A 51,838-nucleotide genomic window follows, 5' to 3' on the forward strand; every position below is an offset into this window, starting at 1 on the left:
CAGGTGGCGCCGCGGGTCCACTCGAGCCCGGCCCGGCCGGCACGCTGGAGGGCGTCGGACGGCGCATCGGCGACGGCGCGCAGCGCCGCCTCGAGCCCGGCGACGCCAGGGGCGAAGCGGGTGCACGCGGCGTCCGGCAGGCCGGCCAGCTGCGGCACGCCGGGCACGACGACCGGCACGGCGAAGGCCATGGCGAGCAGCACCGAGCCGCTGGTGGTGACCCGCCGGAACGGCAGCACCACGGCGTCGGCGGCCGACAGGTGGTCGGCGAGCACGTCGTCGGCGAGGTGGCGCAGGTCGAGCCGCAGGCGCGGGTCGGCGGCGGCCGCGTGGTGCAGCCGCTCGGCCAGGGCCGGGTCGGGGCACAGGCCCGCGACGACCAGCACCACGTCGGAGTCGGTTCGGGAGAACGCCTCCAGCAGGTCGTCGACGCCCTTCTCGACCGTGACGCGGCCCACGAACAGCAGCAGCCGCGCGTCGTCGGGCAGCCCCAGCCGGCGCCGCGCCTCGGCCCGCGGGCTGCGCGGCGGGTAGTGCCCGACGTACGACCCGTGCGGCACGACGGTGGTCGGCGGCAGGGGAGCGGGCGCGGCGAGCGCGGCCAGCTCGGCGGTGACGTGGGCGTCGTGCACGAGCACGTGGCTCGTCGCGCGCAGCAGCGCCCGTCGGGCGGCGCGGTCGTCGTCGAACACCTGCTGGTGCGGCAGCACGTTGTGCGCCGTCCAGACGACGCGCACGCCGAGCACGCGGCAGGTGGCCAGCAGCACGCCGAACCACCACTGCGACACCCGGCGCAGCAGCGGCGAGCGCTCGGCGCCGGTGAGCGTCAGGCCGAACACCCAGTGCACGTGCAGCAGCCGGACGCCGCGCAGCCGGGCGACCAGCAGCTGCACCGGCACGAGCAGCAGGTTGAGCGAGCGCGACGGCGTGGGCATCGGCAGGTACGCCGGCTCGACGCCCTCGGCGCGCAGCGCGTCGTGCAGCAGCTCCTGGTACGGGTTCGGGTCCTTCGGCAGCACCATCAGCCTCACGTGGCGACCCCCACGAGCTGCGCCAGGGCGCCCGCGCCGTAGCAGAGGTGGTCGCTGACCGTCTGGACCGGGTGCACGCGGCGGCTGCGCCACAGCGGCACCAGCAGCAGCAGCGGGTAGAACGGGAAGACCAGCGTGATGGGCAGCCCGAGCAGGAACACGGGGTAGACGAGCATGATCGGGTCGCGCTGCGGCAGCTGGCGCAGGCGGCTGGGGTGCTTGCGGTAGAGCCGGGCGCGGGCGGCGCCGTAGTACCAGGACCGCTTGTGCTGGCGGCGTCCGCGGCCCCAGTCGACGGTGATCGCGGCGGCCTCGATGCGGCGGATGCGCATGCCGGCGTCGTTCACCCGCCAGCAGAAGTCGACGTCCGAGCCGTACGAGAACGCCTCGTCGAAGCCACCGACCCGCTCGTACGCCGCCTTGGTGAAGGCCATGTTGATGGTCGGCGCCTCGTGCACGTAGCCGTCGCTGAAGTCGAGCAGGTCGTACGGCCCCGACTCGGTGCTGCGGTACGAGCCGACGGTCACCTGCTCGCTGCCGTCGAGCAGCGGGGCGGTGATGGTGTCGAGCCAGCCCGGCTGCGGGCGGCACCCGGAGTCGACGAACACGACGACGTCGCCGGTCGCCGCGCGGACGCCGGCGTTGCGCTGCTCGGGGATGGTGATCTGCTTGCGGCTGCCGGCCGGCGCGGTGAACGGCACCCAGGTCACCTCGGGGTGCCCGCTGATCAGCTCGTCGAGCGCGCCGTCCGAGGCGTCGACGACCACGACGTCCTTGGGGATGCGCGACTCGTGGTCGCGCAGCACGTCGAGCGTCTCGGCGAGCGAGCGCTCGTGCTTGCTGATGATGACGACGGTGGCCCGGTGGCTCGTCATGAGTAGACCCTCGCTGATCCGGTGTCGAACACCACGGCCTTGTACTGGTCCAGGAACGACGTCGGGAAGACGTACGTCGCGGAGAGCTGGTTGTCGGGCGTCGTGCCCCGGGCGCGGCCGTCGAGCACGTTGCTGCTGCTGGCGAAGACCAGCGCGCGGGCGTCGAGCGTGCCGGGCGCCAGGTCGGGGAAGACGCCGTGGTGGTCGCGCTGCTCGCTGAACTGCAGCGTCAGCGCGCCGTACCGGTCGGCGAACACGATCGCGTCGTCGCGGGTGTGGGTGACCACCCAGCGCGCCGCGGTGAGATCCTGGTCGGTGGTGGCGAACCGCTCGGCGTACTCGCCGTCGCGCGACAGGTTGCCGGGCGGGCTGCCGCCGCCGGCGCGGCTGCCCAGCCCCGACGCGTCGAGGTAGACCAGGGCGATGCCGGCCACGAGCAGCACGCCGGCCAGCCGGCCCGGGGTGTCGGGGCGGACGCCGAACCGGCGGCGCTCGCCGGACGGCGCGGCCCGCAGCAGCAGCCCGCGCACCCAGCCGATGGTGATGCCGAGGGGCACCACCAGGATCGTCATCGTCTGGTACGCCAGGCGCTCGGGGTTGTAGGCGAACGACGCCGAGCCGCTGACCCGCATGATCACCGTGATGCCGACGACGGAGGTCACCAGCGCGACCAGCTCGGCGTCGGCCCGGCGGCGGCGCAGCAGGAGCAGCAGCCCGACGGCACCGGCGATGACGCCGAGGTTGCCCGCCTGCCGCACCTGCGTGGTGAGCAGGGCCAGCGGCGTCTTCAGCCCCGGCTGCCAGGGCCGCGCGGACGGCGGCTCGGACGCCGTCGCCGGGAAGTCCCGCTGCGCGCTGGGTGAGAAGACGTGCTCGGACAGCCACGGGTGCTGCTCGCGGTACGTCTGCGCCACCGAGTCGAAGTACTCGCGCGGCGTCGAGCTGGCGGCCACGTTGCCGGCGAGCCACTTGGTGACGATCGACCCGCCGCCGCCGTTGGGCAGCACCTGGAACCCGTGTGCGGCGATGCTGCTGGCGAAGCCGGTGACGTTGTCGGTCGAGTGGGTGACCGGCCCGTTCCAGCCGAACGTCGCGGCCGCGAGCAGCAGCACGACCGGCAGGCTGAGCACCGGCCGGTGGGCGCTGCGCCGCCTCATGACGCGCAGCGCGAAGGCGATCACCCGGGCGCCGAGGAAGGCGCCGACGGCGACGTACGTCGTGGAGTAGTGCGAGACGACCATCGCGCAGCCGAGCACCAGCACCAGGCCCTGCGCCCCGCGCCGGCGCAGCGAGCGGTCGAGGGCGACCAGCACGATGCCGAGGAACAGCAGCAGCGCGACCTCCTGCCGCGCGAGCGCAGGCATCTGGCCGGCGATGCTGGAGGTCATGAAGAGCAGGCAGGTGGACAGCAGCGCGGTGCGCGGCCCGAGCCAGCGGCGGGCGGCGGTGTAGACGCCGACCGGGTAGAGCGCGAAGAGCACCGGCAGCAGCAGCTTGAAGACGCCGAGCGGGCTCAGCGCGGTGAGCTGCCAGAGCGCCGTCGGCAGCGCGGTGATGCTGAGCATGGCCGAGTAGGAGTCGCCGTCGACCGGGTGCCAGCGCAGCGCCTCGGCGGTGGTGCGGAACGCGGCGAACTCCTGCTGGACGTCGAAGCCGTAGAGGCCCTTCGACCGCAGCGAGTACGACCAGAGCAGCGCCAGCACGACGCTGAACAGCACGACCTGCACGGCGCCGTCGCGCCCCTGCTTCGCGGCGAAGGCGGCCCACACCAGGGCCAGCCCGCCGAGCCCGAGCCCGGCCGCGACCACCCAGGTGGTGCCCCGCTGCTCGAGCACCTGGGTGCCCACGCCGACCAGCACGGGCAGCAGCAGCATCGCGGTGAGCGGCGAGACCCGCTGCGGTACCGGCACCGGGTGGCTGGCGCGGCGCAGCGTCGCGACGATCGCGAGCAGCACGGTCACGCCGTCCAGCGCGATCAGCAGGGGCAGCGTCGACAGCGGCTGGTTCAGCCCCTGCGCCGGCCCGACGGTGTTGACGCCGAGCGTCACCAGCAGCAGCACCGCGAGGCTGCCCGAGACGCTCAGCACCAGCCGCTCGGCGGTGCCGCGGGGCCGGACGTCGAGGGCGCGCAGCAGCACCGCGCCGGGCACGAGCACGACGAAGGCGACGGCCACGAGGATCGCGCTGCCGTGCGGGCGCAGCAGCACCGCACCGTGCAGGGCGGCGAAGCACAGCACGAGCTGCAGCAGGCCGCCGAACCGGGCCCACGCGCGGCTGCGCCGGGACGGCCGCTCGGCGGCGACCGCCGCGGCGTGGGCGGCGCGCTCGAGCTCGGCGTGGTCGGCGACCGTCACGGGGGACGGCGCGGCCACGGCACCGCGGCGCAGCAGCGGGGCCGACGTCACGTGCGCACCTGCTCGGGCAGCGGCGACGGCGCGAACAGCTGGCGGGCGCGCGGCAGCTCCTGCAGCATGCCCACGTTGCCGAGGGCCTCCTGGGCCAGCTGCAGGTAGGGGTAGGCGAGCTGCTCGGGGTCGCGGTCGCGCAGGGCGCTGCGCACCCAGTGCGAGAACAGCAGCGCGGGCGCAGCGGCTGCCGCGGCGCCGACCACGGGGCTGCGCCGCAGCGCGGCCAGACCGAGCAGCCCGGCCACCAGCGCGGGCAGCGGGTAGAGCGTCGGCAGCAGCTGCGGGTACTTCACGAACATGCGCGCGTTGCCCCGCCCGTAGGCGCGGCTGCGGCGCAGGGTGTCGGCCAGGCCGGGCTCGAAGTCGTGCAGCAGCATCGACTCGGGCGTGTAGAGCAGGTGCTCGCCGGCGGTCAGCGCACGACGGCAGAAGTCCTCCTCCTCGCCGCCGAACCGGAACCGCGGGTCGAAGCCGCCGAGCCGCTGCAGCACCTCGACCGGGATCAGCATGCTGGCGCCGACGATCGAGCTGACGGTGCGCACGCCGGTGGGGGCCTGCCGGGTCGCCGAGCGCCGCAGGTAGCTGACCAGCCGGTGCCCGAAGCCGTCGCTCTGCAGCAGCTCTGCCTCGAGCGGCTCGAGCGGGTTGCACCGCTGCAGGTAGCGCAGCACGAACGTGCCGTCGTCCGAGCCGAAGACCCGGCCGCCGACCGCCGCCGCCGTGGGGTCGCTCGCACGGGCCTCGAGCAGCCGCTCGAGCCAGGTGGGGGTGGGCCGGCAGTCGTCGTCGGTGAAGGCGACCAGCGGGGCGGCAGCGGCCCGCCAGCCGCTGTTGCGGGCGGCCGCGATGCCGGCGTTCTGCGCGTGCACGACGACGCGGGCGCCGTGCCGGCGCGCGACGTCGGCGGTGCCGTCGGACGACCCGTCGTCGACGACGACGACCTCGACGTCCGGCACGGTCTGCGCCGCGATGGCGTCGAGGGTGCGGCCGATCGTCTCGGCGCCGTTCAGGCTGCAGATGACGACGGTGATGCCGGGGGTGCTCACACCGTCACCGCCTGCTGCGTCGGGGACGCGGCGCCGACCCGGCTGCCGATCTCGGTGGCCAGGGTCGCGGGGCTAGCCGCGTGCCGCAGCGCGTCGTAGTGCGCGCGCACCGCGGGGGATGCCGTGGCGCCGTCGAGCACCGCGGCGATGGCGTCGGCGACGTCGTCGGGCGACAGCGAGGCGAAAGCCGGCAGCACGCCGCCGAACAGCTCACCGAGCCCGCCGGCGGACGACGCCAGCACCGGCACACCGGCGGCCACCGCGAGGTTGGCGACGCCGCTCTGCTCGGAGTGCGTGTAGGGCAGCACCGCGACGTCGGCGGCCTCGAACCAGCCGGACACCTCGCCGTCCGGCACGTGGCCGGTGAAGACGACGACGTCGCGCAGGTCGTCGGCCTCGGCCCTGGTGCGCACGGCGTCGAGGTAGGCGCGATCGGCCTGCTCGAAGCGACCGAACGCCGGCGGTCGCGGCCGCACGTCGCCGGCGACCACGAGACGCATCCGGTCGCGCACCGACGGGTCGCGCGCGACCAGCACGGCGAGCCCGTCGACCAGCTCGCGCAGCCCCTTCTCGACGTGCACGAACCCGAAGAGCAGCAGCACGGTGCGGTCGCCGAGGTCGTGCTCGGCCCGCAGCCGGTCACCCGGCACGAGCGCCGCGGGCAGGTCGTAGACGGGGTGCGGCATCGTCAGCACCCGCTGCGGCGCCACCCCGAGGCGGTCGGTCAGCGCCGCCGCCGCGCTCGCCGTGTGCACGTGCACGACGTCGGCGCGGCTGACCACGCGGTAGTAGAGCCGACCGGGCAGCCCGAGCCGCTCGATGTCGCGGGTCACCTCGTGGTGGGTGACGACGACGGGCGTGCCGAGCAGCCGCAGCAGGCCGGCGAACGACCACACCAGCAGCAGCCGCGGGCCGTACGTCGCGATGCCGTGCTGCACCTGCACGGCGTCGGGCCGCCAGCGTCGCGCGGCCACGAGCAGCCGCAGCTGGCGCAGGGGCGACCACGAGAGCGCTCCCTCGACGGGCGGGTTGCCCGGGGCCGTGGGCGTGGGCAGGCTGGTGATGCCGCGCACCTCGTGCCCCGCCTCGGTGTAGGCGCGCGCCAGCTTGGCCGCGTAGTCGGCGATGCCGTCGCGGGCCGGGGGCAGCGGGCTGAGCAGCAGCAGCCTCACGCGACCAGCACCTTCGCGAGCGTGGCGGCCAGCGCGTCCCAGGAGTTGTCGCGGCCGGTGGCGAGGGCTCCTTCGCGCAGCCCGTCGGCGTTGTCGAGCGCCTGGGTCAGCGCGTCGGCGAGGGCGGTGGCGCCGAGACCGCAGACGTATCCGTTGACCCCCGGCACGATGAGGTGGCGGGCGTGGTTGTCGGGGTGGTCGGTCGTCACGACCGGCGTGCCGCAGGCCAGCGCCTCGAGCGCGACCATGCCGAAGCCCTCGCGCACGGTCGGGAAGGCCAGCACCCGCGCGGACTTCATGGCGCCGAGCACGTCGAGCCGCTGCTCGAGCGGCTCGAGCAGCCGTACCTGGTCGCCCAGGCCGAGCCGCTCCACCTGCGCGGCGAGCCGCTCGCGCTCGGGGCCGGTGCCGATGACGGTGGCGGTCACCCGGCGGCCGCGCTCGCGCAGCAGCGCGACGGCGTCGACCAGCACGTCGACGTTCTTGTTGGCCAGCAACCGGCCGACGCAGAGCACGTCGGCGGCGTCGGCCGCGGGGACGGCGGCCTCGATCTCGGCCGCGTCGACGCCGTTCGGCACCGCGGTCAGCCGCTCGCGCGGCACGCCCAGGTCGACGAGGCGGTCGGCGGTACCGGTCGATGCCGCCACCACGTGGTCGGGCAGCGAGGCGGCCAGGCGCTCGAGGGCGGCGGCCACCCGACCGAGCGGGCCGAGGTAGTCGACCCAGTAGTCGCGGCCCCACACCTCGTGCCACGTCACGACGAGCCGCTTGCGGCGCACCACCGTCACCAGCTTGAGCGGGAACAGCTGCACGAACGGGATGGCGTCGGCCTCGAGCACGTCGAAGCGCCGGCCGAGCATCCGCAGCGTCGAGGCGGCGAACACCACGGCCTGCCAGATCGAGCGCCGGCTGCCGGCGTACAGCGAGATGCGCGGGCACAGGGCGTGCAGCGTGCCCGCCGGCACCTGCGGCACCGGGGCGTCGCCCCACCAGCGCATCGTGTGCACGTGCACGTCGATGCCGTGCTGGCGCAGGCGCGGCAGCAGGGCGGCGTACCGCGCCTCCTTGCCGCCGGTGTTGAAGGGCTCGAGGGAGTCGGTCACGACCGCGACGGTCGTGCGCGACGTCGGCTCAGGCTTCACAGGACGGCCCTCCGGAGGTCTTCCACGTGGCTGAGTCGTGCGGCAGCACCCAGTAGTGCACCTCGGGCGAGCGCCCGCGGTCGGCGGCGAGCCGCACCGAGATCTGGTTGCGCACCAGGCAGTCGGGGATGGTGAACCGCACGGTGATGCGCTCGGTCGCCCCGGCGGCCACGGTCAGCCGCCCGGTGCCGACGGTGGTCGGCTCGCCCGCCGGGCCCACGGTCGCCGTCCACACGTAGCCGTTGGCGCGGCTCGAGCGGTTGGCGGCCAGCAGGTCGAGGTCGACGTCGCCGTCCAGCTCCACGGTCTTGTAGAGGGCGTCGTACTGCACGATCTGCAGCGTGCTGAACGGGGCCGGCTCGGGCAGCAGGCCGGCCGACACCAGGCGGGAGTGCACCGGTGTCGCCTGCGCGGCGGACGGCACGGCCACGGCGAGCGCGGCGACGGCGATGACGGCGAGACGACCCCTGGAGAGGAGTCGGCTCATTCGGCGGCCTCGGCCAGGAGGTTCGCGCGCTGCTGGTCCTCGAGGTGCACGACGCGGTCGGCGTGCTCGGCCAGGTCGACGACCACCGGGTCCTGCGCCGGGATCACCGAGCGCGGGATCCGCATCGACGGCACGACACCTCCGCCGGTGCGGCTCTGCCGCACGCGCGGCACCCGCGGGGTGCTGGCGGCCAGCTTGCGGGCGACCGCCGGTGCCGCGGGGCGCGGGTCGGGTGCGACCCGCACCCGGCCGAGCACCTGCAGGCAGCGGACGGCGTCGCGCCAGTTGATCTTCTTGCCCTCGTCGTGCGAGCGGGCGTGGTACGACACCGGCACCTCGAAGGGGCGCGCGCCGAAGCGCAGCACGTTCGCGGTGATCTCGGTGTCGAGCCCGAACCCGAGCTCGACCAGGCGCATCTGCCGCAGCATCTTCAGCGGCACCAGCTTGAGGCAGGTGTGCAGGTCGCTGATCGCCGCGTCGTAGAGCAGGTTCGCCGCGAAGGTCATCGCCTGGTTGCCGAGCTTGTAGCGGAACGACCGGTACACGGTGTTGTAGCCGAACAACCGAGTGCCGTAGACGACCTCGCTGCGCCCGTCGATGACCGGCTCGAGCAGCCGCTTCACGTCGTGCGCCGAGTACTCCATGTCGGCGTCGAACGGCAGCAGGTGGGTGCCGGTGGCGACGCTGATGCCGGTGAGCACCGCGGCGCCCTTCCCCATGTTGTGCGGGTGCTGGTGCACGTGCAGGCGCGGGTCCTGCACGTCGTGCAGCAGCTCGGCGGTGCCGTCGACGCTGCCGTCGTCGACGACGATCAGCTCGACGTCGCACGGGTACTGGGCCTCGAGCACGTGCTGGACGGCTCGGCGGATCGTGGCGGCCTCGTTGTAGGCCGGCATGACGATGGAGAGGCGGACGTCGACGGGTTCGCGGACAGCATGCATTGGCTCGTCCTTCAGTTGTTCACAGTGAAGTATGCCTGGCACCGTTGCCACCCCGAGTGCGAGGCCCTCCTGTCGGACGACGCATCACGCAGACTAGCCAGGCGAGGCGGCGACACCCACGGTCCGAAGTGAAGTTTGGGTAAACCATGACGATCGTCCTGCTGCATGGTCACGAGCGAGCAACCCACGTGGTTCGACTTCACCAAGAACGCGTAAAGCGCCGAGTCCTGCTCAGCGGCCTACTCGATCGACCATAGCAAACCGGGCAGGGCGGGTGCCTCGACGCTTGCCATCACGAACTAGTACGAACATGAACTGTCGGCAGGCTACTTGCGCGTACGGCCAGAACCGGGGACCGTCGTGTGAGAGTGCCGCGACCGGCGCCCACGGAGACACCGCGCACCGCCGCGCCCGATGCGACGGGAGCACCCTTGACAGACGCCAGGCGCACGGCCCTGCGACGAGCGGGCCTGCTGCTCGCGCTGATCGTCCTGCTCGACCTCGTCATCCGCACCGCCGACCCCGACTACGCGGTGCTGGGCGTGCTCGACGAGCCGGCGCACCTCGCCACCGGCGCGCTGCTCGCCCTGGCCGTCAGCACCCGCACCGGGCCGTGGTCGCGGTCCGCCTGGCTCACCGTGCTCGCCGCCAGCTGCCTCATCGACGCGGACCACGTGCCTGCAGCACTGGGTTCGAACGTGCTCACGCACGGCACACCGCGGCCCTACACGCACTCCCTGACCACGGTCGCCGTGCTGCTGCTGCTCGCGCTGGCGGCCCGGGCGCTGCGGCGTCGGCACGTCTCGGCGCTGCTCGCCGTCGCGGCGCTCGGCGTCGGCGGCCACCTGCTGCGCGACCTCGGCACGGCACCGGTCGCGCTCTTCTGGCCGGTCTCCGACGCGGGGGTCACGCTGCCCTACGCCGGCTACCTCGCCGTGCTGGTCGCCGCCGCGCTCGCGGCGGTCGCCGGCGCCCGTCGTCCGCAGCCGGCGCAGCCGGTCCACGAGCCCGTCCGCACCGGAGGTCCGCAGTGACGATCCTCACGCCGCCGCCTGCGCCGGCCACCCGCCAGGAGGCCCGTCGTGAGACCGCGGCGCGCGCCCCGCGGTCGTTCCGGCCGGACGTCGAGGGGCTGCGCGCGCTCGCCGTCCTGCTCGTCGTGCTCTACCACGCAGGCGTGCCTCGGCTCACGGGCGGCTACGTCGGCGTCGACGTGTTCTTCGTGCTGTCGGGGTTCCTCATCACCGGCCTGCTGCTGCGCGAGGCGACCGCCACCGGCACGGTCTCGATCAGCGGCTTCTACGCCCGCCGCGCCCGGCGCATCCTCCCGGCGTCCCTGCTGGTGATCCTCGCGACGGTCGTCGCGTCGGTCGTGCTGCTGAACTTCGTGCGCGCCGGGCAGGTGCTGAGCGACGCCCGGTGGGCCACCGCGTTCATGGCCAACCTGCACTTCGCCGCGACCGGCACCGACTACCTGCAGGCCGACGTGCCCCCCTCGCCGCTGCAGCACTACTGGTCGCTGGCCGTCGAGGAGCAGTTCTACGTCGTCTGGCCGGTGCTCGTGCTGCTCGTCGCGAAGCTCGCGCCGCGCCGCCTGGTCGGGCGCGCGGTCGGTGTGGTGATCGCCCTGATCAGCGTGGCCTCGCTGGCGTGGTGCATCGAGCAGACGTCGCAGGCGGCGACCCAGGCGTACTTCTCGCCCTTCACCCGGGCCTGGGAGCTCGGCGTCGGGGCCCTGCTCGCGGCGGGCAGCGGCTGGCTGCTGCGCCTGCCGGCCGTCGTCGGCCGCTGGCTCGGTTGGCTGGGGCTGGCGGCCGTGATCGGCTCGGCGTTCTGGATCACCGACGCGACGCCGTTCCCCGGCGCCTACGCGCTGCTGCCGGTGCTCGGCACGGCGGCCGTGGTGGCCGCCGGCAGCATCGCCCCCGGCGTCGGCGCCGAGTCGGTGCTGAGGCAGCGGCCGCTGCAGTGGCTGGGCGCCATGTCGTACTCGCTCTACCTGTGGCACTGGCCGGCGCTGGTGATCGCCGCCGCGCTGGTCGGGGGCACCCTCGGCGTCGGCCCGGCGCTGCTCGTGGTGCTGGCCTCGCTGCTCGTCGCGGTGCTCACCCACCACGCGGTCGAGAACCCGCTGCGCCGCGCGCCCCGGCTGGCGGCCCGCACCAGCAACAGCCTCGGCTTCGGCGTGCTGGCGCTCGTGACCGTGCTGTTCGCCTGCAACGTGATGATCAGCAACCAGCTCACCGAGCGCGACGCCGCGGCGGCCCGGGCGCAGGCCCGGCTGGCCAGCGTCTCGCTCGACGCGGCCCCGGCGGGCGACGGCAAGGTCAGCGGCGTGCAGGCGGCCGTGGTCGAGGCGGCCGCGGCGAAGCGCCTGCCGAGCGACGTCTCGCCCCCGCTCGCCGAGCTGCCCCAGCACGCGTCGCCGGCCAACTTCGACGGCTGCCTGGTGCCGACCGAGAAGACCAGCTCGCCCTCGTGCACGTACGGCGACACCTCGGCGTCCAAGACGGTCGTGCTGTTCGGCGACTCGCACGCCGCCGCCTGGCTGAGCGCCCTCGACGCCGCCGGCGAGCGCGAGCACTTCAAGCTGCTGGTGCTCACCAAGTCGCTGTGCCCGTTCCCGTCGACGACCGTCTGGAACACCGTCGACAAGCGGCCGTTCAGCCAGTGCGACGCCTGGCGCTCCTGGGCCCTCGACCGCATCGACGCCGTCGAGCCGTCGCTCGTCGTCGTGTCGAGCACGATGTACGGCGTCCGGCTGCCGTCGTCGCCGAAGGACCAGACCGGCCTCGCCGCCGCCTGGCAGCGCGGCGCGACCACCACCCTGAAGCGGCTCGACGCGTCCGCGAAGCGCGTGGTCGTGCTCGGCGACTCGCCGGTGATGGCCGACGACCCCGCCCAGTGCCTCGCCGACCACCCCAAGCAGGTGCAGCGCTGCTCGCAGCCGACGCCCGAGGCCCTCAAGCTCTCGCGCGAGGTGCTGCAGGCCCACGTGGCGAAGGTCGCGAAGGCCGACTACCTGCCCGTCGTCGACTGGTTCTGCACTCCGACCGAGTGCCCGATGGTCGTGAAGGGCGTCGTCACCCACTACGACCGGTGGCACCTGACGGCCGACTACAGCTCGCTGCTGAGCAAGCCGCTCGCCTCGGCCCTGCGGCTCACCTGATCCGATTTCTGCTGGGGCCCCGGCGTCGGCTAGAGTCTGTGGTCGAGCCGCGAGGCTCGGGCGCCCGTAGCTCAACGGATAGAGCATCTGACTACGGATCAGAAGGTTAGGGGTTCGAATCCCTTCGGGCGCACGTCGTTGAGACAGCGACCAGCAGCACGTCAGAGCCCCTCCCGCCCATCCAGCGGTGAGGGGCTCTCGCGTTCCCGGGCTAGCGCACGGCCGGGCGGTCGCCGAGGGCCGTGCGCACCAGGTCGAGGTTCGACAGGCCCTGCAGCTGCCGGCCGAGGCGGGTCTGGGCGTCGAGCTCGACGATCAGGGTGTTGCGCTGGTCGTCGGCGCTCATCTGCCGCAGCGCCGCGTCGTCGCGGATCCCGGCGTGACGCAGCAGCACCATCACGGCGCCCACGCCCTCGAGGTCGGCGTCGTGCATCGCCTGGTACGACGCCGTCGTCTGGTTGCTGTGGTTCACCATCTCCACGATCAGGGTGTTGCGGTGGTCGTCGTGCGACATCGCGATCAGCTCGGGCTGGGTGCGGAAGCGGCCGGCGAGCAGGACGCCGCGCAGCCACGAACTGGGCCGCCCCGGTACCTGACCGCGGACGGCGAGGTCGCTGCCGAGCGCGACGAGCACCAGGTCGAGCGTCGAGAAGCCCTGCAGGGCCTGGCCCTGACCGGTCTGCAGGTCCATCTCGACGATCAGGGTGTTGCGCTGGTCGTCGGCGCTCATCGCCCGCAGCGCCGCGTCGTCACGGATCCCGGTGTGCCGCAGGAAGACCAGGGCCCCGCCGGCGCCGGCCAGCTCGGTGTCGTCCAGCCCCTGGAAGAACGGCACCCCCTGGCTGGTGCGGTTCGACAGCTCGACGATCAGGGTGTTGCGCATGTCCTCGTACGACATGGCGTTCAGCTCGTGCTGGGTGCGGAACCCGCCGAGCAGCAGGACGCCGCGCACCGCGAAGCCCTCGTCGACGTCGAAGGGCGTGCTGAGCAGCGACGTGCCGGAGGTGGCGAGGTACCCGAGGACGCCGTCCCGCAGCTGGTCCTTGACCGTGTCGTCGATCTCGCGGTTGGTCGCCCACGCGAGGTCCCAGCGGCCGCCGGAGGTGGCGCCCGCGCTGGAGCCGACGAAGGTGCCGTAGCGGGTGCTGCCGTCCATCCGGCCGCCGAGCCCGTACACGTCGTGCCGGTCGATGAACCGGGCCACGCTCGCCGGGCTGGCGAGCAACCCGCCGCTCGCGGCTCGCGGCTCCAGGACGAAGTCGCCGCCGTAGACGTCGACCTCCGTCGCGTCGTCCGACAGGTCGAGCTGCGAGGGCAGCCTCCGGCCGTTGCCGTCGTACCCGTCGACCTCACCGGGCAACCGGGCGTCGACCGGCGTCCGCGCCCCGGCGACGTCGCGCAGGCCCATGGCTCCGGCGACGTGCTGGCTCACGTACACGGCGTACGGCATCCCGGTGGCGCGCTCGATCACCGCGGCGAGGACGTCGAAGGCGGTGTTCGAGTAGCCGGTGTCGCCGTCGCCGGCGGGCGGGAACCCGGGCGGGAACGCGAGCGGCACGGTGGAGTGCATCCGAGCCGCCTGCTCCGTCACGGACGCCGGGTGCCCCAGCTCGCGCGACACGTCGCGCAGCGTCATGCTGGGGCGCTCGTAGTCGTGCGGCATGCCGCTCAGGCTCGTGGCGCACTGCGCGATCGTGATCGCGTCCTTGCGCGGGTCCTGCGCCCCGGTCAGCCCAAGGAACCCGAAGGCCGAGGCGTTCAGGTCGATGACGCCGTGGTCGGCGAGCTGCTGGACCGCCGCCGCGGTGAACAGCTTGGTGACGCTGGCCAGGCGGAACGTCGTGGTCGTCGTGGTGAGCGGGTTGCCCGGCTCGGCCCACGTGTAGGCCCGCTTCGCGTAGACGGTCCGGCCGGAGGCGATCGCCACCGAGGCCGCCCGCACGTCGTGCGCCGTCATCACCTGCTGGAACACCGCGTCGAGGGTCGCTGCGCCAGCCGGCTCCGGGCCCTCGACGTGCCACTGCCGGGTCATCGCCCGCTCCGACGAGTCATCTCGTCAGGATGCGGCGGCCCCGCGAGACGCCACAAGGAATCCCGTCGAGACCGCCGACGTCAGCCGCGGTCGGCCGGCGGCAGGGTCATGATCTCCGCGCCGTCCTCGGTGATGGCGACGGTGTGCTCGCTGTGGGCGGTGCGGCAGCCGGTGGCGCTGCGCAGGGTCCAGCCGTCGGCGTCCGTGACGAGCTCGTCGGTGTCGAGCATCACCCAGGGCTCCAGGGCGAGCAGCAGGCCGGGGCGCAGCTTGTAGCCGCGGCCGGGGCGGCCGTCGTTGGAGATGTGCGGGTCCTGGTGCATCGTCGAGCCGACGCCGTGACCGCCGAACTGGGTGTTCACCCGGTAGCCGTCGTCGCCGAGCACCCGGCCGATCGCGTGCGAGATGTCGCCGACCTTGGCGCCGGGACCGGCGGCCGCGATGCCGGCCTGCAGCGCGCGCTGGGTGGCGTCGACGAGGGCGGCGTCCTCGGGGCGCTGGGTGGTGCCCACGGTGAAGCTGATCGCCGAGTCGGCCACCACGCCGTCGAGCGAGACGGCGAGGTCGAGCGAGAGCAGGTCGCCGTCGGCGAGGGCGTAGTCGTGGGGGAGGCCGTGCAGCACGGCGTCGTTCACCGAGGTGCAGATGTAGTGGCCGAACGGGCCGTTGCCGAACGCCGGGGCGTAGTCGACGTAGCACGAGACCGCGCCGGCCTCGAGGATCATCTGCTGCGCCCAGCGGTCGACGTCGAGCAGGTTCGTGCCGACCTCGACGCGGTCGCGCAGCGAGTACAGGACGTCGGCGACGAGGGCTCCGGTGGCACGGGCCCGCACCAGCTCGCTGCTGTTCAGGATCTCGATCACTGGTGCTCTCCTCGTTCCCGGTACCGCTCCCCGTCATCGTAGGGATGCCGGGTCGGGCCCCTCGCCGGCGGGCGCCCCGAGCCGCACCAGCGCCTGCTCGACGGCGTCCGCCGCCTCGCCCGCGGGCACGTGCTCCCACAGCCGCAGCACGGTCCAGCCCAGCTCGGTCAGCCGCGCGTCGGTGTCGGCGTCGCGCCGCGCGTTGTTCGCGAGCTTCCAGGTCCACCACTCGCGGTTGGCCTTCGGCATCGTCCCGTGCACCGGGCAGCCGTGCCAGAAGCACCCGTCGACCAGCACCACCAGCCGCCACCGGGTGAACACGAGGTCGACGCGCCGCCGGGGCAGCCCCTCGATGCGCGCCTGCACCCGGTAGCGCCGGCCGCGGGCGTGCAGCTCGCGCCGCAGCGCCACCTCCGGCGCCGTCGCCGCGCGCCGCTGACGGGAGAACCGCCGGTGCAGCTCGGGGCCGGGCGCGACGCGAGCCGGCTCCTGCTCAGGCAACGCTCCAGCTCCCCTCGGCGACCGCTGCACCGTACGGCGACCACCCTGCCGAGGCACCTCGGCGACTCGCCTGCGGCGCTCAGGCCCGGACGTCGGACAGGACGCCCGCGAGCGGGGCGGGCACGCGGTCGAGGGGCAGGGCGTCGACGAGCAGCCGGGCGTAGCGCTCCTTGCGGCCGGAGTGGCTCGACAGGAACCGCCGCAGCTGGTCGACCTCGGGCCGCTCGCGGTGCGGCGCCTGCTGCTGCAGCGAGCGCAGCGACCGCAGCTCGCCGGCGGCCTCGACCACCTCGAGCACGGCCGGCACGCCGAGCGCGCGCACCAGCTCGTCCTCCAGGTCGCGGTCGCACACGTGGCACGGCCCGTCCAGCACCCGCTCGAAGAACCGGCGCTCGCCGACGTCGCACAGCCCGACGGTCAGCACGTCGCCGGCCGCCGCCGCGTACCGCCGCACGTTCGTCGCGCCGCCCATCGCCACGACGTCCACCCCCTCGGCGGGCAGCGACCTGCCGAGCCGCGCGGCGAGGGCGTGCAGAGCCGCCGCGTCGCTCGCCCCCTCGACGAGCACCACGGCCCGACGTCCGGCGACGGCCACCGCGCCATCCTGCATCGCGCGGGCGGACGACGGGGCTGGTGCGAGGATGACGCCGCACCGCCGCCGCACGAGAGGCCCGACATGACCTTCCGCTCCGCCTACCACCACGGGTTCGCCCGGGTGGCCGCCTGCTCACCGCGGACGGCGGTCGCCGACCCGGCGGCCAACGCCGAGGCGCTGCTGGTCTCGGCGCGGGCGTGCCACGACGACGGCGTGGCGGTCGCGGTCTTCCCCGAGCTCGGGCTCAGCGGCTACGCGATCGACGACCTGCTGCTGCAGGACGCGCTGCTCGACGCCGTGGAGGCGGCGCTGCAGCAGGTGGTCGAGGCGTCGGCGCAGCTGCTGCCGGTGCTCGTGGTCGGGGCGCCGCTGCGGCACGGCAACCGGCTGGTGAACGCCGCGGTGGTGGTGCACAAGGGGCAGGTGCTCGGCGTCGCCCCCAAGTCGTACCTGCCGAACTACCGAGAGTTCTACGAGCGGCGGCACTTCCAGCCCGGCGACGACCTGCGCGGCGAGATCGTCGTGGCCGGCGCCAGCGTGCCGCTCGGCCCCGACCTGCTGTTCGCGGCGGAGGACGTGCCCGGCCTGGTGCTGCACGTGGAGGTCTGCGAGGACCTGTGGGTGCCGGTGCCGCCCAGCGCGCTGGCGGCGCTCGCGGGCGCGACCGTGCTGGCGAACCTGTCGAGCAGCCCGGTGACCGTCGGCCGGGCAGCCCACCGCGAGCTGCTGGTGCGCTCGGCGTCCGCCCGCTGCATCGCGGCGTACGTGTACGCGGCCGCCGGCGACGGCGAGTCGACGAACGACCTGGCGTGGGACGGTCAGACGCTGGTGCACGAGAACGGCGTGCCGCTCGACGCGGCCGAGCGGTTCGTCGAGGGCGGCGGCGCCCGGGCGGTGGCCGACGTCGACCTCGGCCTGCTGCGCAGCCTGCGCCAGCACAACGGGAGCTTCGACGACAACCGGCGCACCCTGCTCGACGGCCGAGCACCGTTCCGCCGCATCGGGTTCCGGCTCGACCCGCCGACCGGCGACATCGGGCTGCGGCGCGTCGTCGAGCGCTTCCCGTTCGTGCCGGCGGACGCCGACCGGCTCGAGCAGGACTGCTACGAGGCGTACAACATCCAGGTCGCCGGGCTGGTGCAGCGACTGCGCGCCATCGGCGGCCCGAAGGCCGTGATCGGCGTCTCGGGTGGCCTCGACTCGACGCAGGCGATGCTCGTGGCGGCGAAGGCGATGGACCGCCTCGGGCGACCCCGCTCCGACGTGCTCGCCTACACGATGCCCGGCTTCGCGACCGGCGAGACGTCGAAGTCCGCGGCGCTGCGGCTGGCGACCGCGCTCGGCGCGACCGTCGAGGTGCTCGACATCCGGCCGGCCGCCGAGCAGATGCTGCGCGACCTGCACCACCCGTACGCGGACGGCGAGCGCGGCGACGACGTCTACGACGTGACGTTCGAGAACGTGCAGGCGGGGCTCCGCTACGACTACCTGTTCCGGCTGGCCAACCACCGGGGCGGCATCGTGGTGGGCACCGGCGACCTGTCGGAGATGGCGCTCGGCTGGTCGACGTACGGCGTCGGCGACCAGATGTCGCACTACAACGTGAACGCCGGCGTGCCCAAGACCCTGATCCAGCACCTCATCCGCTGGGTCGTGGCGTCCGGGCAGTTCGACGACGACGTCGCGCTGGTGCTGACGGAGGTGCTGGCCGCCGAGATCAGCCCCGAGCTGGTGCCCGGCCGCGACGGCGTGGTGCAGAGCAGCGAGGCGAAGGTCGGCCCGTACGAGCTGCAGGACTTCACGCTCTTCCACGTGGTGCGCGACGGCGCGCTGCCGTCGAAGATCGCGTTCATGGCGCTGCACGCCTGGGCCGACGTCGAAGCAGGTCGGTGGCCCCCGAACTTCCCGGACGACAAGCGGCACGCCTACACGCTGGAGCAGATCCGGCACTGGCTCGACGTCTTCGTCCGCCGGTTCTTCGGCTTCAGCCAGTTCAAGCGGACGGCGGTGCCGAACGGCCCGAAGGTCGTCGACGGCGGGGCGCTCTCGCCGCGCGGTGACTGGCGCGCGCCGTCCGACAGCTCGCCGCAGGCCTGGCTCGACGACCTCGAGTCGGTGCCCCGGGTCTGAGCCGCGCCTAGGCGAAACCCATGCGCGCCAACGGTTCGACGAGCTCGCGCTCCTCGTACGACAGGTGCGACAGCAGGGTGTCCGACAGCAGGTTCACGGCTTCGCGCAGCGCCGGCAGCCCGTCCGGCCGGGCGACCAGGTCGACGAGCGCGCGGTCGACGCCCTCCAGCACGTCGTGGATCGCGTGGTGCTCGAGCTCGAGCCGGTCGATGACCGGTGACAGCGACGGGTCGCCGGCGCGCAGCCGCGGGAACATGCTGCGGTCCTCGATGGTGTGGTGCGTCGTGACGACGCGGCAGTAGCTCTCGCAGTAGGCGCCGAGCGTCCAGTTGTTCTGCCGCATGGTCATCTCGTTGATGGCGGTGCGCGCGCTGCCGACGTCGAGCAGCCCGGCCTCGACCTGGTCGACGAGGTCGCGCACGGTGCGCAGCTCCTGGCGCAGGTGGTCGTGCACGTCGACCAGGTGCCGGCCCCGGGCGAGGTCGTCGGCGGTGTAGGTGCGCGCCGGGTCGGGCGCGGGTCCGGTCGGGCGGGCCGACTCGTCCCAGACGCGGGTCGCGCTCAGCCGGCGTCCGTCGTCGGGCGTGGTGCGGACGGCGAACGCGGACGTCGGGGCCACGGTGATGCTCTCGGCCGCGGCGACCTCGCGGTCCGGCTCGGTGGCGACCGGCGGGCGCGGGTCGGCGCGCTCGGCCTCGACGAGGCGCCGCACCTCGGGGGCGACCTCGCCACCGAACCGCCGGATGACGTCGAGGTCGTCGGTGCCGAGCACGAACGTGCTGATGCCCTGCTCGATCGTCAGCCCCGCGAGCTTCTCGGCCCAGTCGCGCGGCGTGCCGGTGAGCCAGCCGTCGCCCCGCCCGAAGGTGCCGAACACGTTGTAGAGCCGGCGGACGTCGGCGGGCGAGCGCCCGGCCTCGACCGCGGCCTCGTCGACGAGCGCGTGCATCGCGGGCAGGTCGGGCGGGTCGGCGTACCCCATCGAGGGCAGCCAGCCGTCGGCCCGCGCGCCGGTGAGCCGCAGCATCCGCGGCTTGTAGGCGCCCAGCCAGATCTCCACGTCGTGCGCCGGTGCCGGCCCGGGGTGCGCGCCGGCGACCGGGTAGTGGTCGCCGGCGAACCGCACGCTGCGTCGCGAGGTGTCCCAGGCCGCCCGGATCACCTCGACCGCCTCCTCCAGCGCGTCGACCGCCTCGCCCGGCGTCCGCCGCTCACCGCCCACCGCGGCGATCGCGTCCCAGAACGCGCCGGCCCCGAGGCCCAGCTCGACCCGGCCGCCGGTCAGCAGGTCGAGCGTGGCGACGCTGCGGGCGACGAGCCACGGCGGCCGCAGGGGCAGGTTGAGCACGTTCGCGGCCAGCCGCACCGACGACGTCCTGGCACCGACGACCGAGAGCAGCGTCCAGACGTCGAGGTGTCGCGCCTGGTACGGGTGGTCCTGGAACGTCACCAGGTCGAGGCCGACGAGCTCGGTGAGCACCGCCGCCTCGAGCACGTGCTCGACGGCATCGGCGGACGGCGTCACGAAGGTGCCGAGCTGCAGCTGGTGCCCGTAGTCGGTCATGCCCCGATCCTGCCCCAGCCGCCTCCCGTGATGCGGGACGGTCCGGACCGGTGGAGGATCGAGGTCCGCAGGGGGAGCCGACGAACGCACGAGGAGATCGCAGTGAGCGCAGTACCCGGCATCACGCTGAACGACGGCAACGTCATCCCGCAGCTCGGGTTCGGTGTCTTCCAGATCGATCCGGACGAGACCGCCGAGGCGACAAAGCGCGCCTTCGAGATCGGCTACCGGCACATCGACACCGCCGAGATGTACCAGAACGAGGCCGGCGTCGGCGAGGCCGTGCGCGACAGCGGCCTGGCCCGCGAGGACCTCTGGATCACCAGCAAGCTGAACAACGGCTTCCACGAGCCGGACGCCGCGCGCCGGGCCTTCGACGGCACGCTGGAGGCGCTCGGGCTCGACCACGTCGACCTGTTCCTCATCCACTGGCCGCTGCCCACGCGCTACGACGGCGACTTCGTGTCGACGTGGAAGGTGCTGGAGGAGTTCAAGGCCGACGGCCGCTCGCGCTCGATCGGCGTCTCCAACTTCCAGGTCGCGCACCTCGAGCGGCTCGCGCAGGAGACCGGCACGGTGCCGGCGGTGAACCAGATCGAGGTGCACCCCTACCTCGACAACGCCGAGGTGCGCGCCTACTGCCGCGAGCACGGCATCGCCGTCGAGGCGTGGTCGCCGATCGCCCAGGGCGGCGTGCTGAAGGACGACGCGATCGTGTCGATCGCCGAGTCGGTCGGTAAGAGCCCCGCGCAGGTGACGCTGCGCTGGCACGTGCAGCGCGGCGACATCATCTTCCCGAAGTCGGTGACGCCCGACCGCATCCGCGAGAACTACGAGATCTTCGACTTCGAGCTCTCGGACGAGCAGATGCAGCAGATCACCGCGCTCGACAAGGGCGAGCAGGGGCGCACCGGCCCCAACCCCGACGAGTTCGACTACATCCCCGACTGACCGCTCAGCAGGCCTGGTAGCGGTACGCCGCCCGCCCGCGGGTCACGACGTCACGGTCGCGCAGGACGACCGACGTCGTGGCACCGCGGGCGCGGCACGCCGCGGCGTAAGCGGCCGTGCCGTTGTCGGTGTACTCGATCTCGATGAACCGGTGCCCGTACGCGGCTTCGTAGAGCCCGCACTCCTCGTACACCTGGCACTCCTCGGCGATCGCGAAGTCGAACCCCACGGTGCGCCGCTCGCCAGCCGTCAGCTCGGCGGCGTTCTTCTGGGCGATCGCCATCCCCTTGCCGTGGGCCCGCGCCGCGAGCAGCTTGGCGAACTCCAGGTTGCCGGCGCGCGTGAGCAGCTTGCCGGAGCGCGTCCACGTGTCGAGGTTGTCGGGCTCGACCGCCTGGTAGCCCGACGTGCGGCAGCCGTCGAACCACGGCCCGACGACCTGCAGCAGCCGTGCGCGCTTGGCGGCGGTGCGGGTGTCGAGCAGCATCTCGCCGGGCCAGTCGGGGTCGGTGAACACCCCGCCGGACGCCTTGCGCAGCACCAGGTCGGGGTGGTGCTGCTTCCACCAGGCCGCGTCGTCCGGCTGCGTCTGGAACGCGTTGACGTAGCAGATGTTGTACCGGCCGGGCACGGGGTCGTCGTCGCGGTCGCGGCTGACCACGCGCACGCTCGCCAGCGGGGTGTACGCGCCGCCGATCTGGTAGTCGAAGCGCGCGTTCGCCGGTGGTGCCTGCCACGTCGGCGCGGTGTCGACGGCGGCGGCCGGCCGCACGGACGTCGTGGACGTGACCGCGGCGCCCGGCGTGCTGCTCGCGCCGGAGCACCCCGCGGTCAGGGCGACGACCGCACCCAGGCTCAGGCGCAGCGCACGGCTGCGTCGGGACGGTCGGGCTGGGGCCGGATTCGTGTTTCGCACGGCAACACTGTACGCACGGACACTGCTCGGCTGGTCGGCCACGTCGTCAGACCACCGTGACGCGCAGGCCGGCGGCTCGCAGCGCCTGCAGCGCGGCCGGGTCGGCGGTGTCGTCGGTGACCAGCTCGTCGACGCCGTCGACGCCGGTGATGCGGGCGAGCAGCGCCCGTCCGACCTTCGAGCCGTCGGCGACCACCACGGTGTGCGCCGCGCGCTCGACCAGCACCGCGTTGGTGTGCGCCTCGACCTCGTCGTGGGTGGTCAGGCCACCCGTCGCGCTGATGCCGTCGACGCCGACGAACGCGGTGCCGACGTTCACCCCGCGCAGCGTGTGCTCGGCCCACGGCCCGACCAGCTCGTACGACTGCGAGCGGCTCACCCCGCCGGTCACCACCAGCTTCAGGCGCGGGCGCAGCGACAGCTCGGCCGCGATGTTCAGCGCGTTCGTCACGACGGTGAGGTCGGTGCGCTCGACGAGCAGCCGCGCGACCTCCGACGTCGTGGTGCCCCCGGTGAGGCCGACGGCGACCGGACCCTCGGGCACGCGCTGCACGGCCTCGGCCGCGATCCGCCGCTTCGCCTCGCGCGCGTGGCTGTCGCGGTACCGCACCGGCAGCTCGTACGCGACGTCCTGCGCGGTGGCCCCGCCGTGGGTGCGCCGCAGCAGCCGCTGCTGCTCGAGCACCTGCAGGTCGCGGCGCAGCGTGGCCTGCGAGACGCGGAAGTGCTCGGCCAGCTCGCCGACGTCGACCGAGCCGTGCGTCGACAGCCGCTCGAGGATGACCGCCGTGCGGTCGGCGCGGCGCACGCGCGTCGGCTGCTCGGTCATGGGCGTCATCCTATGCGGTTCACACCGGCGCTCGGCGCGCGAACGCGCATGCGGGACTGCGCGTTCTTGCGCGACTGGCCGTCCGGCGGCATGATCCGCGCATGACGACGATCTGCTTCGTCGGCGCCGGCAGCGTCGAGTTCACCCACGAGCTGCTCACCGACCTGCTCGGCTTCCCCGCCCTGCGCGAGGTCGCCGTCCGGCTGCACGACATCGACCCCGAGCGGCTGGCCACGGCCGAGGCGATCGCCCGCGACACGGCGTCCCAGCTCGGTGCCGCGCCGACCGTGACGACGCACCTCGACCGCCGCGAGGCGATGCAGGGCGCCGACTTCGTGATCAACAGCATCCAGGTCGGCATGCACGAGGCGACTGTTCGCGACTTCGAGATCCCCGCTCGCTACGGCCTGCGGCAGACGATCGGCGACACGCTCGGCGTCGGCGGCGTGTTCCGGGCGCTGCGCACCTTCCCGGTGCTCGACGGCATCGCGAGCGACCTGCTCGACGTGTGCCCCGACGCCTGGCTGCTGAACTACACGAACCCGATGGCGATGAACGTCGGGTACCTGCGCCGCCGGTATCCCGCGGTCAAGGTGGTCGGGCTGTGCCACAGCGTCTACTGGACGGTGCACGACCTCTGCGAGATCGTCGGCGTGCCGCTCGACGAGGTGGAGTACGCCAGCGCCGGCGTCAACCACCAGGCGTGGCTGCTGCGGTGGGAGCGCGACGGCGAGAGCCTGTACCCGTTGCTCGACAAGGCGATCGAGGCCGACCCGGAGCTCTCGCGGCGGGTGCGGTTCGACATGTACCGCCGCCTCGGCCGGTTCCCGACCGAGACCAGCGAGCACTCGTCGGAGTACGTGCCCTGGTACCTGCACAGCGACGACGAGATCGAGCGGCTGCGCATCCCGGTGGGGGAGTACGTGCGGATCAGCGAGCAGAACCTCGCGACGTACGCCCGCACCCGTGACGCGCTGGCCGCCGGCGAGCACCTGCCGCTCGAGCGCGAGGCCACCGAGTACGCGCCGCTCGTGGTGCACGCGATGGTGACCGGCGAGCCGGTGACCATCGTCGGCAACGTGCTGAACGAGGGCCTGGTGACCAACCTGCCGCCCGACGTCTGCGTCGAGGTGCCGTGCGTGGTCGACGCGGACGGCGTGCACCCGCAGCCGATGGGCGACCTGCCCGCGCACCTCGCCGCCGTGAACCGGGCCGCCTGCAGCGTCGGCGACCTCACGATCCGCGCTGCGATGGAGGACGACCCCGCCATGGTGCGCCGCGCCGTCATGGTCGACGCCAACACCTCCGCGACCCTCACGCTGCCGCAGATCTGGAGCCTCTGCGACGACCTCGTCGCGGCCCACGGCGACCTCCTGCCCCCCGCGCTGCGCGTCCCCCTCACCCCCTGAACCCCCTTTCCGCACGTCAGCCCGGTGTGCGCACCTCAGCCCGCTCCGGGAGCGCGGCGGAGCGGGTTGACGTGCGCACACCGGGCTGGGGCGCGCAGAGGGTCAGAGGTCGGCGGGGGTGGCCTGGGCCGCGGTGCCGCCGAGCGCGCGGGTGCTGAGGGTGCCGCAGCGGACCGCCCAGCGCAGGGCCTCGGGCACCGGCAGGCCGCGCACCCGGGCGGCGATCCAGCCGGCGTCGAACGAGTCGCCGGCGCCCACCGCGTCGACCGGCTGCACGGGCTCGGCGGCCACGGTGGCCGCGCCCTCCGGCGTCCAGGCGCGACCGCCGCGGGCTCCGTCCTTCAGCACCACGGCCGTGCCCGCGGCGAGCAGCTGCTCGGCGGCCTGCTCGACGTCGTCGCCGCCGGTGACCGCGAGCAGCTCGGCCGCGTTGGGCAGCAGCACGTCGACGAGCGGCAGCACGTCGCGCACGTCGTGCCAGCGCCCGGCCGGGTCCCAGTTGGTGTCGAGCGACGTCGTGGCGCCGGCGTCGCGGGCGCGCTGCAGCAGGCCGGGCAGGCCGGCGGCGAGCGCGGGCTGCAGGAAGTACGACGCGACGTGCACGTGCCGGACGCCGGCGGGCACCTCGACGTCGTCGGCGCGCAGGGCGTCGATGGTGCCGGTGCTGGTGAGGATCGCGCGGTCGCCGCCGCCGTCGGGCTGCAGCACCACGGTGAGCCCGGTCGCCAGCGTCGGGTGCACCTGCAGCGACCCGACCCCGACGCCGCGCTCGACGAGCAGGTCGCGCACCAGCCGCCCGTGCACGTCGTCGCCGACGACCGCGGCCAGCTCGGTGCGGACGCCGAGCCGTGCGAGCCCGCACGCCGCGATCGACGCCGAACCGCCCATGACGAGCTCGGCCCCGACCAGCTGCTCGGCCTGGCCGAAGCGCGGCACCACGTCGCCGGTGAGCACCAGGTCCGGGTTCGCGTCGCCCACCACCAGCACCTCGGGTGTCTGCATGGTCGGGAGCGTAGCGGCGGCGCGTCTCAAGCGTGCATGAAAAGATGCACGTTCATGCGCGCTTGCCTCTTGTGGGTGCGCGTTCCTGCACCTACGCTCCGGCCATGCGCGAGACGTTGCGAGAGGTCCTGAGTCAGCCGGACGTGTGGCGGCAGGCGGTGGAGCGGGCGGACGACGTGCGCGCCCTGGTGCCGGACGGCGAGCGGGTGGCCTTCGTCGGCTGCGGCACCTCGTGGTTCGTCGCCCAGGCCGTGGCGACCCTGCGCGAGGCGCGCGGGCTCGGCGAGTCCGACGCGTTCGCGGCGTCCGAGGCGCCGACGGCCCGCGGCTACGACCGGGTCGTCGTGATCACCCGCTCGGGCACCACGACGGAGGTCGTGCGCTACCTGGGTGAGCTGCCCGTCGGCCTGCCGACCGTGGTGGTCACCGCGGTGCCGCAGGGTCCGGTGGTCGACGCGGCCGCCGCCGCGCTGGTGCTCGACTTCGCCGACGAGACGTCGGTCGTGCAGACCCGCTTCGCCACCGCGGTCGTGGCGGTGTTCCGGGCCGCGGCGGGCGACGACCTGTCGGCGGCGATCGCGCAGGCCGAGCAGCTGGTCGCGGGCATCGAGGCACCCGACGACCTGCCCGCCGACCTCGCCGGCAGCGAGCGGTTCGTGTTCCTCGGCCACGGCGCCAGCGTCGGGCTCGCGCACGAGGCGGCGCTCAAGCTGCGCGAGGCCTGCCTCGCCACCACCGAGAGCCACCCGGCGATGGAGTACCGGCACGGTCCGGTCGCGCTCGCCGGACCGGGCACCGCCGTCGTGCTGCTCGGACCGGACGCCGCCGGCATCGCGCCCGAGCTGCGCGACCTCGGCGCCGACGTGCTCACCGATGACCTCGACCCGCTCGTGCAGCTGGTGCGCGTGCACCTGCTGGCCCTCGCCGTCGCGGCGCGCAAGGGTCTCGACCCCGACACCCCGCGCAACCTGACGCGGGCCGTGGTGCTGGAGCCCGCGCGATGACCGGTCGGACGCCGCGCCGGGTGCTGGCGGCCGGCGCGACGCTGCTGGCGCTCGGCCTCGCCACCGCGTGCGGCGGGTCGGACGACGCGGGGTCCGGCGACGCGTCGATCACCGTCTGGCACGGGTACACCGACGTCGAGGCGAAGGGCATGACGCAGGTCGTCGCGGACTGGAACGGTGCGCACCCGTCGCAGCAGGTGAAGCTGGTCTACAACGGCGGCAACGACAACACGCTGCAGAAGACCACCGCCGCGATCGCCGCGGGCAAGTACCCCGACGTCAGCTACCAGTTCGGTTCGTCGGCCACCGCGCTGGTGAAGAAGAAGCAGCTGGTCGACCTGACGAAGGACGTGCAGGACCCGGCCTGGGCGTGGTCGGACTTCTACGAGGGCGAGCGGCAGGCGGCGACGGTCGACGGCAAGGTGGTCGGTCTGCCGGCCCTGGTCGACAACCTCGCGCTCGTCTACAACAAGAAGCTGTTCGAGCAGGCGGGCGTCGACGCGCCGACCGCCGACTGGACGTGGCAGGACTTCCGCAGCGCGGCGCAGCGGCTCACCTCGGCCGCCGACAAGCAGTTCGGCTGGGCGTACGTCGACGACGGCTCGGAGGACACCACCTGGCGGTACGTCGCGATGCTCTGGCAGGCCGGCGGCCAGCTGCTCGACGGCTCCGGCAAGCAGGCGGCGTTCGACGACGCGGCCGGCGTGAAGGCCATGCAGCAGCTGCACGACATGGCGGTGACCGACAAGTCGGTGTACCTCGACAGCGGCAGCGGCAACTACCTGAACCTCTTCAACGACGGCAAGATCGCCATGCTGTGGACCGGGCCGTGGGACCTGTCGTCGATCAACGACGACGTCGACTACGGCGTCCAGGTGCTACCCGGCGACACCAGCCACGCCAGCATCTCCGGCCCCGACTCGTGGATGATCTTCGACAACGGCGCGCAGAAGGTGGCGACCGCCAAGGCGTTCGTGCAGTTCATGCTGTCTCCCGAGGAGCACCTGAAGTTCGCGATCGCCACCGGTGATCTGCCGGTGCGCGAGTCGGAGACGAAGCTGCCTGGGTACGCCGAGTACCTGAAGAAGTACCCGGGCGGCAAGGTGTTCGTCGACAACCAGGCGAACGTGACGCAGGTGCGGCCGAACATCACCGCCTACCCGGAGATCAGCGCCGCGATCGGCCAGGCGGTGCAGGCCGTGATGGCCGGCAAGGCACAGCCCGCCGACGCGCTGAAGACGGCAGCCGACACCACCGACGGGTTGCTCGCGGGGTCGCAGTGACCGCGGTCGCCGCGCGTCCGGCCCCGACCACCCGGCGGTCGCGGCGCCGGTCGCTGCCCGAGGGCGTCGTCGGCTGGGGCTTCGCCAGCCCGGCGCTGCTGCTCATCGCGCTGTTCGGGCTGGTGCCGGTCGTCTGGTCGCTCGTGCTGTCGTTCCAGGACAACGACCTCAGCGGCAGCAGCGAGTGGGTCGGCGGCGCCAACTACCAGCGGCTGGTGCACGACCCGCTGCTGCGCGAGTCGCTGCGGCACACCGTCGTCTACACGGTGCTCTTCGTGCCGATCACCATCGTGGCGTCGCTGCTGGTGGCCGCGGCGCTGAACCGGCAGGTGCGCTTCATCGGCTTCTACCGGACGGCGGTGTTCGTGCCGGTCGTCACGTCGACCGTCGCGACGGCGTTCGTCTTCAACTGGCTGCTCGACCCCGACTACGGCCTGGTGAACGGCGCGCTGTCAGCGGTCGGCCTGCCGCAGCAGGGGTTCTTCCGCGACCCCGACCAGGCGCTCGGCGCGATCCTGGCCATGACCGTCTGGGGCTGGATCGGCTTCGGCGTGATCATCTACCTGGCCGCTCTGCAGTCCGTGCCCAAGGACCTGCTCGAGGCGGCGCAGCTCGACGGCTGCTCGCCGTGGCGGGCGTTCTGGCGGGTGCAGGTGCCGCAGCTCGCACCGGCCACCACGTTCCTGGTCGTCTGGCTGACGATCAACGCGCTGCAGCTCTTCGACGAGATCTACGTGACGACGAAGGGCGGGCCGGTGCACGCCACGACGGTCGTCGTCTACTACCTGTACCAGCAGGCGTTCCAGTTCTTCCACGCCGGCTACGCGGCGGCCGTCGCCTACGTGCTGTTCGTCGCCATCCTGCTGCTGACGCTGGTCGAGCTGCGGCTCAGCCGGCGCTGGACCGAGGACGCGTGACCACCCTCACGGCGGCGACGACGTCCGCCCGCACCCGGACGGCGACCCCGCGCCGGGGACGACGTCCGAGCCCCTGGCACCTGGTGCTGGCACCGATCGCGCTGGTGATGCTCGCGCCGCTGCTCTGGATGCTGGTGACGTCGGTGTCGACGCTCGCCGAGAGCCGGCACTTCCCGCCGCGGCTGCCGACCAGCGTGCACTGGCAGAACTACCGCGACGCGCTGACCACGGCGCCCTTCGGCCACTGGTTCGTGAACACCGCGGTGGTCTCGGTGAGCTGCGTCGTCGCGAACCTGGTGCTGTGCACGCTCGCCGGCTACGCGTTCGCGCGGGTGCGGTTCGCCGGCAGCGGGGTGGCGTTCGTGCTGATGCTGGCCACGCTCATGGTGCCGTTCCAGGTGATCATGATCCCGACGCTGCTGGTGATGAAGCACCTGCACCTCGTCGACACCCTCGCCTCCATCGCGCTGCCGAACCTGGCCACGCCGTTCGGGGTGTTCCTGCTGCGGCAGTTCTTCCGCACCCTGCCCCGCGAGCTCGAGGAGGCCGCCCGCATCGACGGCGCCGGCCGGCTGCGCACGCTGGTGCAGGTGCTGCTGCCGCTGATGGGCGCGCCGCTGGCCACCCTCGCGGTGCTCACCCTGCTGAACGTGTGGAACGACTTCCTGTGGCCGCTCATCGCGATCCAGACCCCGAGCCGGATGACGCTGCAGCTCGGGCTGGCGTCGTTCCAGGGCGCGCACGCGACGAACTGGCCGGTGGTGATGGCGGGGTCGCTCATGAGCCAGCTGCCGCTGCTGATCGCGTTCCTGTGCGCGCAGCGGTTCTTCGTCCGGTCGATCGCCTCGACCGGCGGCAAGTAGCGGCTACTGCTGGTAGCCCTCGACCTCCGGCACCGGGCGCTCGCTCGCCGTGTCCGGGTCGCGGTCGAACTCGCGCGCGGCCCGGCGCTGGCGCAGCAGGTCCCAGCACTGGTCGAGCGCCTCCTGCAGGCCGCGCACCTGGGCCTGCTCGTCGGCGGTCGACAGCTCGCCCGCCTGCTGCTCGGCGCGCAGCTCGTGCTGGCGGGTGACGATGTCGTGGATGCGCTGCAGGATCTGCTGGTCGTCCATGCGCCGATCATCCACCCCGGGGCCGCGGTGGGCCCGTGTTCACCCAGCCGTCATCTCCGGTTCGGTCAAGGCGTCTTCTCCGGATCGTTCGCACTGGTCTGGTTGGCCCCGCAAGGTCCCCATCACAGGAACGGAACCCGATGAACCCCCTGCGTTCCCGCCGCGGCCGGACGGCCCTCGCCCTCGTGGCCGCCGTCGCCGTCGCCGCACCTGCTTCTGCGCTCGCCGCCGGCGGTCGTGCCGACAACACCGACGCCGCCAAGGCCGCCATCCAGGGCGGCAAGGCCCGCAACGTCATCCTGCTCATCGGTGACGGCATGGGCGACAGCGAGATCACCATCGCGCGCAACTACCAGGCCGGCGCCAACGGCCGCCTGAACATGGACACCCTCCCGCTCACCGGCGCGTACACGACGTACGCCGTGCGCAAGGACAACCCGGGGATCCCGGACTACGTGACCGACTCCGCCGCCTCGGGCAGCGGCTGGGCCACCGGCAACAAGACCTACAACGGCGCGATCTCGGTGCTGCCGAACGAGAAGCCGGTGCCGACCATCCTCGAGCTGGCCAAGGCCAACGGGTACCGCACGGGCAACGTCACGACCGCCGAGCTCCAGGACGCGACCCCCGCGGTGCTCGCCTCGCACGTCATCCAGCGCGACTGCAAGGGCCCCCAGTCCATGGCCAAGTGCGCGAAGAACGACAAGGTCAACGGCGGCGCCGGCTCCATCGCCGAGCAGCTGGTGGCGACCCGCGCCGACATCTCGCTCGGCGGCGGCAAGCAGTACTTCGACCAGATCGTGCAGGCGGGTCAGGGCAAGGGCCAGTCGGTGCTCGACCGGGCGAAGGCCGACGGCTACCAGGTCGTGACCGACGCCAACGGCCTGGCTCACGTGAACCCGAACAGCCCCGTGCTCGGCACGTTCGCGAAGAACAACATGGACCTCGAGTACGTCGGTCCGACGCCGACCCGCGAGGGCACAGCCCCGTCGCGCTGCGCCATCAACACCGCGCGCACCGCCTCGCAGCCGCACCTGCAGGACATGGCCGCCAAGGCCCTGTCCATCCTCGACACGCAGACCAAGAGTTCCGACAAGGGCTTCTTCCTGCAGATCGAGGGCGCGTCGATCGACAAGCAGGACCACGCCGCCAACCCGTGCGGCCAGATCGGCGAGACCATCCAGTTCGACTACGCGGTGCGCAAGGCGCTCGACTACCAGAAGTCGCACCCCGACACCCTGGTCGTCGTGACCGCCGACCACGGCCACACCAGCCAGATCGTCGAGGGCCCGACCCAGGGCTACACCGCCACCCTGCGCACCAACGAGGGCGGCGACCTCACGATCAGCTACGCGACCGCCGAGCTCGGTGGCTCGCAGCAGCACACCGGCACCGAGGTGCGCATCGCGGCCGGCGGCCCGCAGGCGGCCAACGTGCTCGGCGTCACCAACCAGACCGACCTGTTCTTCACCATGCGCCGCGCCCTCGGGCTCGACGGCTGACCGCAGGTCACCAGCACCACCGCGTCACCCGGGCCGGCTCCTCGCACGAGGGGCCGGCCCGGTCGCGTCCCCGCCCCCTGCCGAGATGCGAGTACCGGTTCACCACGACGTCGTCGGGTGAACCGGTACTCGCATCTCGGCGGGAGGGGGTCAGGAGCGGCGGCGCAGGGCGCGCAGCGCCGAGGTGGCCTCGCGGGCCTCGCGCTCGGCCCGCCGCAGGGCCCGGACGGCGGCGTCGCGGGCCCGGGTCGCCGCGGTGCGCTCCTCGCGGGCGAGCCGCAGCTGCTCGGTCAGGTCGTCGACGCGCTGCTCGGCGTCCGTGGCGGCCCGCTCCGCGTCGTCCGCCGCCTCCTTCGCCCGGGCCACGTCGTCCGCGGCATCGGTGGCGGCCCGCTCGGCCTGCTCGAGCCGCTCGGCCCGCGGGTCGGGCTCTGGGGCGACCTGCAGCGCGCGCTCGCGACGTGCCGCGGGCTTCGCCGGTGCCGGCTCCGGAGCGAGCGCCGGCTCGGCCTTCGGCCTCGGTGCCCGCTCGGGCAGCGGCAGCGCGGTGGCCGCGGTGATGTCGACCTCGCCGAAGCCCGAGTACGCCAGCGCACGGGTCAGCCGGCCAGAGGCGACGGCCTGCTCGGCTGCCGGGTCGGCGACGGACGCCGTGAGGGTCTGCTCGACCTCGCGCGCGGCGGCGTCGGTCAGCTTCAGGTCCTGCTCGTCGGCGACCTCGCCGGCGCGCCGCACCAGCGCGGCGATCACCTGCTGGCGCTGCTTGGTCAGGATGCGCATCTGGGCACCCTGCAGGTCGGACTGCGCCTCGCGCAGCGCCTCGCCGACCTCGAGCAGGTCGGCGAGCTCGTCGCCGCGGGCCAGCTGGTTCACCAGGTGCGCGGGCACGGTCGGACGCCGGAAGGCGCCGATGGCCTTGGCGGCGGCCCGGTCGCCGGTGGTCTTCGCGTCCTTGGCCAGCTCGTCGCGCCGGGCGGTGAAGTCGCCGGGTGCCAGGCCGTACAGCTCCTCGGCGGCCGCCTCGACGGCGTCGTCGGCGGCCTCGGCGTCGTCCGGCACGCCGCGAGCCTACGACCCGGGCGCCGTGCCGGACCGCTGCACCGACTCGACGCGGGTCACGCGCAGCGGCACGCCCTGCTGGCAGTACGACGCCACGCCGCGGGCCACCGTGCCGCTGACCGTGGCGCGGTCGCCGGCCCGCAGCCCGTGGTCACCGAGCAGCAGGTACTCGGTGCCGCCGCCCCGCAGCAGCAGGCAGCGGGCCTCCACGCCGTCCTCGACGACGCCGGTGACGGTCGTGGACGCCGGGGCCGGGGCCGTCGACGCGGGCGGGGTCGACGTCGGCGGGGTCACCGCACCAGCAGGCCCGGAGGCCCCGCAACCGCTCGCACCGAGCAGCGCGAGGACGAGCGCCGGGGCCGCCGCACGTGGGTGTCGCACGGTGGTCGGACGCACCGGCGCGGCGGCCGGTTCCGGGTTTCCGGCCGATCCGCTGCGCGAGCACCACCCCCGGGTACACCATTGGTTGCGCGGACGAAGGTCCCGGTGGTGCACGGGACGAGCGGAGCGGGTCCGCGGCAGCACGAGCGGTACAGGCACGACCAGCGGATCCCTGCAGCACGAGCGGTTCCAGCAGTTCTCACGCAGTTCTCACGCAGTCCCACGAAGTGCAGTACGAGCGGTTCCGCGGTGCCGAGGCACCGCGACGGACCGCCCCGGCAGACGGCGCGGACCTCACCCCACGCGCCCGCGGGGCGGTGCGCGCCGGGTCCGTCGGCGCGCCGGTGGCGCGAGGGGGCCGCCGGCGCGCCGGGGACCCGGGACGCGAGACCAGAGGTCGCCGGTCAGCGAGGCACGCCGGCGGCGACGTCGCGCAGCGAGCGGCTCGGCCGCAGCCACGCACCACCGGCCGGCAGGGCGTCGAGCCGCACCCGGTCGAGCGGCGACTGGAAGGCGCCCGGCACGTCCTCGAGGTCGAGGAACTCGATGAGGTCGGACTCGAGCGCGTAGCCGGCGACCTCGGCGAACGAGATGACCGTGACCTGGGTGCCCTCGCGGGCGAACCGCTCGAGCGGCTCGAGGAAGTTGCGCCCGTCGCCGCTGGCCACGACCAGCCGCACCAGCTTGTGCGAGCGGGTGCGGTCGTCGATGTGCTTGACCATGTCGAGGTCGACGTCGTCGTCCGGGTGCAGCTTGGGCTTGGCGAACACCGCGAAGCCGAACGAGCGTAGCGCCTCGATCCAGCCGCGCATGCCGGTGGCCGCGGCCGGGGGCACGTTCGCGAACACGCTGCCCTCGACGTCGCGCTCGCCGGCCCGCTCGACGAACCAGCGGGCGATCGCGTCGAAGCGCGGCCTGGACGCCGGCGACGGGCGCTCGCCGATGACGTTCGACAGCGTCATGTCGATGTTCGGGGCGTCCCACACGAGCAGGTCGAGCTCGGGTCGCGCCTCGTCGTGGTCTGCCGGCCCGTCGTCCATGGGCACATGGTGCACCCTCGCGCCGGTCGGGCGGGGACCTCCGGGCTCAGGGCTCGAAGCGGTAGCCCATGCCCGGCTCGGTGAGCAGGTGCCGCGGGCGGGCGGGGTCGGCCTCGAGCTTGCGCCGCAGCCGCGCCAGGTAGATGCGCAGGTAGTTCGTCTCGTCGCGGTACCCCGGCCCCCACACCTCGGCCAGCAGCTGCCGCTGGCTGACCAGCCGTCCCGGCGCGCGCAGCAGCACCTCGAGCACGCCCCACTCGGTCGGGGTCAGCCGGACGTCGCGCGGCTCCTCGCCCGGGTCGGTGCGGTGGACGGCGTGCGCCGCCAGGTCGACGGTGCTCGGCCCGAGCGTGACGACCGTCGCGTCGTCCGGCGCCCCCGACCGCCGCACCATCGCCCGCAGCCGCGCGAGCAGCTCGTCCATCGAGAACGGCTTGGTGACGTAGTCGTCGGCGCCGGCGTCGAGCGCGTCGACCTTGTCGGCGGAGTCGGCGCGACCGGACAGCACGAGGATCGGCACCCGGGTCCAGCCGCGCAGGCCCTCGATGACCTCGACGCCGTGCAGGTCGGGCAGGCCGAGGTCGAGCACGACGACCTCCGGGTGGTGCTCGGCGGCCACCTGCAGCGCGCTGCGACCGTCGGCCGCGGTGCGGACGTCGTAGCCGCGGGCCGACAGGTTGATCCGCAGGGCGCGCAGGATCTGCGGCTCGTCGTCGACCACCAGCGCCCGCGTCACCGGCTCATCGTGGCACCGGGTGCGTGCGGCCGGTGCGCTGCCCGGGGGCCGGTGTCGGGAGCGGACGATAGGTTCGGGGCATGGAGCTGCGCATCTTCACCGAACCCCAGCAGGGCGCCACCTACGACCAGCTGCTGACGGTCGCGCGCGCCACCGAGGAGCTCGGCTTCGACGCGTTCTTCCGGTCCGACCACTACCTGGCGATGGGCTCCGTCGACGGTCGCCCCGGCCCGACCGACGCCTGGATCACGCTGGCCGGTCTGGCTCGCGAGACCAAGCGCATCCGCCTCGGCACGCTGGTGTCGCCGGCGACCTTCCGGCTGCCCGGCCCGCTGGCCGTGGCCGTCGCGCAGGTCGACCAGATGAGCGGCGGCCGGGTCGAGCTCGGCCTCGGCAGCGGCTGGTTCGAGGCCGAGCACTCGGCCTTCGGCATCGACTTCGGCTCGGTCGGGCAGCGGTTCGACAAGCTCGAGGAGCAGCTCGCGGTCGTCACCGGCCTGCTGGGCGCCGACGGCCCGTTCGAGTTCGACGGCGAGCACTACACGCTCACCGGCAACCCGGGCCTCGTGCGCTCGCAGCAGCAGCCGCTGCCCATCATCGTCGGCGGTCACGGCCGCAAGCGGACGCCGCGGTTGGCCGCGACCTACGCCACCGAGTTCAACAGCGCCTTCTCGCCGCTGGCGCAGACGGTCGACGAGTTCGGCTGGGTGCGCGAGGCGGCGCTCCAGACCGGCCGCGAGCTGACGCTGTCGGCCGCGCAGGTGCTGTGCGTGGGTCGCGACGACGCCGAGGTGGCGCGCCGCGCCGAGGCGATCGGGCGCGACGTCGACGAGCTGCGCGAGAACGGCTTCGCCGGCAGCGTGGCCGAGGTCGTCGACAAGATGGGCAGGTTCCGCGAGGCCGGCGCCACCCGGCTGTACCTGCAGGTGATGGACCTGTCCGACCTCGACCACCTCTCGCTCGTCGCCGAGGCCGTCGCGCCCCAGCTGCAGTGAGCTCCGGGGGGTACTGGCGCGTCCTGCGGCAGGGCCAGGCGTCGCGGCCGTGGGTGGCCGCGGTGCTCGCCCGCCTGCAGCTGTCGATGGCGCCGCTCGGCATCCTGCTGCTCGTGCAGCACGAGCGCGGGTCGTACGCGCTCGCCGGCCTGGTGACCGGTGCCTTCACCGTCGGCACGGCGCTCGGCTCGCCCACCTGGGGTCGCGCGATGGACCGGGTCGGGCAGGCCAGGGTGATCGTGCCGACGGCGCTGGCCGGCGGGGTGCTGCTCACCGGCACCGCCCTGGCCGCGGTGCTCGACGCGCCGCTCGCGGTGCTGCTGCTGCTGGCCCTCGGCTCGGGCGTCGCGGTGCCGCCGATCAGCGCCGCCATGCGCTCGGCCTGGCGCGTGGTGCTCGACGACGAGGCCGACCAGCGCGCCGGCTACGTGCTCGACGCCGTCGCGGTCGAGGCGATCTTCGTCGGGGGCCCGGTGGTGCTGTCGGTGCTGCTCGTCGTCGGCCCGCCGGTGCTGCCGCTGCTGGTCACCGCGGCGCTGCTCGTCGGCGGCGGCCTGGCCTACTCGGCGTCGCGCCCCGCCCGCACACCGCCGGTCGCGCTGCCCGAGGACCACACCCGGCTGCCCCGGCGCGAGCTGCTGCGGGTGCGCGGCCTGGCGCCGGTGCTGGCGACGGGCGTCGGGCTGGCGATCGGCTTCGGCTGCATCGACACCTCACTCGCCGCGACCGCCAGCGAGGTGCTGCACGACCAGAGCCGGCTCGGCCTGCTCTACGCCGCGATCGCCGGCGGCAGCGTGATCGGCGGCCTGCTCTACGGCACGCTGCCGCACGACCGCGCCGAGCACTCGCGGCTGCCGATCACGCTCGGCGGCATGTGCATCGGCCTGCTCGCGATCACCGTGCTGCTGATCACGGTCGGCGCGCGCCTGCCGGTGCTGCTGCCGGTGCTGCTGGTCACCGGGCTCTGCATCGCCCCGACCCTCGTCGTCCAGCAGAACGTCGTCGACGGCGTCGCGCCGGATGGGCACGCCCACGAGGCGCAGTCGTACCTGGCCACCGCCACCACGACCGGCGGCGCGGCGGGCACGGCCGTCGCCGGCGCGATCATCGAGGCCGGCGGCGTCTCGTTCTCGTTCCTGACGGCGGCGCTCGCCGTCGGCCTCACCGCCGCCCTGGCCCTCGCCGCCCAGCGCACCTGGCGCCCCGCCCGCTAGCCGGCGAGCTGCCACGTCGCGGGGTCCGCGGGGTCGGGCGGTGCCCCTGAAGTGGCAGCTCGGCGGGTCAGGCGGAGAGGCGCTGGTCGCGCACCTTCGCCCAGGCGAGCGAGTCGGCGATGCCCTGCTCGAGGCTGCGCTCGGCGCGCCAGTCGAGCAGGTCGGCCGCGCGCTGCGAGCGGGTGTAGCAGCCGGCGACGTCGCCCGGGCGCGGGCCCGACTCGGTGACCTGCATCGGCTCGCCGGTGACCTGCTCGAACGCGGTGACCAGCTGGCGCACCGTGGTGCCGTGGCCGGTGCCCAGGTTGATGACGCCGTGCCCGGTGCCGCCGACCACCGAGTCGAAGCGCAGCAGGCCCTCGACGTGCGCGAGGGCGAGGTCCCACACGTGCACGTAGTCGCGGATGCCGGTGCCGTCGGGCGTGGGCCAGTCGGTGCCGGTGATGGTGAACGGCTCGCCCGCCTCGTAGCACTGGATGAGCTTGCCCAGCGCGTGCGAGGGGTAGCGGATCTGCAGGCCGGTGCGCATCTGCGGGTCGCAGCCGATGGGGTTGAAGTAGCGCAGCGACAGCACCTGCAGCGCGCCGGTCGCCGCGACGTCCTCGAAGAGCATCTCGTCGACGAGCTTGGTGCGGGCGTAGGGGCTGGACGCCGCGAGCGGCGAGGTCTCGTCGACCGTGAGGTCGTCGCTGGGTGCGTAGATCGACGCCGACGAGCTGAACAGCAGCCGGTGGACGCCGAGGTCGATGAGCGTGCGCACCATCGTGAGCGTCTTCGACACGTTGTTCTCGTAGTAGTCGAGGGGCTGCTCGACCGACTCGGGCACCACGATGTGCGCGCCGCAGTGCACGACGGCGTCGATGTCGGGGTGGTTCGCGACCACCTTCTCCAGCGCCACCGGGTCGCCGAGGTCGCCCTCGACGAAGTGCCGACCCTCGGTGAACTCGACCCGGCCCTTCGACAGGTCGTCGAGCACGACCACCTCGATGCCCCGGTCGAGGCACGCCGAGCCGATCGTGCTGCCGATGAAGCCGGCCCCGCCGGTGATGAGGATCTTCATGCCGGTCAGGCTAGCGATGCGCCACCGACCACGTCGTGCGCACACCGTGCGGACCCTGTGCGCACTAGGTTGCGGCCATGCGGATCGCCGTCGTCGCCGAGCGCCGGCCCGGTGAGCGGCGGGTCGCGGCGCTGCCGGCGACCGTCGCGCCCCTGGTGCGAGCCGGGCACGAGGTGGTCGTGGCGTCCGGCGCGGGCGTCGCGGCCCTCGCGGGCGACGACGCCTACCGGGCCGCCGGCGCCACCGTGGTCGACGGCGACGTGCTGACCGGGGCCGACGTCGTGCTGCACGTGCGGCCGCTGCTGCCCGCGGACGCCGGGGCGCTGCGACCGGGCGCGGTGACGATCGGGTTCGCCTCGCCGGCCACGGAGCCGGACGGCGTGCGGGCGCTGCGCGACGCGGGTGCCACGTCGTTCGCGATGGAGCTCGTGCCGCGCATCTCGCGCGCGCAGTCGATGGACGCGCTCACCTCGCAGTCGCTCGTCACCGGCTACCGGTGCGTGCTCGAGGCGGCGGTGCGGCTGCCGCGGTTCTTCCCGCTCTTCATGACCGCTGCCGGCACCGTGCCGCCCGCGACGGTGCTGGTGCTCGGGGCCGGGGTGGCCGGGCTGCAGGCGATCGCGACGGCGAAGCGGCTGGGCGCCGTGGTGCAGGCCTACGACGTGCGCCCGTCGTCCGCCGACGAGGTGCGCTCGATGGGCGCGACGTTCCTCGACCTGGGCCTCGAGGTGCTGGAGGGCAGCGGCGGCTACGCCCGCGAGCTCGGCGAGGACCGCGCGCAGCGGCAGCGCGAGGCCCTGGCGCCGTACGTCGCGAAGGCCGACGCGCTCATCACGACGGCGGCCGTGCCGGGCCGGCAGGCGCCGCTGCTGGTCACCAGCGACATGGTCGAGGCGATGGGCCCGGGCTCGGTGGTGGTCGACCTCGCGGCCGAGAGCGGCGGCAACGTGCAGGGCGTCGTCGCCGGCGAGACGCGGCAGGTGCGGCACGCGACCGTCGTCGGCCTGCAGGACGCGGCGTCGGCGATGCCGGCCGACGCCAGCCGGCTCTACGCGAAGAACGTGGCGAACCTGCTGGCGCTGCTGCTCGACGACGCCGGCGCGCTGGCGCTCGACCTCGACGACGAGATCGTCGACGCGGCCTGCCTGACCCACGCGGGTGCCGTGCGGCACGCGCCGACCCGGCTGCAGCTGGAGGGGACGACGTGACGGCGACCGCCTGGCTCACCGTGTTCGTGCTGGCGGTCTTCGTCGGCTTCGAGGTCGTCGCCAAGGTCTCCTCGACCCTGCACACGCCGTTGATGAGCGGCGCCAACGCGATCCACGGCGTCGTGCTGGTCGGGGCGGTGCTCGTGACGGGGCGCACCGAGACCACGGCCGGCCTGGTGCTCGGGCTGGTGGCGGTCGTGCTCGCGACCGTCAACCTGGTCGGCGGGTTCGTCGTCACCGACCGGATGCTGGAGATGTTCCGCGGTCGCGAGGGACGCCGGTGAGCGTGCTCTCGCCGACCTGGGCCGACGTCGGGTACCTGGTCGCCGCCGTCTGCTTCGTGCTGGCCCTCAAGGGGTTGTCGTCGCCGCGCACCGCCCGCCGCGGCAACCTGGTCGGTGCCGCCGGGGCCGTGATCGGGCTGCTCGTCGCGTTCCTCTCGGCCGACCTCGACCACCTGGTGCCGATCCTCGTCGCGATCGCCGTCGGCGTGCTGGTCGGCGTGCCGGCCGCCCGTCGCGTCGCGATGACGCAGATGCCCCAGCTCGTCGCGCTGTTCAACGGCGTCGGCGGCGCCGCGGCAGCGCTCGTCGCCGGGCTCGAGCTGCGCGCGCCGGTGGCCGTCGGGTGGACGGCGTACCGCGACTACCTGCCGCAGGAGCAGGGCCTCTTCGTCCTCGACCCGCCCGTCGTCCCCGCTGCGCTCGGGTGGATCGCCCTCGCGGCGGGCGTCTTCACCGTGCTGGTGGGCTGCGTCTCGTTCGCCGGGTCACTGGTCACCTTCGCCAAGCTGCAGGAGCTGATGACGACTCGGCCGGTCGTGCTGCGCGGCGGTCGGTTCCTGCTCGGCGGCACCCTGGCGCTGGCCGTCGCCCTCGCCGTCCTGCTGGTCGTGACCAGCCACGACGGCCTGCCGCCGGCCCTGGTGCTGGTGGCCCTCGCCGTCCTCGCCCTGGTGGTCGGCGTGCTGTTCGTGCTGCCGGTGGGCGGCGCCGACGTGCCGATCGTCATCTCGTTGCTGAACGCGTTCACCGGGTTGAGCGTCGCGGCGTCGGGGTACGTGCTGCAGAACACCCTGCTGCTGGTGGCCGGCACGCTGGTCGGGGCGAGCGGCACGATCCTCACCCGGCTGATGGCGCAGGCGATGGGGCGACCGCTGACGGCGACGCTGTTCGGCGCGTTCACGGCGACGTCCGGCGGGCCGACGTCCGGTCAGGAGTCGCGGCCGGTGCGCAGCGGCACGCCGGACGACGTGGCGGTGCTGCTCGGCTACGCGCGCAAGGTGGTGATCGTGCCCGGGTACGGCCTGGCGGTGGCGCAGGCGCAGCACACGATCCGCGAGCTGGCCGAGCTGCTGGAGGCGCGCGGCACCGAGGTGGTCTACGGCATCCACCCGGTCGCGGGGCGCATGCCGGGGCACATGAACGTGCTGCTCGCCGAGGCGAACGTGCCGTACGAGTCGCTGCGCGAGATGGACGACGTGAACCCCGAGCTGCGCACCACCGACGTCGCGCTGGTGGTCGGGGCCAACGACGTGGTGAACCCGGCGGCGAAGACGACCCCGGGGGCGCCGATCTACGGCATGCCGATCCTCGAGGTCGACCAGGCGCAGCAGGTGGTGTTCCTCAAGCGCTCGATGCGGCCGGGGTTCGCGGGCATCGACAACGAGCTGCTGCACGACCCGCGCACCACGCTGCTGTTCGGCGACGCCAAGGAGAGCCTGGCCAGAGTCGTGGCGGCGGTGAAGGCGCTCTAGGGTTCTGCGCGTGGCCGACCTCGTGTACCCGCCCGTCATCGGCGCACTGAAGACCTACTTCGCCCTGACCGGCATGAAGGTGCACGTGCACGGCGCGGAGCACATCCCCGCGCAGGGGCCGGCGGTGATCGCCAGCACCCACACCAGCTACCTCGACTTCGTCTTCGCCGGGCTGGCCGGCGTCCACGTCGGGCGGCTGACCCGGTTCATGGCGAAGGAGTCGGTGTTCACCAACCGGGTCAGCGGGCCGCTGATGCGCGGCATGCACCACATCTCGGTCGACCGGCAGGCCGGGTCGGCGTCGTTCCGGGCGGCGCTGACGGCGCTGAAGCAGGGTGAGGTCGTCGGCATCTTCCCGGAGGCGACGATCAGCCGGTCGTTCACCGTGAAGGAGCTGAAGTCCGGCGCCGTCCGGATGGCGCAGGTCGGCAAGGCGCCGCTCGTGCCGGTGGCGGTCTGGGGCGGTCAGCGGCTGATGACGAAGGGGCGGCCGCCGAAGCTCGCGCAGCGCGGCCGCAGCATCCTGATCAACGTCGGCGCGCCCATCGACGTCCCGCGGTCGGTCGACGGCGACGAGCTGACCGCCCTGCTGCGCACCCGCATGCAGGAGCTGCTCGACGACGCACAGGCCCGGACGCCGGACCAGCCCCGGCCGGGGGAGGACGCCTGGTGGCACCCGGCGCACCTGGGCGGCACCGCGCCCACCCCGGCCGAGGCCGCAGCCATGGACGCCTCGGACCGTGAGGACCGGATCGCGCGCGGCGAGCCGTCCGAGGGCTGAGGCGGTCTCAGGCCCAGCTGACCGTCTGGTCGTGCTCGAGCCGCGGCAGCCGCGGGAACCACGCCTCGGGGCCGGGGTGGCCGATGTTCACGACGAGCTGGCTCTGCAGCCGGCCGCCCGGGAAGAACGCGGCGTCGACGCCGGCCCGGTCGAACCCCGCCATCGGGCCCGCGGCGAGCCCGACCGCGCGCACCGCGAGGATGAGGTAACCGGCCTGCAGCCAGGCGTTCTGCGACCCCATGCCGGCGCGCATCGCCTCGTCCTGCTCGAGCACGTCCTGCATCTCGGGACGGATCGGGAAGATCGTGGGGACGTGCTCGTGGAACCGGGTGTCGGTGGCCAGCACGGCCACGGCCGGCGCGGCGGCGGTCTTCTCCTTGTTGCCGTCGGCCATCAGCTCGACGAGGCGCTCGCGGCCGGCGCCGGGGCGCACGAAGAGCACGCGCAGCGGCTGCATGTTCGCCGCCGTGGGCGCCCAGCGCGCGAGCTCCCACACGTCGCGCAGCTGCTCGTCGCTCACGGGCTCGTCGCTGAACGTGTTCGCGGTGCGGGCGTCGAGGAACAGCGCGGCGCGCGCCTCGTCGTCCAGGCGGTGCAGACGGTCGGTGCCGGCCTCGATGGTCATGGCTCTCCTGTTCGATGCTGCTACGAAGTCATGGGTTGCTTCGAAAAAGAAAGTAGCATGCCCCAGGCGAGTGCGGGAGTAGAGTCATGGGGTGGACGAGGCGACCGGGGTGGCCCAGCTGGCCGAGCAGGCGCACGACCCGCGCGCCTGCGACGGAGCGCTCGCCCGTGCCTTCGGGTTCCTCGGCAAGCGCTGGAACGGCGTCATCCTGGGCACCCTGGGCAGCGGCCCGCTCGGCTTCAGCGACCTGCGCCGCGCCGTGCAGGGCATCAGCGACTCGGTGCTCAGCGACCGGCTCTCCGAGCTCGCCCGCGCCGGCCTCGTGCAGCGCGACGTCGAGCCCGGGCCCCCGGTGTCGGTCGGCTACCGGCTCACCGACGCCGGCCGGGCCCTGCTGCCGGCGCTCGCCGAGCTGACCACCTGGGCCCGCGAGAACCTCACCGACTGCTAGCTAGTCGTCGTCCCGCGAGGCGCGCGAGCGCCGTCGGCGCGACGACATCAGGCCGTGCTCGCCGAACAGCTCGTTCGACAGCGCCGCGAACAGCGTCTCGGACCGGGCGAGGTACCTGATGTTGCGCAGCGCCTGGTCCTGGCCGGCCGACTCGAACACGAACTCGCCGTAGCGCAGCACCTGGCCGACCAGCGAGACGTTGTACGACATGTCGGTGACCTTGGCGAGCGGCATCACCGCGACCCGCCGGTTGAAGAACCCGTACCGCAGCAGCAGCCGCTCGTCGGTCACCACGAACCAGTCGTGCCACCACTCCCACAGGTGCCACAGCGCCCGCGCCACGAGCAGCAGCGCGACCAGCGCGCACGCGTTGGTGACGGCACGGGCCGAGTCGCCCAGCCGCGCCACGACGAACGACGTCAGCGCCAGGCCGACGACGGCGCTCGCGACCGGCTCGAAGACGACTGCCCAGTGCCGACGGGTGACGATGACCGGCCGCTCACCGGCCAGCAGGTAGCGCTGCATCTGCGCCAGGCCCTCGTCGGACACCTCCGACACGGCGGGTCAGTCCGACTGCAGGAGGGCGTCGAAGAAGCGCCCGATCGCGTGCAGGCCCTCGACGATGCCGTCCCACGCGCTGCGCACGATGCTCGCGGCCTGGTCGGGCGACTTGAACAGCGCGTAGAGGAAGAACGCGACGACGAGGATCAGCAGCGGCTTCTTCAGCTTGCCCACGCGCGCACCTCCCGACCGGTCGAGGGCTTGCCGGACGGCACGCCACCGCGCGCCATCCTGCCCTGCCCGAGGCGGTGACCCGGGCAGGCGCGCCGCGGCGGCGTGTCCCGCGGGTCAGACCACGCCGTACAGCCGGTCGCCGGCGTCACCGAGGCCCGGCACGATGTAGCCGAGCTCGTTCAGCCGCTCGTCGACGGCGGCCGTGACGACCGACACCGGCACGTCGAGCCCCTCGAGGTCGCGCTCGAGCCGCTCGATGCCCTCGGGCGCGCTGAGCAGGCAGATCGCCGTGATGTCGTCGGCGCCGCGCTCGACGAGGAACCGGATCGCCGCGGCCAGCGTGCCGCCCGTGGCCAGCATCGGGTCGAGCACGTAGCACTGGCGGCCGTGCAGGTCGTCGGGCAGCCGGGTGGCGTACGTCGTCGCCGTCAGCGTCTGCTCGTCGCGGACCATGCCGAGGAAGCCCACCTCGGCCGTCGGCAGCAGCCGCACCATGCCGTCGAGCATGCCGAGGCCGGCGCGCAGGATCGGCACCACGAGCGGCTTCGGGCTGCTGAGCCGCACGCCGGTGGCCGGCGACACCGGCGTCCGCACCTCGACCGGCACGACGCGGACGTCGCGGGTGGCCTCGTAGGCCAGCAGCGTCACCAGCTCGTCGGCCAGCCGCCGGAAGGTCGGCGAGTCGGTGCGCTCGTCGCGCAGGGTGGTCAGCTTGTGGGCGACCAGCGGGTGGTCGGCGACGTGCACGCGCATGGCCGCGAACCTATCGCCAACCCGGCTCGGCGGTGGGTGCGGCCGGTCCGCCGTTCGTGCCACCATGACCGCCGTGTCGTACTTCTCCGCGGTCATCGGGCGCCAGGGCGGCGGCTGGCGAGCCCTCGACGTCGACGTCGAGGAGGTCGAGTCGCTCGACGAGCTGGCCGAGCACATGCGTTCGGCGGCGCACGCCGACGGGCCGGTCGTCGCCGTCCTCGAGCGCGAGGACGAGTGGTTCGCGCTGGTGCGCGCCGACGCCGGGTCGTCGGAGGACCACCGGGTGTTCGTGAGCGACCTCGACGCCGCCGAGCGCAGCCAGTTCGCCGAGCTGCTCGCCCCCGTGCGCGACCTCGACGACGACGCCTTCGCTGCGCTGCGTCGTCCGGCCCCCAAGGCCACCGACGACGAGGACGACGACGAGCTGGTGGTCGTGGACGACGACGAGGACGACGCCCCCGCCGTCGCCGACGACGACCCCGTGGACCCGCCGTCGGCGTGGGCCGGCGACCCCAGCCTGCTCGAGGACCTCGGCGTCAGCCCCCGCGAGCTGGTCGACCTCGTCGTCGAGTCGGTCGACGACCCCGGCACGGTGCTGGCCGACGTCGGCGAGCGCTGCGGCTTCGACGACCAGCTCGACGCGCTGCGCTGAGGTGAGCGGGCTGACCGTCGCGCCGGACGACGCGGCGCGCATGGGCCTCGCCCTCGACGAGGCCCGGGCCTGCCTGGCCACCGGCGACGTGCCGGTCGGCTGCGTGATCGTCGGCCCGGACGGCGAGGTGCTCGGCGCCGGCCGCAACCGCCGCGAGGCCGACCACGACCCGACCGCCCACGCCGAGGTGCTCGCCCTGCGCGCGGCGTCCGCGTCGCTCGGCAGCTGGCGCCTCGACGGCTGCACCCTCTACGTCACCCTCGAGCCCTGCCCCATGTGCGCCGGAGCCATCGTGCTCTCGCGCCTCGACCGCGTCGTCCTCGGCGCCTGGGACGACAAGGCCGGCGCCACCGGCACCGTCTGGGACCTCGTCCGCGACCGCCGCGTCAACCACCGCGTGGAGGTCGTCGGCGGCGTCCGCGAGGGCGAGTGCGCCGCCCTCCTGCTCGATTTCTTCGCCGGCCGCCGCGACCGGTAGAGTCTCCGGCGGTGGCGTGTCCGAGCGGCCTAAGGAGCACGCCTCGAAAGCGTGTGTGGGGGAGACTCCACCGTGGGTTCAAATCCCACCGCCACCGCCAGCAGTGAGCACGACCGGAGCCCCTCGACCGCAGAAGCGGCGAGGGGCTCTGTCGCGTGCAGTCTCGGTTTCAGGCCAGGTACATCACATCGTGGACACCCTGCCGGCGTACTGGCACGGGTACAGGGTGCACTCGTGTGCGAGATTGCGATCGGGCCTACAGCTCGAGCTCGCCGACGCGCTCATCTCCGCTCATTTCCCCAGTGGGTGAGAAGCCCAGCCCCAGGTAGAAGCGCTCGGGGCTGCCATCTCCGACGTGCCAGGTCGTCGTGAGACGAGGAATGCCACGGCGGCGGAGCTCGGCGGCGACGGCGGCGACGGCATACCGGCCATGGCCACGCCGCTGGTGTGCTGCGGCGATGCTGAGCCGCCACAGCCCGGACCGGAGGTCGGGCTCGGACGTAGCAAGGGCGTGGTTGAAATCGAAGTCGAAAAACGCCATGAGGAAACCGACCGCTCGCCCCTCGCACCGGATCACCCGTGGCCAGGCGCGCTCCCTGAACGCGTATGCCTCCGCCAGGGACTTCGCGACGGGCGCCACCGCACGTCTCTGGTCATCTCGAACCTCGATGCCCAGCGCATCACCGATGTTCTCCGGCGTGATCTCCTCGAGCGACCGCTCCACCGTCATGTCGATGAGCGTAGGTTCATGCCCGGTTCCACGAGCCGCCGCCTGGTCGGGTCGAGCGACGATCGATCGCGCTGCACCAGGTCGTGTTCTCGGGACAGTCGAGCGCATGCGGTGTGCCGTGCTCGAGCTGCCCCGTGCGGATCGTTCCGAGACCCGTCCCAGTTTGCGTGGTGCGAAACCCGGGCCGCGGGACGGCTGTTGGAACGCCGTTCGGTGGAGAAGCCGAACACGCAGCTCGTCATCTCCAGCCGGTCGGCCCGCGGGCGTCGCCCTGGGGCTGCAGCGTCCGAGTTCGGTAGGCGCAGTCTCATCGTCGGTCCCATTCGCCGACGTCCGGCGCTGTCCGCGGCCGTGCGCATCGCCGGCGCTGCGTCGTGCTCCGGCTCTGGTTCACCTCGCAGGCACCATCGCCCGTGGCCTCGCTGCGTCCGAGATCGGGGTGCGCGGTCTCGTCGTCGGTCCCATTCGCTGATGTCCGACGCTGCTCGCGTTGCGCCGCGGCGCAGGCCGGGTGGCGGGACGGCGGGCGGCGAGCGGACGGCGGGTGAACGCGGAGCCGCGCACGTCCAGGTGTCCGCACCGGACGTCGACGCGAGGACGTGCCCTGGTCTCGCCTCGTGGTCGCCGTCGCCGTCACCGTGTGCGCCCTGCTGGCGCCGGGCGGAGGCGGAGCGGAGGACGTGGACCCGGCGGTGCGGGTCGCTGCGCCGCTGCCCGCCGGAGCCGACGGCGTGCTGAGCGTGCGGGTGCCGCACGCCCTGCTCGGCCCGACGTCGGGTCTGCCGAGGGCCGTGGCGGTGGGGGCGGGCGCGCACTTCGAGGTGCTGGTGTGGGTGGCGGGAGGTGAGGAGCGCCCGCGGCTCACGACCGTCGCGCACGGGGGCACCCTGCGCTGCTCGGGGAACGTGCGCGCTGGGCGCACCACCACCGTCGCCTGCACCCTGCGCCCGCGTCAGGGCGCGAGCAGGGTGGACGCGGCGCTCGTCGTGGCGTCGGGGAGAGCCGGCACGGTGCTGCCGCTGCCCGCCGTCCGGGTGACATCGGGGTAGGCGCTTCGCGCGCTGTGTCCGGAGCGGGGCGAACGGTCACCCGACCACCGTCCGGCGTTCGCCCTCACGATGCGCTGCGGCACAGGTCGAGGTCGAACAGTGACTCGGCCCTGCTCTGCGGCCAGTGGGCGGCACGAGGAGGACTGACGGCGTGGCGACCTCGCGTCTGGTGGTGGTGCCGGCGGTGCTGGTCGACGACGGCACCGGGAGCACCTGGCGACTCACCCCGCACGGGCCGAGCAGTCGCGACGAGCCGCTGAGCGTCGGGTGGCGGCTCGTGGCCAGCAACCACCGCGAGCTCGGTCGAGGGACCTCCGGGCACGGCGTGGGTGAGCTGCTCGACTGGCTGGCATCGCTGCAGCGCAGCTGCCACGGGTTCGAGCCCGTCGTGGCGACCCGCCCCGAGCGGCCGGGGTGGGCGTGGCGCGCAGTGCTCGACGGGGTGCTGGTCGCGACCTCCGGACGCACCTACCAGCGACAGCGCGAAGCCGCCTACAGCTACCAGCAGTTCGCCGTGCACCTGCCGGCAGCGGTGGTCGACGACCGCCTGCTGCAGCAGGTGCTCCGTGGCCGCACCCGTCGTCGCGCGTCGGGTGTCCGGTGATGCCGCCGGTGCCCGGCTCGCGGCGGTGTGGCCCGCACGTCCGAGTCGGACGTCTTCTTCACCCTGGCCACGTCCGGCGTTCGCGGTGCGGTGCAGCGCCGGACGTGCCGCCTCGTGACGGTTCTCCAGGCGCCGCACCCGGCGTCCGCCACCCCCACCCGAGAGGCCGCTCGTGACCCTCACCACCACCGGCACGCCGCGGCAGCCCGAGACGGCGGACGCGGGTCAGCCGCGCGGGGCCGAGCTGGACGCCGTGGACGTGTCGGCCTGGTTCGGCAGCAACCAGGTGCTCGACCGGGTCAGCCTGACGATGCCGCCCGCCACCGTGACGGCGCTCATCGGGCCGTCGGGCTGCGGCAAGTCGACGTTCCTGCGGATCCTCAACCGGATGCACGAGTCGAACCCGGCGGCTGCGATGGCCGGCGAGGTGCGGCTCGACGGTACCGACGTCTACACGCCGCAGCTGCGGATCACCGACGTCCGCAAGCGCATCGGCATGGTCTTCCAGAAGCCGAACCCGTTCCCGGCCATGTCGATCGCCGAGAACGTCACCGCCGGCCTGAAGCTGACCGGCACCCGCGCCTCCCGCCGCGAGAAGCAGGAGCTCGTCGAGCGCTGCCTGATCCGCGGGGGGCTGTGGAACGAGGTCAAGGACCGCCTCGGCGAGCCCGGCGGGGCGCTGTCCGGTGGTCAGCAGCAGCGGCTGTGCATCGCCCGTTCGCTGGCGGTCGAGCCGGACGTGCTGCTCATGGACGAGCCCTGCTCGGCCCTCGACCCGACGTCGACCCGCCGCGTGGAGGAGACGATCGCGCTGCTGCGCGACGAGATCACCGTCGTGATCGTCACCCACAACATGCAGCAGGCCGCGCGGGTCTCGCAGCAGTGCGCGTTCTTCCTGGCCGAGCAGGGCGCGCCCGGCGGCATCGTCGAGGCCGGCCCGACGGAGCGGGTCTTCGGCTCACCGGTCGACCAGCGCACCGCCGACTACGTGAACGGCCGCTTCGGGTGACCGCGGCCGACACCGAGGTGCTGGCGATCCCGCTGCCGCCGCAGACCCCACGACGTCTGACTCCGGGCCGGACGCCGGGTGACCTGGTCTTCCGGCACGGCACCCGGGCCATCGGCGTGCTGGTGCTGGTGATCACCGGCTCGATCGGCCTGTTCCTCGGACTGCAGTCGGTGCCGACTCTGCGCCACTACGGCCTGAGCTTCTTCACCGAGACGGACTGGCAGCCCGAGCGCGACGTGCTGGGCATCGCCGCGGTGCTGCTCGGCACGGTCGAGGTCGCGGTCGTCGCGCTGGCGATCGCCTTCCCGCTCGCCCTCGCCAGCGCGCTGTTCATCACCGAGTACGCCCCGCCGCGGCTGCGCGCCACGCTGGTGTCGCTGGTCGACCTCATGGCGGCGGTGCCGAGCATCATCTGGGGACTGTGGGGTTTCTTCCTCGTGCAGCCGCACGCGCTGCACGTCGCCCGGTTCCTGCACACCTACCTCGGCTGGATCCCGTTCTTCGACGTCGGCACCGATCCCCGGGCGGCTGCCTGGGCGCAGACCCGGTACACCGCATCGGTCTTCGTCGCCGCGATCGCCGTCGCGATGATGGTGCTGCCGATGGCCTGCGCCGTCATGCGCGGCGTGTTCGCGCAGGCTCCGGCCGGTGAGCGCGAGGCCGCGCTGGCCCTCGGCGGCACCCGCTGGGGCGCGATCCGGGCGGTGGTGCTGCCGTTCGGCCAGGGCGGCGTCATCGGCGGCACGATGCTCGCCCTGGGTCGCGCGCTCGGCGAGACCATCGCCGTCGTCCTGATCATCTCCCCGGCCTTCGAGCTGAAGGTGCGGGTCCTCGAGATCGGCACCGAGACCATCTCCGCCCTCATCGCCGGCCGGTTCGGCGAGGCGTCGACCGGGCAGCTGTCGGCGCTGCTGACCGCCGGCTTCGTGCTCTTCCTCATCACCCTGGCGACGAACACCGCCGCCGCCGTCCTCGTCAGCCGCAGCCGCAGCGGCGCCGCCACGGAGATCTGATGACCGTCACCACGCGGCCCCCGGACGCACCGCCGGTCGCAACCCGCCGTCGGCCCCGACGACCGCTGCAGCCCGGCACCGGTGGGCCCGGCCGCACCCAGCCGGACGCCGTCCCCGCCCGACAGCAGCCCCGGCCGGTCGGCCGGCGCGGGGTCGACGACGTCGCCTCGCTCGTCGGCGCGCTCGCCGGGTCGCTGGGCCTGACCTGGGTGGTGTTCAGCTACCTGCTGCCGCTGCAGGGCAAGCTCGGCTTCGTCGTCTGCTGGTACCTGTCGTTCCTCGGGCTGTACGCGCTGGTGACGGCGCTCGCGCACCCCCGGCCGATCGTGCTCGACCGGCTGATGTCGGCCGTCGTCACCGGCGGCGCGCTGATCGTGTTCGTCGCGCTGGTCAGCTCCGTGGTGTTCACGTTCGCCCGCGGCGTGCCGGCGCTGGTGCACCCGAACTTCTACGCCCACGACATGGCCGGCGTGCGGCCGCTCGACCCGCTGGCTCGGGGCGGCGTGCTGCACGCGGTCACCGGGTCGCTCATCGAGATCGGCATCGCTGTCGCGGTGACGCTGCCGCTGGGGCTCGGCACCGCCGTCTACCTCTCGGAGGTCGGCGGCCGCACCGCACGGATCGTGCGCACCGTGGTCGAGGCGATGACGGCGCTGCCGTCCATCGTGGCCGGCCTGTTCGTCTACACGGTGCTGCTGGTCACGCTGCACTTCCCGCCGACCGGGTTCACGGCGTCGATGGCGATCAGCGTCATGATGCTGCCGATCATCGCGCGCGCCGCCGACGTCAGCCTGCGCGTCGTACCCGGCGGTCTGCGGGAGGCCAGCCTGGCGCTGGGCGCCTCGCAGTGGCAGACGACCTGGCGCGTGGTGCTACCCACCGCACGGCCCGGTCTTGCCACCGCGCTCATCCTCGGGATCGCCCGCGGCGTCGGCGAGACCTCACCGGTGCTGCTGACCTCCGGAGCGAGCACCTTCTTCAACGCCGACCCGCTGCACCAGCCAATGAACTCGTTGCCGCTGTTCGTCTTCTCCGCCGTGCGCAGCGGCCAGAACGCCTTCATCGCCCGCGGGTTCGGCGCCGCCAGCGTCCTGCTCGCGCTCGTGCTCGCCCTCTTCGTCGTCACCCGCGTGCTCGCCCGTCAGCGCAAGGGCCGCTGACGTGCAGCGCACGACCTCACCGCACCGCCCGAGAGGAACCACCATGCGACCCCCAGGCCGGCTGCGCGCCGCCCTCCTGCTGACCGCCGCCCTCGGTGCGTTGGCGGCCACCACCGCCGCGCCCGCGCAGGCGAAGGTGCACGCCCCGGTCAACGGCTCCGGATCGAGCTGGTCGTCGAACGCCGTGAACCAGTGGATCGCCGACGTCACGCCGAGCGGTCTCAAGGTCACCTTCACCGCGAACGGCTCGGCCACCGGCCGCAAGAACTTCGCCTTCAAGACCACCGACTTCGCGTTGTCCGACATCGGGTTCCAGGGGTCGGACTCGGTGACGGGCGAGGCCGACACCAGCAACGGACGCGCCTTCGCCTACCTGCCGATCGTGGCCGGCGGCACGTCGTTCCCGTACCAGATCCGGGTCGGCACCAAGAAGGTGCGCGACCTGCGGCTGTCGAGCAGCACGCTGGCGAAGATCTTCACGAACCAGATCACCAACTGGAACGACCCGGCCGTCACGAAGGACAACAACGGCCGCCAGCTGCCGAGCCTGCCCATCATCCCGGTCGTGCACTCGGAGGGCTCGGGGTCGACCGCGCAGTTCACCCGCTACCTCGACACCGTCGAGCCCGGCACCTGGCGGCCGTTCCTCGGCCGCTCGGGCCTGACGGAGTACTACCCGCGCAAGGGCCAGGCGGTGGCGCAGAACGGGTCCGACGGCGTCATCAACTACATCAACTCGGCCGCGGCGAACGGTGCCATCGGATTCGACGAGTACTCGTACGCGCTGGCCAAGAACATGCCGGTGGCCAAGCTGCGGAACGCCGCGGGCTACTTCACCCTGCCGACGCAGTACAACGTGGCCGTCGCCCTGACGCAGGCGCAGATCAACACCGACAAGTCCTCGCCGAACTACCTGCTGCAGAACCTCGACCGCGTGTACACCTACCGCGACGTGCGCACGTACGCCCTGTCGTCCTACTCCTACATGATCATCCCGACCGCCGCGAACGACCAGACGATGACCACCGGCAAGCGTCAGACGCTCGCCGACTACCTCAAGTACTCGATCTGCGAGGGCCAGCGCGAGATGGGCCCGATCGGCTACTCGCCGCTGCCGATCAACCTGGTGCAGGCCAGCTTCGACCAGACGGCGAAGCTGAAGCAGGCCGACCCGGACGTCGACGTCGCCAGCAGCACCGTCTCGAGCTGCCGCAACCCGACGTTCGTGCCGGGGCAGCCCAAGCGCAACTACCTCGCGGAGATCGCTCCCAAGCCGCCGGCCTGCGACGAGGTCGGCGCCGGGCCGTGCAGCGGCAGCACCGCCGTCGCCATCGGCAACCCGGTCGGCGGCAAGGCACCCACCAGCGGCGGGTCCGCGCCCGCGGCCGGTGGTGGGACGACGGGTGGCGCTGCCGGCGGCGGCGCCTCGAGCGCCTCGGGCGGCTCCGGCGGCTCCGGAGCGGGTGGC

At 73.5% G+C, this 51,838-nt stretch carries 52 protein-coding genes and 2 tRNA genes; 27 read left to right on the forward strand and 27 right to left on the reverse strand.

Annotated features, from left to right (window positions below; translation table 11 throughout):
* The 8 genes from ACYVI6_RS06345 to ACYVI6_RS06380 all read right to left on the reverse strand — a co-directional run.
* Nucleotides 1-1,022, reverse strand: a 1,022-nt coding sequence (locus ACYVI6_RS06345) for a glycosyltransferase (RefSeq protein WP_460445607.1), incomplete at its 3' end; no start/stop codon positions are given.
* 5 nt (nt 1,023-1,027) lie between these two features.
* On the reverse strand, nt 1,028-1,906 hold the full coding sequence (locus ACYVI6_RS06350; RefSeq protein WP_460445558.1) for a glycosyltransferase family 2 protein: 879 nt from the start codon (nt 1,904-1,906) through the stop codon (nt 1,028-1,030).
* Entirely contained in the window at nt 1,903-4,311 is a 2,409-nt protein-coding gene (locus ACYVI6_RS06355) for a hypothetical protein (RefSeq protein ID WP_460445559.1), read from the reverse strand. Before ACYVI6_RS06355 ends, ACYVI6_RS06350 begins: the two co-directional genes overlap by 4 nt.
* Complete coding sequence (locus ACYVI6_RS06360; RefSeq protein ID WP_460445560.1) at nt 4,308-5,360, reverse strand: glycosyltransferase family 2 protein; 1,053 nt, start codon at nt 5,358-5,360, stop codon at nt 4,308-4,310. Before ACYVI6_RS06360 ends, ACYVI6_RS06355 begins: the two co-directional genes overlap by 4 nt.
* Entirely contained in the window at nt 5,357-6,532 is a 1,176-nt protein-coding gene (locus ACYVI6_RS06365) for a glycosyltransferase (protein ID WP_460445561.1), read from the reverse strand. The genes ACYVI6_RS06360 and ACYVI6_RS06365 overlap by 4 nt, the downstream gene beginning before the upstream one ends.
* The gene (locus ACYVI6_RS06370; RefSeq protein WP_460445562.1) at nt 6,529-7,635 is read right to left on the reverse strand and encodes a glycosyltransferase family 4 protein; all 1,107 of its coding nucleotides are present in this window, start codon (nt 7,633-7,635) and stop codon (nt 6,529-6,531) included. The genes ACYVI6_RS06365 and ACYVI6_RS06370 overlap by 4 nt, the downstream gene beginning before the upstream one ends.
* Nucleotides 7,636-7,663: 28 nt before the next feature.
* Complete coding sequence (locus ACYVI6_RS06375) at nt 7,664-8,161, reverse strand: hypothetical protein (protein ID WP_460445563.1); 498 nt, start codon at nt 8,159-8,161, stop codon at nt 7,664-7,666.
* Nucleotides 8,158-9,102: a glycosyltransferase family 2 protein gene (locus tag ACYVI6_RS06380; RefSeq protein WP_460445564.1), complete on the reverse strand. Its 945-nt coding sequence runs from the start codon at nt 9,100-9,102 to the stop codon at nt 8,158-8,160. The genes ACYVI6_RS06375 and ACYVI6_RS06380 overlap by 4 nt, the downstream gene beginning before the upstream one ends.
* 431 nt (nt 9,103-9,533) lie before the next feature.
* Here ACYVI6_RS06380 and ACYVI6_RS06385 point away from each other — a divergent pair, with 431 nt between their 5' ends.
* From ACYVI6_RS06385 to ACYVI6_RS06395, 3 genes are all read left to right on the forward strand, one after another.
* The gene (locus ACYVI6_RS06385; protein ID WP_460445565.1) at nt 9,534-10,136 is read left to right on the forward strand and encodes a metal-dependent hydrolase; all 603 of its coding nucleotides are present in this window, start codon (nt 9,534-9,536) and stop codon (nt 10,134-10,136) included.
* A complete protein-coding gene (locus tag ACYVI6_RS06390; protein ID WP_460445566.1) occupies nt 10,133-12,271 on the forward strand; it encodes an acyltransferase family protein in 2,139 nt (712 codons plus the stop codon). Before ACYVI6_RS06385 ends, ACYVI6_RS06390 begins: the two co-directional genes overlap by 4 nt.
* A gap of 60 nt (nt 12,272-12,331) precedes the next feature.
* A tRNA-Arg gene (locus ACYVI6_RS06395) sits at nt 12,332-12,404 on the forward strand.
* A 78-nt stretch (nt 12,405-12,482) separates the two neighbouring features.
* Here the strand turns inward: ACYVI6_RS06395 and ACYVI6_RS06400 are convergent.
* From ACYVI6_RS06400 to ACYVI6_RS06415, 4 genes are all read right to left on the reverse strand, one after another.
* On the reverse strand, nt 12,483-14,303 hold the full coding sequence (locus ACYVI6_RS06400) for a serine hydrolase domain-containing protein (RefSeq protein ID WP_460445567.1): 1,821 nt from the start codon (nt 14,301-14,303) through the stop codon (nt 12,483-12,485).
* 80 nt (nt 14,304-14,383) lie between these two features.
* Nucleotides 14,384-15,166, reverse strand: a complete 783-nt coding sequence (map, locus tag ACYVI6_RS06405) for a type I methionyl aminopeptidase (RefSeq protein ID WP_460445568.1) — start codon at nt 15,164-15,166, stop codon at nt 14,384-14,386.
* Between the two features lie 33 nt (nt 15,167-15,199).
* Nucleotides 15,200-15,667 carry a very short patch repair endonuclease gene (locus ACYVI6_RS06410; protein ID WP_460445569.1) on the reverse strand — a complete coding sequence of 156 codons (468 nt, stop codon included), beginning with the start codon at nt 15,665-15,667 and terminating at the stop codon, nt 15,200-15,202.
* 79 nt (nt 15,668-15,746) lie between these two features.
* Nucleotides 15,747-16,262, reverse strand: coding sequence for a TOPRIM nucleotidyl transferase/hydrolase domain-containing protein (locus ACYVI6_RS06415; protein ID WP_460445570.1), 516 nt, complete (start codon nt 16,260-16,262; stop codon nt 15,747-15,749).
* An 81-nt stretch (nt 16,263-16,343) separates the two neighbouring features.
* Between ACYVI6_RS06415 and ACYVI6_RS06420 the strand changes: the two genes are divergently transcribed.
* Nucleotides 16,344-18,392: an NAD(+) synthase gene (locus tag ACYVI6_RS06420; protein ID WP_460445571.1), complete on the forward strand. Its 2,049-nt coding sequence runs from the start codon at nt 16,344-16,346 to the stop codon at nt 18,390-18,392.
* A 7-nt stretch (nt 18,393-18,399) separates the two neighbouring features.
* Here the strand turns inward: ACYVI6_RS06420 and ACYVI6_RS06425 are convergent, their stop codons facing one another.
* On the reverse strand, nt 18,400-19,956 hold the full coding sequence (locus tag ACYVI6_RS06425) for an LLM class flavin-dependent oxidoreductase (protein ID WP_460445572.1): 1,557 nt from the start codon (nt 19,954-19,956) through the stop codon (nt 18,400-18,402).
* Between the two features lie 102 nt (nt 19,957-20,058).
* Here ACYVI6_RS06425 and ACYVI6_RS06430 point away from each other — a divergent pair, with 102 nt between their 5' ends.
* On the forward strand, nt 20,059-20,907 hold the full coding sequence (locus ACYVI6_RS06430) for an aldo/keto reductase (protein WP_460445573.1): 849 nt from the start codon (nt 20,059-20,061) through the stop codon (nt 20,905-20,907).
* A gap of 4 nt (nt 20,908-20,911) precedes the next feature.
* Here the strand turns inward: ACYVI6_RS06430 and ACYVI6_RS06435 are convergent, their stop codons facing one another.
* A complete protein-coding gene (locus ACYVI6_RS06435; protein ID WP_460445574.1) occupies nt 20,912-21,823 on the reverse strand; it encodes an endo alpha-1,4 polygalactosaminidase in 912 nt (303 codons plus the stop codon).
* Nucleotides 21,824-21,869: 46 nt separating this feature from the next.
* Entirely contained in the window at nt 21,870-22,652 is a 783-nt protein-coding gene (locus tag ACYVI6_RS06440) for a DeoR/GlpR family DNA-binding transcription regulator (protein WP_460445575.1), read from the reverse strand.
* Between the two features lie 101 nt (nt 22,653-22,753).
* Between ACYVI6_RS06440 and melA the strand changes: the two genes are divergently transcribed.
* Nucleotides 22,754-24,061 (forward strand): alpha-galactosidase, encoded by a 1,308-nt coding sequence (gene melA / locus ACYVI6_RS06445; protein WP_460445576.1) that lies wholly within the window; start codon nt 22,754-22,756, stop codon nt 24,059-24,061.
* Between the two features lie 102 nt (nt 24,062-24,163).
* On the opposite strand, the gene ACYVI6_RS06450 is transcribed toward melA, so the two are convergent.
* Entirely contained in the window at nt 24,164-25,063 is a 900-nt protein-coding gene (locus tag ACYVI6_RS06450; RefSeq protein WP_460445577.1) for a carbohydrate kinase family protein, read from the reverse strand.
* A gap of 104 nt (nt 25,064-25,167) precedes the next feature.
* Between ACYVI6_RS06450 and ACYVI6_RS06455 the strand changes: the two genes are divergently transcribed.
* From ACYVI6_RS06455 to ACYVI6_RS06470, 4 genes are read left to right on the forward strand one after another with little or no spacing between them, the layout of a single operon-like run.
* Complete coding sequence (locus tag ACYVI6_RS06455; RefSeq protein ID WP_460445578.1) at nt 25,168-26,067, forward strand: SIS domain-containing protein; 900 nt, start codon at nt 25,168-25,170, stop codon at nt 26,065-26,067.
* Entirely contained in the window at nt 26,064-27,350 is a 1,287-nt protein-coding gene (locus ACYVI6_RS06460) for an ABC transporter substrate-binding protein (protein ID WP_460445579.1), read from the forward strand. Before ACYVI6_RS06455 ends, ACYVI6_RS06460 begins: the two co-directional genes overlap by 4 nt.
* Nucleotides 27,347-28,267: a carbohydrate ABC transporter permease gene (locus ACYVI6_RS06465; RefSeq protein WP_460445580.1), complete on the forward strand. Its 921-nt coding sequence runs from the start codon at nt 27,347-27,349 to the stop codon at nt 28,265-28,267. The genes ACYVI6_RS06460 and ACYVI6_RS06465 overlap by 4 nt, the downstream gene beginning before the upstream one ends.
* Nucleotides 28,264-29,130: a carbohydrate ABC transporter permease gene (locus ACYVI6_RS06470; protein ID WP_460445581.1), complete on the forward strand. Its 867-nt coding sequence runs from the start codon at nt 28,264-28,266 to the stop codon at nt 29,128-29,130. Before ACYVI6_RS06465 ends, ACYVI6_RS06470 begins: the two co-directional genes overlap by 4 nt.
* 3 nt (nt 29,131-29,133) lie before the next feature.
* Here the strand turns inward: ACYVI6_RS06470 and ACYVI6_RS06475 are convergent, their stop codons facing one another.
* Nucleotides 29,134-29,379 (reverse strand): DUF2630 family protein, encoded by a 246-nt coding sequence (locus tag ACYVI6_RS06475; protein WP_460445582.1) that lies wholly within the window; start codon nt 29,377-29,379, stop codon nt 29,134-29,136.
* A 140-nt stretch (nt 29,380-29,519) separates the two neighbouring features.
* Here ACYVI6_RS06475 and phoA point away from each other — a divergent pair, with 140 nt between their 5' ends.
* Nucleotides 29,520-30,881 (forward strand): alkaline phosphatase, encoded by a 1,362-nt coding sequence (gene phoA / locus ACYVI6_RS06480; protein ID WP_460445583.1) that lies wholly within the window; start codon nt 29,520-29,522, stop codon nt 30,879-30,881.
* A gap of 150 nt (nt 30,882-31,031) precedes the next feature.
* Here phoA and ACYVI6_RS06485 read toward each other — a convergent pair whose 3' ends face one another.
* From ACYVI6_RS06485 to ACYVI6_RS06500, 4 genes are all read right to left on the reverse strand, one after another.
* Nucleotides 31,032-31,940 carry a hypothetical protein gene (locus ACYVI6_RS06485; protein WP_460445584.1) on the reverse strand — a complete coding sequence of 303 codons (909 nt, stop codon included), beginning with the start codon at nt 31,938-31,940 and terminating at the stop codon, nt 31,032-31,034.
* A 9-nt stretch (nt 31,941-31,949) separates the two neighbouring features.
* Nucleotides 31,950-32,234 carry a hypothetical protein gene (locus tag ACYVI6_RS06490; protein WP_460445585.1) on the reverse strand — a complete coding sequence of 95 codons (285 nt, stop codon included), beginning with the start codon at nt 32,232-32,234 and terminating at the stop codon, nt 31,950-31,952.
* 491 nt (nt 32,235-32,725) lie between these two features.
* The gene (locus ACYVI6_RS06495; RefSeq protein ID WP_460445586.1) at nt 32,726-33,361 is read right to left on the reverse strand and encodes an NYN domain-containing protein; all 636 of its coding nucleotides are present in this window, start codon (nt 33,359-33,361) and stop codon (nt 32,726-32,728) included.
* A 46-nt stretch (nt 33,362-33,407) separates the two neighbouring features.
* Nucleotides 33,408-34,097 carry a response regulator gene (locus ACYVI6_RS06500; RefSeq protein ID WP_460445587.1) on the reverse strand — a complete coding sequence of 230 codons (690 nt, stop codon included), beginning with the start codon at nt 34,095-34,097 and terminating at the stop codon, nt 33,408-33,410.
* A gap of 80 nt (nt 34,098-34,177) precedes the next feature.
* Between ACYVI6_RS06500 and ACYVI6_RS06505 the strand changes: the two genes are divergently transcribed.
* On the forward strand, nt 34,178-35,092 hold the full coding sequence (locus tag ACYVI6_RS06505) for an LLM class F420-dependent oxidoreductase (RefSeq protein ID WP_460445588.1): 915 nt from the start codon (nt 34,178-34,180) through the stop codon (nt 35,090-35,092).
* Entirely contained in the window at nt 35,089-36,306 is a 1,218-nt protein-coding gene (locus ACYVI6_RS06510) for an MFS transporter (RefSeq protein ID WP_460445589.1), read from the forward strand. The genes ACYVI6_RS06505 and ACYVI6_RS06510 overlap by 4 nt, the downstream gene beginning before the upstream one ends.
* A 67-nt stretch (nt 36,307-36,373) precedes the next feature.
* On the opposite strand, the gene galE is transcribed toward ACYVI6_RS06510, so the two are convergent.
* Nucleotides 36,374-37,366: a UDP-glucose 4-epimerase GalE gene (gene galE, locus ACYVI6_RS06515; RefSeq protein ID WP_460445590.1), complete on the reverse strand. Its 993-nt coding sequence runs from the start codon at nt 37,364-37,366 to the stop codon at nt 36,374-36,376.
* 77 nt (nt 37,367-37,443) lie between these two features.
* Here galE and ACYVI6_RS06520 point away from each other — a divergent pair, with 77 nt between their 5' ends.
* Genes ACYVI6_RS06520 through ACYVI6_RS06535 form a run of 4 tightly spaced genes read left to right on the forward strand, consistent with a single transcriptional unit; the run spans nt 37,444 to nt 41,111 of the window.
* Nucleotides 37,444-38,574 carry an NAD(P) transhydrogenase subunit alpha gene (locus ACYVI6_RS06520; RefSeq protein ID WP_460445591.1) on the forward strand — a complete coding sequence of 377 codons (1,131 nt, stop codon included), beginning with the start codon at nt 37,444-37,446 and terminating at the stop codon, nt 38,572-38,574.
* A complete protein-coding gene (locus ACYVI6_RS06525; protein WP_460445592.1) occupies nt 38,571-38,858 on the forward strand; it encodes an NAD(P) transhydrogenase subunit alpha part 2 in 288 nt (95 codons plus the stop codon). The genes ACYVI6_RS06520 and ACYVI6_RS06525 overlap by 4 nt, the downstream gene beginning before the upstream one ends.
* Nucleotides 38,855-40,330 (forward strand): NAD(P)(+) transhydrogenase (Re/Si-specific) subunit beta, encoded by a 1,476-nt coding sequence (locus tag ACYVI6_RS06530; protein WP_460445593.1) that lies wholly within the window; start codon nt 38,855-38,857, stop codon nt 40,328-40,330. Before ACYVI6_RS06525 ends, ACYVI6_RS06530 begins: the two co-directional genes overlap by 4 nt.
* Nucleotides 40,331-40,340: 10 nt before the next feature.
* Nucleotides 40,341-41,111 (forward strand): lysophospholipid acyltransferase family protein, encoded by a 771-nt coding sequence (locus ACYVI6_RS06535; RefSeq protein ID WP_460445594.1) that lies wholly within the window; start codon nt 40,341-40,343, stop codon nt 41,109-41,111.
* A 7-nt stretch (nt 41,112-41,118) separates the two neighbouring features.
* Here the strand turns inward: ACYVI6_RS06535 and ACYVI6_RS06540 are convergent, their stop codons facing one another.
* Nucleotides 41,119-41,736, reverse strand: coding sequence for a malonic semialdehyde reductase (locus ACYVI6_RS06540; RefSeq protein ID WP_460445595.1), 618 nt, complete (start codon nt 41,734-41,736; stop codon nt 41,119-41,121).
* A 91-nt stretch (nt 41,737-41,827) separates the two neighbouring features.
* Between ACYVI6_RS06540 and ACYVI6_RS06545 the strand changes: the two genes are divergently transcribed.
* Nucleotides 41,828-42,187 (forward strand): winged helix-turn-helix transcriptional regulator, encoded by a 360-nt coding sequence (locus tag ACYVI6_RS06545; RefSeq protein ID WP_460445596.1) that lies wholly within the window; start codon nt 41,828-41,830, stop codon nt 42,185-42,187.
* On the opposite strand, the gene ACYVI6_RS06550 is transcribed toward ACYVI6_RS06545, so the two are convergent.
* The 3 genes from ACYVI6_RS06550 to upp all read right to left on the reverse strand — a co-directional run bounded on the left by ACYVI6_RS06550 (nt 42,188) and on the right by upp (nt 43,675).
* Nucleotides 42,188-42,745, reverse strand: coding sequence for a PH domain-containing protein (locus ACYVI6_RS06550; RefSeq protein WP_460445597.1), 558 nt, complete (start codon nt 42,743-42,745; stop codon nt 42,188-42,190). It abuts the gene before it with no gap.
* Nucleotides 42,746-42,751: 6 nt separating this feature from the next.
* On the reverse strand, nt 42,752-42,922 hold the full coding sequence (locus tag ACYVI6_RS06555; protein ID WP_460445598.1) for a hypothetical protein: 171 nt from the start codon (nt 42,920-42,922) through the stop codon (nt 42,752-42,754).
* 114 nt (nt 42,923-43,036) lie between these two features.
* Entirely contained in the window at nt 43,037-43,675 is a 639-nt protein-coding gene (gene upp / locus ACYVI6_RS06560; RefSeq protein WP_460445599.1) for a uracil phosphoribosyltransferase, read from the reverse strand.
* Nucleotides 43,676-43,739: 64 nt separating this feature from the next.
* On the opposite strand from upp, the gene ACYVI6_RS06565 reads away from it, so the two are divergent.
* From ACYVI6_RS06565 to ACYVI6_RS06575, 3 genes are all read left to right on the forward strand, one after another.
* Entirely contained in the window at nt 43,740-44,327 is a 588-nt protein-coding gene (locus ACYVI6_RS06565; RefSeq protein WP_460445600.1) for a tRNA adenosine deaminase-associated protein, read from the forward strand.
* 40 nt (nt 44,328-44,367) lie between these two features.
* Nucleotides 44,368-44,805 carry a tRNA adenosine(34) deaminase TadA gene (tadA, locus tag ACYVI6_RS06570; protein ID WP_460445608.1) on the forward strand — a complete coding sequence of 146 codons (438 nt, stop codon included), beginning with the start codon at nt 44,368-44,370 and terminating at the stop codon, nt 44,803-44,805.
* 10 nt (nt 44,806-44,815) lie between these two features.
* Nucleotides 44,816-44,905: transfer RNA gene (locus ACYVI6_RS06575), tRNA-Ser, on the forward strand.
* 156 nt (nt 44,906-45,061) lie between these two features.
* Here the strand turns inward: ACYVI6_RS06575 and ACYVI6_RS06580 are convergent.
* Nucleotides 45,062-45,535 (reverse strand): GNAT family N-acetyltransferase, encoded by a 474-nt coding sequence (locus tag ACYVI6_RS06580; protein WP_460445601.1) that lies wholly within the window; start codon nt 45,533-45,535, stop codon nt 45,062-45,064.
* 599 nt (nt 45,536-46,134) lie between these two features.
* Here ACYVI6_RS06580 and ACYVI6_RS06585 point away from each other — a divergent pair.
* The 6 genes from ACYVI6_RS06585 to ACYVI6_RS06610 form a co-directional block, all read left to right on the forward strand.
* Nucleotides 46,135-46,584, forward strand: coding sequence for a hypothetical protein (locus tag ACYVI6_RS06585; RefSeq protein WP_284288622.1), 450 nt, complete (start codon nt 46,135-46,137; stop codon nt 46,582-46,584).
* Between the two features lie 151 nt (nt 46,585-46,735).
* The gene (locus ACYVI6_RS06590; RefSeq protein WP_460445602.1) at nt 46,736-47,188 is read left to right on the forward strand and encodes a hypothetical protein; all 453 of its coding nucleotides are present in this window, start codon (nt 46,736-46,738) and stop codon (nt 47,186-47,188) included.
* A gap of 172 nt (nt 47,189-47,360) precedes the next feature.
* Nucleotides 47,361-48,197 (forward strand): phosphate ABC transporter ATP-binding protein, encoded by an 837-nt coding sequence (locus tag ACYVI6_RS06595; RefSeq protein ID WP_460445603.1) that lies wholly within the window; start codon nt 47,361-47,363, stop codon nt 48,195-48,197.
* Entirely contained in the window at nt 48,194-49,210 is a 1,017-nt protein-coding gene (gene pstC / locus ACYVI6_RS06600; RefSeq protein WP_460445604.1) for a phosphate ABC transporter permease subunit PstC, read from the forward strand. The genes ACYVI6_RS06595 and pstC overlap by 4 nt, the downstream gene beginning before the upstream one ends.
* On the forward strand, nt 49,210-50,370 hold the full coding sequence (pstA, locus tag ACYVI6_RS06605; protein ID WP_460445605.1) for a phosphate ABC transporter permease PstA: 1,161 nt from the start codon (nt 49,210-49,212) through the stop codon (nt 50,368-50,370). The genes pstC and pstA overlap by 1 nt, the downstream gene beginning before the upstream one ends.
* Before the next feature lie 43 nt (nt 50,371-50,413).
* Nucleotides 50,414-51,838, forward strand: a 1,425-nt coding sequence (locus ACYVI6_RS06610; RefSeq protein ID WP_460445606.1) for a substrate-binding domain-containing protein, incomplete at its 3' end; no start/stop codon positions are given.

This window comes from Angustibacter aerolatus, assembly GCF_054776675.1.

Excerpts from the sequence above, each read along its gene's own strand:
- ACYVI6_RS06425 (WP_460445572.1), bottom strand. The coding sequence starts at position 19,956 with ATGACCGACTACGGGCACCAGCTGCAGCTCGGCACCTTCGTGACGCCG.
- ACYVI6_RS06455 (WP_460445578.1), top strand. The coding sequence starts at position 25,168 with ATGCGCGAGACGTTGCGAGAGGTCCTGAGTCAGCCGGACGTGTGGCGG.
- ACYVI6_RS06400 (WP_460445567.1), bottom strand. The coding sequence starts at position 14,303 with ATGACCCGGCAGTGGCACGTCGAGGGCCCGGAGCCGGCTGGCGCAGCG.
- galE (WP_460445590.1), bottom strand. The coding sequence starts at position 37,366 with ATGAAGATCCTCATCACCGGCGGGGCCGGCTTCATCGGCAGCACGATC.
- ACYVI6_RS06540 (WP_460445595.1), bottom strand. The coding sequence starts at position 41,736 with ATGACCATCGAGGCCGGCACCGACCGTCTGCACCGCCTGGACGACGAG.
- ACYVI6_RS06375 (WP_460445563.1), bottom strand. The coding sequence starts at position 8,161 with ATGAGCCGACTCCTCTCCAGGGGTCGTCTCGCCGTCATCGCCGTCGCC.
- ACYVI6_RS06475 (WP_460445582.1), bottom strand. The coding sequence starts at position 29,379 with ATGGACGACCAGCAGATCCTGCAGCGCATCCACGACATCGTCACCCGC.
- ACYVI6_RS06380 (WP_460445564.1), bottom strand. The coding sequence starts at position 9,102 with ATGCATGCTGTCCGCGAACCCGTCGACGTCCGCCTCTCCATCGTCATG.
- ACYVI6_RS06505 (WP_460445588.1), top strand. The coding sequence starts at position 34,178 with ATGGAGCTGCGCATCTTCACCGAACCCCAGCAGGGCGCCACCTACGAC.
- pstA (WP_460445605.1), top strand. The coding sequence starts at position 49,210 with ATGACCGTCACCACGCGGCCCCCGGACGCACCGCCGGTCGCAACCCGC.
- ACYVI6_RS06420 (WP_460445571.1), top strand. The coding sequence starts at position 16,344 with ATGACCTTCCGCTCCGCCTACCACCACGGGTTCGCCCGGGTGGCCGCC.
- tadA (WP_460445608.1), top strand. The coding sequence starts at position 44,368 with ATGGGCCTCGCCCTCGACGAGGCCCGGGCCTGCCTGGCCACCGGCGAC.
- phoA (WP_460445583.1), top strand. The coding sequence starts at position 29,520 with ATGAACCCCCTGCGTTCCCGCCGCGGCCGGACGGCCCTCGCCCTCGTG.
- ACYVI6_RS06520 (WP_460445591.1), top strand. The coding sequence starts at position 37,444 with ATGCGGATCGCCGTCGTCGCCGAGCGCCGGCCCGGTGAGCGGCGGGTC.
- ACYVI6_RS06460 (WP_460445579.1), top strand. The coding sequence starts at position 26,064 with ATGACCGGTCGGACGCCGCGCCGGGTGCTGGCGGCCGGCGCGACGCTG.
- ACYVI6_RS06440 (WP_460445575.1), bottom strand. The coding sequence starts at position 22,652 with ATGACCGAGCAGCCGACGCGCGTGCGCCGCGCCGACCGCACGGCGGTC.
- ACYVI6_RS06565 (WP_460445600.1), top strand. The coding sequence starts at position 43,740 with ATGACCGCCGTGTCGTACTTCTCCGCGGTCATCGGGCGCCAGGGCGGC.
- ACYVI6_RS06495 (WP_460445586.1), bottom strand. The coding sequence starts at position 33,361 with ATGGACGACGGGCCGGCAGACCACGACGAGGCGCGACCCGAGCTCGAC.
- ACYVI6_RS06350 (WP_460445558.1), bottom strand. The coding sequence starts at position 1,906 with ATGACGAGCCACCGGGCCACCGTCGTCATCATCAGCAAGCACGAGCGC.
- upp (WP_460445599.1), bottom strand. The coding sequence starts at position 43,675 with ATGCGCGTGCACGTCGCCGACCACCCGCTGGTCGCCCACAAGCTGACC.
- melA (WP_460445576.1), top strand. The coding sequence starts at position 22,754 with ATGACGACGATCTGCTTCGTCGGCGCCGGCAGCGTCGAGTTCACCCAC.
- ACYVI6_RS06450 (WP_460445577.1), bottom strand. The coding sequence starts at position 25,063 with ATGCAGACACCCGAGGTGCTGGTGGTGGGCGACGCGAACCCGGACCTG.
- ACYVI6_RS06580 (WP_460445601.1), bottom strand. The coding sequence starts at position 45,535 with ATGACGGTGGAGCGGTCGCTCGAGGAGATCACGCCGGAGAACATCGGT.